This is a genomic window from Nostoc paludosum FACHB-159 (assembly GCF_014698835.1).
Classification (GTDB): domain Bacteria; phylum Cyanobacteriota; class Cyanobacteriia; order Cyanobacteriales; family Nostocaceae; genus Nostoc; species Nostoc paludosum.
The window spans coordinates 1-57,671 of the sequence record NZ_JACJTU010000036.1 but is presented as its reverse complement, the minus strand read 5'-3'; the positions used below and the strand labels follow the sequence as shown (position 1 = coordinate 57,671).

Here is a 57,671-nt window from a genome sequence, read left to right as displayed (position 1 = left end):
CGGAGGCGGCGGTATCGCCCATCGATACTACAACTGGTTTTTGTTGGCGAGTTAATTTCACTTCTCGCTGCATGACTTCGGCTGCGGTGGCGCTACCACCAGGGCTATTAATTCGCAGGACAACAGCTTTTATATCTTCATCTTGTCGCAGTTTATTAAAGATTTTGGCAAAGCGATCGCCTCCTACTTGTCCATCTTCACCCATACCATCGACAATCTCACCTTCAGCATAAACAACGGCAATTTTATTTTTTGAGTTGCGTTCTACACCTAAAGATTTACCGGAAACTTGTGCGTAATCATTCAAGTTAATTTGGCGGAATGTTTTGTCGTCTTTGTCGCTATTTGTAAGCTTTTTCAGGTCACTCACCACTTCATCGGGGTATGCTACTTGGTCTACCAAACCGCTATCTTTTGCTTGTGTTGGTTCTAAGAAAGCCTGATTATCTGCGATCGCCTGTAACTGTTGCGGTTGAATTTTCCGAGTGTTACCAACAGCATCACGCCACTCTCCCCAGACATCATCCAATAATTTCTGAGTTTGTTCGCGGTTTTCTGGACTTAGCTTTGTGAGGATCAACGGTTCAACTGCTCCCTTAAATTTCCCCACCCGCACGACTTGAACGCCAATACCATACTTCTGCAATGCTCCTGTTAAGAACATCAGTTGCGAACTCAAACCGTTGACTTCCATCAATCCCAAGGGATTAAGGACGATGGAATTTGCGGTTGAACTCACATAATATTCCTTTTCAGTCCAATTACTGCCATAGGCGACAATTTTTTTGCCAGTAGTGCGGAATTCCTCTAGCGCTCTGCGGATTTCTTTGAGAGAAGCATAACCGACATCACTACCTTCGCTGGCGCGGCTTGCATCTATATAGATACCCACAATTCGCGGATCGCGCCGCGCCTTTTCCAAAGTTTCCACAACTTTACGCAGTGTCATTCTCTCCTCAGCTACACCTGAGAGTGCATTCTGAAAGAATTCGCCAGAATTAGGTTCGCCATCAGTAATTTTCATCGACAAGTCAAAAACTAGCACTGACTTATCTTTCACTTCTGGCCCAGTATCTTTAGTGGAGGTAGCAGCCAACAGCAGCAAGAACAGTCCAGTGGTTCCCAGACCACAGAAAACAATTAGTCCCAGTACGGTGCCAATTAAACTAGCAAAAGTTTGTTTAAAAAAGTTAGTCATATCTTCTAAATCTATTCACTACTGCTTTATCGATGAAGGCAGGAGTTAGGGGGCAAGAGGCAGGAGGAAAACTCACCCCTCACTCCTGCTGTAAGCGGATGTTCAAGGGTCTAAGACCCCCACACTCACAAAAGTGAGCGTGGCTATTGTTCAGGAGGGGTTACAATCTCCAACTGAGGCAAAACCTCCTGCCTCCTGCCAACTGATACCATTTCACGAAAAATCTGATGTAGATGTAGGTTGGGTTGAGGAACGTAGACGCCGGAGGCGGCTTCCCGAAGGGTAACCCAACACCTCAAAGTCTTGTATGTGTTGGGTTTCACTTCGTTCAACCCAACCTACGCATCTGTTTCATTTTTTTCTGGAATTAGTATGAGCCTCCTCCCTCCTTCAATCATTTTCTTATAAGTAGCATTTAACTAGTAGCTTGTCTTATCTGCTGATGGAAAATCAGGATACTCAGGATCAACAGTGTTGGAATACTAGTAGTCATACCAATTCAAAATTCAAAATTCTTGCATTCAGAAAGTCAGACTTTACATAGGTTTTAGTGTTTGTATTTGTATCATATTTTTCGTCAATTGGTATGACGATCGCAATACACCACTTTGATTCGACTATGGTGTTAGCCGCAAAAGTATTTATGAGGACGAATTACGTAGCTTGCTTATCGCTGGAGGCAAGTATTACGAATTACGAATTAGATTGACGATCGCATTAGCTAAATCTAATGGTTCTACAGGTTTCGGTAGGTGTTTCTGAAATCCCGCCGCTAGTGCTTGATTATAATTAATTTCTCCAGCATAAGCAGTCAAAGCGATGGCCGGAATCTCTCCACCTTGTTCTGGCGGCAATTTTCTCACTTGGCGCAGCAACATGTAGCCATCCATCAAGGGCATTCCAATGTCGCTTAATAAGATATCTGGTTTTGACTGACCTAGCGCTTCTAATGCTTCAGTTGCTGATGTAACTGCGGTTACGGTTGCTCCATACTGTTCTAAGGCAAAGCTAAAAAAGTCACGTACATCTTCTTGGTCATCCACAAGCAGAATTTGGACTCCCAAAAGCAATGATTCTTCACTATCTAGTTCCAAGTCAGAAGATTCCGGGCTGGGAACTCCTAAATCAGAACTTTTGAGCAAAGGTAGTTTCACTGTAAAGGTTGCCCCTTGTCCTTCTCCTAGACTGTCTACCTCAACTGTACCACCGTGAAGTTCAACTAAATGACGCACAATTGCTAGTCCTAATCCCAGTCCGCCAAATATTCTGGTTGTCTTGGCATCTGCTTGGCGGAAGTAGTCAAAGACGTGAGGCAAAAATTCTGGACTGATTCCTTTACCTGTATCAATTACTTGGATTTGAGCATCCCAGTTGACTTGTTCTAAGCGTACTTCTACTCGTCCTTTTGATGGCGTAAATTTAACAGCGTTGGACAGTAAATTCCACATGATTTGTTGCAAGCGATCGCCATCGCCTAAAACTTTGCCAACATCATTGAGCACTGTTTCAATTTGAATTGATTTGGCTTCGGCGGCTAAACGCACCGTTTCTTGAGCAGCGGCGATCGCAACTTTCAAATCCACGGCATGAAGATTTAAACTCAATTTGCCTTGTAAAATCCGCGACACATCCAGTAGGTCTTCAATTAGTTGGGTTTGTAACTTGGCGTTGCGTTCAATTGTTTCTAAGGCACGGATTTTAGTTGCTTCGTCGAAGTTGCGGGTTCTCAGTAACTTTGCCCAGCCTAAAATCGGGTTAAGGGGAGTTCTCAATTCATGAGAAAGAACTGCCAGAAATTCATCTTTAATTCGGTTGGCAGTTTCAGCTTGTGCCCGTGCAGTTTTTTCTGCTTCGTAAAGTTGAGCGCGGGCGATGGCTTGTCCGCATTGCTGCCCCAATGTCAACATAAATCTCCGGTCTTCTTCGTTAAATGCTTGGGCATTAGCAAAGCTAAATCCCAGTGCGCCAATGGCTTTACCCTCTGTCGTCATGGGTATGGAAGCCCAGGCATTATTAAGAGTTAAAGCCGCGGCATCAGCTAAGCTGGGATAGTTTGCCATAAAGGCTTCTAAATTTTGGCAAAAAATCGGCTTTTTAGTTCTGACTGTTTCGGCGATTTGGTTAGGAGCAGTAATGGGAAAAGTTTCCCAGGTATCTATAAGTGATTGGGGATAACCACTTGCTTGAACAACTTTCAAGGTAGTATTTCCTTGAGTCAGTAAGACAACGGAACCAGCAGAGGCTCCCAAGGCAGTAATTCCTTGGTTCATCACCACATCAGCTACTTCTTGGGGAGTGAGGGCTTCCGAGAGGGCAGCGGTGATGCTTTGTAAAAGTACGGTACGATTGACGGATAGCTCAGCTGCTTGTTTTGCCTGTTGAGTTTCTTGGTAGAGTCTGGCATTGTCAATGGCTGTAGCAGCACGACGAGCAATATCTTCTGCTAAAGCTAAGTCTGCTGGTTGGTAGTGCCGACATGACTCGGCTGTAAAAAAAGAAATTGCGCCAAATAATTGGCCGCGGGAACGCACTGGAATCACCATTAAAGAATGAATACCCAGGCTTTGTAGCAATTGCAGATGCTCCTCGTCTTGAGCCATCTGTAAAAGATGAGAGTTAGATAATTCGGGATAAAAGACAGATATTCCCAACTTTAGCTGCTGTACAAGCTGTTGTGCCCCACTTTTGGGCGGATAACGTCGTTGGATTTTCTCTAAGATATCTCGTTTTGTCGGGTCAGCAATGGCGATCGCAATTTGTTTGCTCGACCAGTCTTCCTGAAAAACATCTACAATACACCAATCAGCTAGGGTAGGAACTGCTAAATTAGCCACGTTAGTAATGGCGACTTCATAATCCAATGAAGCAGCCAGCAAGGTGCTGGCTTCCACTAAAAACTGTTGCGTGGCTTCAACTCGTTTGCGTTCGGTAATGTCCTCGATAATACCCAACGCATAGTTGAGTTGTCCTTTACTATTCCAAACTGCTGAGGAAGTTAGGTTTGCCCAAACGATGGAACCATCTTTGCAAAGGTAGCGTTTTTCTAGGGAATAACCGTTAATTTCTTGTGCCAAAACTCGCCCAGCATTTTGTCTATCAATTTCTAAGTCGTCAGGATGAGTAATTTCCTGAAAGTTCATCTGAATTAACTCTTCATGGCTGTATCCAGTAATTTCACACAATGCCGGATTAACCTGAAGAAATCGTCCATCCAAGGCTACCAGAGCAATGCCGACAGCAGCTTGGTTAAACATTGCCCGGAATCTTTCTTCACTTTCTCGCAAGGCAACTTCTGTTTGTTTGGCTGCTGTCACATCTGCCATAATTATCCCAATTCCCACAGTTTCGCCCATGCGATTGTTGACTGGATAATAGTTGCCCAGCCAGTGTTCGTAATTTTCTGGCCGCTTTGGGATCTGGGTGCTAATTTCCACATTCAGTACTGGTTCTCCAGTCTCTAACACCCGCTGTAACTGCACTTCTAACTCAGCCGCCATCTCTGGCAGGACTTCTTGAAATTTGCGCCCTAAATGTTCTTCTATGGTTAAACCGTTAATGTCAGCGAATACCTGATTAATGCGGATATATCGCAGTTCTCGATCCAAAAAGCATACAGCAACGGGAGCGGCTGCTAGTAGGGCATCTAGAAGAGACAGAGATTCGGCGTAATGTACGAGAGCTTGGTGGATGTCGCGATAAAGTTGGGCATTTTCCACTGCTAAGGCAGCACGATAGGCCACATCTGTTGCTAAAGTCAAGTCAGAGCGATCGTAGCGACGCCCTGATTCGGCGGTGACAAAGCTGATACTGCCGAGTACTCGCCCTCTAGCGATTAACGGCACAATCATCACAGACTTCATCCCCAATTGCCGAAGAAGTTCTAAGTGTTCCTGATTTTGAGTATTTGCTACTAAAAGTGAGTCAGATACTTCGGGAATTAGTTTGCTTTGCCCAGTTTGCAATACTCTAGTAACTGCACTTGTACCCTTATAATCTTGAGCATACTGCTGAAGTTGACCTGCCAATTCGGCTTTGGATGGGTCTGCATGGGCAATTGGTAGGCGACGAATGGAGCCATCTTCATTGAGAATATCGACGCTACACCAATCTGCTAGTTGGGGAACTGAAATTTTGGCGATTTGTTCTAAGGTCTGCTCGTAATCTAGGGAAGTAGAGAGTAGGCTACTAACTTGGGCAATGTAGCGCAGTTTTTCTTCAGCCTGCTTGCGCTCTGTAATATCTATAACAAAGAAAGCTCCTCGTTCGAGAGTCCCTTCAAAATGGCTACCACCTATTAAAATCGGCAAACGCGAGCCGTCTTTACGGATATATTCTTTTTCATAGGGGGTGCAAAAGGGGCTGTTTTGCAGTTGAATAAATATTTGTTCGTCGAGTGGTGCATACTCTGGTGGAGTCAGGCTTTGCCAGTTAAGTTTGCCAGAAACTAATTCTGCACGAGAGTAACCCAACATATCCAATAGGGCATCATTAGCTTCTGTGACTTTGCCGTCTTTCTCCCAAAAGCCAATGCCAATCATATTTGACTCAACTACGCTGCGAAACTTGGCTTCGCTTTCCCGTAATGTTTGCTCAGTTTGCTTTTGTTGAGTGATATCAATGGATGTAATCCCTACTCCTAGCAACTGTCCATTTGGTAAGCACACCGGATAATAGCTGACAATACCGTAACGATAGACCCCTGGCGGATAAGTTTCACCGCTGATTTCCTGGTTGAGTAAGGGCTGCCTGGTTGCCATCACTTGCTTAAACACAGGCTCAATTTGCTCTGCCCATTCCGGTAAGACTTCCCGAAAGGTGCGACCGATATGTTGGCTCAGTGGTACACCATTGGTGGCTGCTAGAGCTTCATTAGCGTAAACGTAGCGAAGTTCGGTATCGAGGAAAGCCAGCGCCACTGGTGAAGTACTCAGCCAAGCATTAAGCAACGCTAAAGATTCATCTTTTTGCTGAAGAGCTTGCTGAAGTTCTGTCTGCAATCTGATTTTTTCTAGTTCTGCTTGCTGGCGTTGGGTAATATTCACAGCCACACAAGTAATGCCATGAATGCTATTATCTGCATCCTTTAGCGGTTCAATCAGCAAATCATAGTAACGGTTTTCTCCACAAACTGGCAGACAAACCTCTTCACGGGTGGAAATACCAGTTTTTAATACTTTTTCCTTAATTGCCGTTAATTGCTCTGCTATTGAGGCAGGAAATAATTCAGCATCAGACTTACCGAGGATTTCTAGTGCCGTGTCTCCACCTTGAGGATTATGAATCCACTGATATCGCAAATTGCGATCGTGCTGAAATATCACAATATCTGAACTGCTCAAGGCTAGGCGAAATCGTTCTTCAGAGACTTTGAGCTTTTGTAAATTTATATCAGCCCCTCTTTTAGAAGTTTTTAAGGCTTCACATAACACACTAAAAAGCAATCCCTGTAATGCAAACAACCCGATTCGCACAGAATTGGATAAGTCAAAACTCAGTTGATAAACTGGTGGTAGGAAGAAGTAATTGCTCAGTAGTACAGATAAGAAGGTTGCCAACAGCCCTGATTTCAAGCCACCATACCAGGCACTTACCATTACAGCGCTAAAAAATAGTAGAAAAGGAGTTCCACTCATGCTTAGCCAGGGGTCTAGCATCAGCATTAACACTAGCGCAAGTGCGACATTTAATACGGCGACGCCATAACGCAGTAATTGGGAATAATAAATATGGAGCATGAAATTGTCAGGGAATAACCAATACTTATTGCACAGGCTGTATACACCCTAAGCTAGTTTGCAAATTTTAGTAAGTTATCTATAGATAGATTTTTGTTGAGTGGGTAAACTTCTTTTTCTAGAAGAAAATTCTCGGATTATGTAGTATATCTAGCCCAAGTTTATAATTAATCTTCTAAAGCTATAGGAATCATTTTTGATTTATGAAAAAAACTTGGTACACCTTAATTTCCGAAAATCCTATTTATTGCCTGTTGCCTTTTGCCTCTTGCCTACCTACGCAAATCATTTCAGTAATCAAACCGGATTCCTATATAACATTTATTTGCTCAGATAAATACTAAACTTACAAAAATTAGTTACCAAAATTTATCTTAAAAATTCCAAAATAAAATCTGCTAATGGGCTGTTTGTTTATTAAGTCAGTCGCAATGTGGGATTTCTATTTAACTGAAAAAACTTCTTGCATTCAAAAAGCTGATTAGCTATTCCCCTAAAGACACCATCGATCGCGTTTGTACTCCCTACTCCCTGAAGGTAGCAAATAAGTACAAAAATCACATCTGATTGTGATAGTTAGAGGATAAATATAAAGTTTTACTTGCCAGAAGTGCTTCTGCTGTTTGGCGATCGAGAGGTTGTGAGAACAGGTAACCTTGACCAAATTCGCATCCTAGCTGCTGTAACCATTGAAGTTGCTGTGGAGTTTCAATACCTTCTGCAACAGTGCCTAATCCAAGGTGATTGCTCAAGGCAATGATGCTACTCACAACTTGGTAATTACGGTTTCCTTCTTGCATTTGACTCACAAAGGAGCGATCGATTTTCAAATTATCGGTGGGTAAGCGATGGAGATAATTGAGCGATGAATAACCAGTACCAAAATCATCAATACTAATCTGAATTTTTCTAGCTTTTAACTCGGTTAATAAGTCAATTGTCTTACTAATATTTTCAATGAGCATACTCTCAGTAATTTCTAGAACTATGGAATCGCCTGTTAAACTTGTTTGGGCGAGGATGCGATCGATGTCTTCAATTAAACTGGGTTGGCGAATATCTTGAGCAGAAAGGTTAATACTAATCTTTAGCGGCAAATGATTAATAAACTTTTTTTTCCAGTTTGCTAGTTGTTGACAAGCCGTGTAAAGCATCCAGCGATCGATTTGCACAATTAGCCCTGTTTCTTCGGCGATCGCTATAAATTCCCTCGGCAAGACAAACCCACGAGTCGGGTGTTGCCAGCGCACCAATGCTTCAAATCCAATCAGCCGCCCTGCTTGGGATTGGCTTTGCTTGTCGTCGCGATCGCCTAGTATATCAACAATCGGCTGGTAATAAATGGCAAACTCTTCTCGTTCCAAAGCTTTGCGAATATCGGTTTCTAAAGTCAGCCGATTTACTGCTTGAGTATGCATTTTAACATCAAAAATTTTGTAGGAACTTCTTTCGTGAGCTTTGGCTCGATACATGGCAATATCCGCATCCCGCAGTAAATCGGATGCTTGACAATAATCATTTTTTCCTAAAACAATCCCGATGCTTGTACCGATCACTACCTCAGCATCATTCAGTATCAACGGTGTTTGAAAATCTTTGAGGATACGCTCAGTAATTTGAATAGCTTTTTCAATACCAGGAATATCTTCTAGCAAAATTACGAATTCGTCACCACCAATGCGAGCGATTAAATCAACTTCCCGCAAATGAGCTTTTAGCTTTTGAGCAATATCCTTGAGGAGTTGGTCTCCAGCTAAGTGTCCTAAACTGTCGTTAATGACTTTGAATCGGTCTAAATCTAAAAACAAAACAGCGTAACGATAACTTTCCACTCGTTTAGCTCGGTTAATAGCTAGTTCCAGCCGCTCCACCAAAAGTGTCCGATTTGGTAAATCCGTTAATGGATCGTGCAAAGCATTGTGAATAATTAACTCTTGTGCTTGTTTTTTCTCAGTCACATCCAATAAAACACCGTACCAAACAATATCGCCGTTCTCTTGACACTCAGGACGAGCATTTGTCTGTACCCACTTGAGTTTGCCAGAGGGTGTAACTAATCGCCATTCGTAAGAGAATGGTTTTAAAGTTTGAGCGCTTTGTTTGGCGGCTGTATAAAATCCTGCACGGTCATCAATATGAATTTGTTCAAAGCAAAGAGAAGCATTTTCTAAAACTCGATCTGGCGTTAACTCTAAAAGATCCAAACAGCCCAAACTGATATACTCAAAGGCAGTAGAACCATCACAATGATATACAAGGCTGTAAATCATTCCGGGTATATTAGATGCTAATGTTTGTAACAGCTTTTGGGCTTGTTTGCGCTCTGCTCTTACCTGTGCATCTCGAAGTTCTCGACGCACTGCCTCTGGCAATCGATTTAAGTTATCCTTCATCACATAATCATGAGCGCCAGCTTTCATCATTTCCACAGCCAATACTTCGCCAATTGTGCCGGAAACTAAAATGAAAGGAATATCTTTGTGACTTTGCTTGGCTATTTCCAAAGCCGCAGGAGCATTGAAGCCTGGCAATCGGTAATCGGAAATGATCGCATCCCAGCTACCGCTATTGAGGGCTGCAAGTAGCTCTGGGGCTGTTTGGACACGCTGCCAGATTGGATTGAAACCACCACGACGCAATTCACTGAGAACTAACATAGCATCAGTCTCGGAATCTTCAACAATCAGGACGTTCAAGGTTTCACTCATCCGACAATCTCCTTGGTAACCCATTGACTAATCTCGGAATATTCTCTTTTCAATTTTTCTTCAAATTCCTTCAGGATCGATAAATGACTTAATCGGGTTTGGTTATTGTATAATCGGCTTTGTAATTTAATTATTTTTGATTTTAGATTGCCGATTTTAGATTTTTTTAAGTTTTGGGATTTGAGATTTGTTCTTCTATTTAAATTCTCTGACTCTGAAACTATTTATAAATTTTAAATTGAGAATTTTTCTATGGAAAATCTAAAATTCAAAATCTAAAATTGAGCCAACCCGGCTTTGTCCTTCTGTGTAATAGTTGCAGGCGGTTAAGCTATGCTGGAAATTCCTGAATATCAAATTCGGACAAAAATCCATGAAAGTGTTAATTCACGGGTCTATAGAGGAATTCATGAACCCGATGGATTGCCTGTAATCTTCAAGGTATTGAAGAAAGACTACCCCACCCCAGAAGAAATCACGCGCTATAAGCTCGAATACGAAATTACACGCAGCTTATCATTGGAAGGTATCATTCAGGCTTATGATTTTCAACAATATCAAAATACTTTTGTACTCATTTTAGAGGATTTTGGAGGAGAATCTTTAACAAAAATTTTAACTGCCAAAAAATTTACTCTAACACAGTTTCTGAAGTTAGCGATTCAGATAACTCAGAGTTTATCCGAAATTCATAGCGCAAATATTATTCATAAAGATATTAATCCCTCAAATATTGTTTTCAACCCCGAAACACAAGAGCTTAAAATTATTGATTTTGGAATTTCAACTGACTTATCGCGTGAGACTTTAACTATCAAGAATCCCACAGTTATAGAGGGAACACTAGCTTACATATCTCCAGAGCAAACAGCCAGAATGAATCGTTCTCTGGACTATCGAACTGATTTTTACTCTCTAGGTGCTACTTTCTACCAACTGTTAACTAATCGCTTGCCTTTTGAATCGAGTGATGCCCTGGAGTTAATTCATTATCACCTGGCTTTAGAACCTATTCCACCCCATTTTATCAATCCAGAAATTCCGGCGATGGTTTCAGAAATTGTCTTGAAACTGTTAGCTAAAACAGCAGAAGAACGGTATCAAAGTGCTTGGGGAATTAAAACTGATTTAGAAGAGTGTCTCCACCAGCTACAAAACACTGGACGAATTGAGTCTTTTTTGTTAGGGAAACAAGATATTTCTGATAAATTTCAGATACCAGAAAAACTCTATGGCAGACAAAGGGAGGTGGAGACATTATTAGCGGCATTTCAAAGAGTGGCAGGCTGCGCGCGGATGGGGGGATGGGGGGACGCGTCTTATGGCCAAGTTGAACTGATGCTGATTGGGGGATATTCCGGTATTGGGAAGTCAGTTTTGGTGCAGGAAATTTATAAGCCGATTACAGAACAACGAGGTTACTTTATTGCGGGTAAATTTGACCAGTATCGGCGGAATATTCCTTATTATGCCATCGCCCAAGCTTTTGAGTCACTAATCAAACAATTACTAACTGAAGATAAAGCCCAGCTGTGTCGGTGGCGAAAGCATCTGTTGGCTGCCCTTGGTGGCAATGGTAAAGTTATTACCCAGGTAATTCCAGCACTGGAGTTGATTGTCGGTAGTCAACCAGACGTACCTGTTTTGCCGCCAACGGAAGCCCAAAATCGCTTTCACCAAGTTTTCCAAAATTTTATCAGCGTCTTTACCTATTCACAACATCCCCTAGTTATCTTTTTGGACGACCTTCAGTGGGTAGATAATGCCTCCTTGAAACTGATCGAATTGCTAGCTACCGCAACCATTGGGCAATCTTTATTGTTAATCGGGGCCTACCGAGATAACGAGGTAAATCCCAGCCATCCCCTGATGCAGATGGTGAAGGAAATCCGCCAAAGTTCAGGGGTGGTAAATCAACTTTCTTTGTCACCGTTAAGTTTAGCTGACATCAATCAGTTAATTGCCGATACATTGCACTGTCAGCTAGGGGATTCTCTGTTATTGGCGGAACTAGTACAACTAAAAACTGGTGGCAATCCCTTTTTTATTAATGAATTTTTGAAATCTCTCCACACTGAAGGCTTATTAGAATTCCATCGCCCAACTAAAAAATGGCAGTGGTCGATGGAGCAAATTCAGTGCCGTGAAATTACAGAGAATATTGTATATTTTATGGCAGCAAAAATTCAAAAGTTGAACAAACGGACACAGCAAGTTTTACAGCTAGCTGCCTGCATTGGTAACTGTTTCGATCTGCAAACTCTGGCATTTGCCGCCCAATTATCACAGAAAGAAGCTGCCCAGGCTTTAGGAGTAGCGATCGCCCAAGGGTTAATTCTACCTTTGAGCAATGCCCACAAATCAGTAGTATTAGATGTACCACTAACAGCCGACCTGACTCCAGTAAAATACAAATTTGCCCACGATCGCATCCAGCAAGCGGCCTATTCCCTGATTCCCCAAGCCCAACAAAGCAACATCCATTGGCAACTGGGACAGTGCTTATTACAAATAACTTCCGCACAACAGTTAGAACACAAAATTTTTGATATCACCAACCAACTAAACCTGGGCAGAAAACTGATTGAAAATCAATCCCAGCAAAATAATTTGTCTCGGTTAAACCTGATAGCAGGAGAAAAAGCCAAAGCATCAGCAGCTTATGACGCTGCTTGGGGATATTTGCAAATTGGTTTGGATCTCCTGACAACTGATAGCTGGCAAACAGATTATGACTTTACCCTGACCCTGTATAATGCAACCACAGAAGCAGCATATCTGAGCGGCAATTTCGAGCAAGTGGAGCCACTATTCCAACAAGTACTCGATGGCGCAACAACCCTACTAGCCAGGTTAAAAGTTTACGATGTCAAAATTCAGACTTATGTGGCTGAAAATAAATTACTAGAAGCGATTCAAATAGCTTTAGAGTTACTTCAGCAATTAGGAATTCACCTCCCCATTAGCCCAAGCTTTGAGGATGTTCAGCAAGCACTTTTGGAAACTGACTGCAAATTAGCAAACAGACGCATTGAAGATTTGGTTGACCTGCCAATCATGTCCCAGCCAGAGATGCTAGGGGCAATGCAGCTTTTGGCAAGGATGTGTGCATCAGCTTATTTGGCAGTACCTCCTTTATTCTTGCTGATTGTACTCAAGATGGTAGATTTGCTGGTTGAGTACGGAAATATGCCGTTAGCTCCCTTTGCCTATGCTGCCTATGGAATTATTCTTTGTGGAGTTGTCTTGGACATTGAAGCAGGGTATCGATTTGGTCAACTGGCTTTAAGTCTACTTGGCCCGGATACCAAACCCATTCAAGCCAGAACCTTATTCGCGGTTACCAATCAGATTAACGTTTGGAAGACACACCTGAAAAACAGCCTCAAACCACTCCAGAATTGCTATCAAATTGGTGTTGAGCAAGGCGATTTAGAGTTTGCTGGCTACGCGGCCATGTATTTTTGTGCTTATTCATTTGCAGTCGGTCAACCCCTAACTGAACTACAACTACATCTAACCAGTTATGCTCAGGCAGTAAAACAAATCAAGCATTCAGCTGCCATTGATTTTGTGGAAATTTGCTGGCAGACTGTTTTGAATTTGGTTGAGGAAGTTCCCGATTCTGGGATGTTATCTGGTCAAGCTTATGATGAAGCAACTCGGCTACCCCAGATGGAACAAACGAATTTTCACGCAGGTTTGTTCTATTTCTACCTAAATAAATTATTCCTCAGTTATTTGTTTGGCGATGCAAATCAGGCGATGTCTGCCTTGAAAAATTTGGATGCCTGCGGCGGACTGCGCCAAGGAAGCGAATCTTTGCTGCAATTGGCAGCCACAGACCACGCCTTAGCCAATGCTGTCCTCGCCCAAGAATATTTAGCAGCCATGACCGGAGCAGCCTTGGTTGCCATGTTTCGGTTCTACGATTCTCTATGCCGACTGGCGGTGTATTCCCACACAGACACCGCAACACAATCCCAACTGCTGGAGCAAGTAGTAGAAAATCAAGCAAAAATGCAAAATTGGGCGCACCATGCCCCAATGAACTATCTACACAAGTGGTATTTAGTAGAAGCAGAACGGCATCGCGTGTTGGGTGAGGTGATGCAAGCAATGGACGCCTACGATCGCGCCATTGCCCTAGCAAGGGAGAACCAATACCTGCAAGAAGAAGCTTTAGCAAACGAACTAGCAGCAAAGTTTTATCTCGCAAACAACCGCATCACAATTGCCAAAGCTTATTTCCAAGAAGCGAGGTACGGTTATTTAAGGTGGGGAGCAACCGCTAAAGTGCGAAGTCTGGAAAAACAGTATCCCCAACTGTTAGAGGTGTACTTTCAAAAAACCGAAATACGTCAAATTAATACCACAGAATCGGCTGCAACTAATTTAGAAGCACTGGACTTAGAAACGGTGTTAAAAGCTTCCCAGGCACTTGCCAGCGAGATTGTGTTAGATCGGCTTTTGGCAAAACTGATGACGACCTTAATTGAGAATGCCGGGGCGCAAACAGGTTATCTGATTTTGCCAACCGAAGGCGAATGGCGGATTGAGGCTATGAAGTCCATTGGCAATGGCCAAGCCACTTTAATATCCAAAGACAGCAATTCTGACTTGCCAACCAGTTTAATAAATTACGTGACTCGCACCCAGGAAAGTATCGTCCTAGATAATGCTGCTGCTCAAGGCAACTTTCAGTCCGAACCTTGGATTGTGTTACGCCAATCGAAATCAATCCTTTGTACTCCGCTGTTGAACCAGGGAAAACTAACAGGAATTGTGCTTTTAGAAAACAATCTCACCACCAAAGCATTTACCCCGGAGCGAATTGAAGTCCTGCACTTACTTTTGACTCAGGCAGCGATTTCCATCGATAATGCCCGTTTGTTAAAGCAGCAAGCAGAACTGAATGCATCCTTACAGGCTGAAATTGCCGATCGCCAACAAGCCCAAAAAGACCGCGATCGCTTAATGGCCATGCTGGAGGCCACTAGCGACTTCGTTGGCATGGCAGACTCACTCGGCAATATCCTCTGGAATAATGCTCAGTTACGCAAACTGCGCGGTCTTTCTCTGGATGCAGACCTCTCCAGCTTGAAGATCTCCGACTACCATCCCCAATGGGCACTAGAGATTCTGCAAAACCAGGGCATTCCAGCGGCGATTCGAGATGGGACTTGGGTTGGTGAAATCGCTTTGCTGGACAGTGATGGCAGAGAAATTCCAGTTTCCCAAATGCTCGTTGCTCACAAAGCAACAGATGGCAGTGTAGAATATTTTTCTACCATCGTCCGGGATATCACAGAGGCAAAACGCCGAGAGGCAGAACTTAAAAGAGCAGAAACCACACTGCAAAATTTGGTTACAGGAACAGCTGCGGTTACAGGACAAGATTTTTTCCCAGCTTTGGTTCATCATATTGCCGAAGCCTTGCACGTACCGTATGCCTTGGTCACCGAACTAGTAGAAGGCAAACTGAAAGCTCTGGCTTTTTGGGCGCATGGGGTATTGCAACCAGAAGTATCCTACTTTCCGGCGCGTACACCATGCGAATTTGCCTTGAGAGACGGATTGTTTTACTGCGAAAGCTGCGTTCAGGAATTTTTTCCTGAAGACTTAGACTTAGTAGCAATGGAAGCAGATAGTTATCTGGGTATTTCCTTAAAAAATGCCAACGGCGACCCCATTGGTAATCTTTGCATTCTCGACGTGCAACCACTGTCAGATAGGCGACGAATAGAGATAATTCTAGATGTATTTGCCGCGCGGGCAGCAGCAGAATTAGAGCGCAAAAGGGCGATTGAAGCTTTGCATCAACTCAACCAGTCTTTAGAAATCAGGGTTAAACAACGAACTGTCCAACTAGAAACTGCTAACAAAGCTTTGGAGGCATTTTCTTATTCAGTTTCCCATGATTTGCGCGCACCCTTGCGGGCGATCGATGGCTTTGCGAGAATGATGCAGGAAGATTACGGCGAGCAACTTGATGCCGAAGCCAATCGTTACCTCAAAATTGTCCGCGACAATGCCAAACGTATGGGTGAATTGATTGATGATTTGTTGACCTTATCTCGTTTGGATCGTAAAGAAATGTCCCGGCAGCCAGTGTTACCCAATGAGATTATTCAAATGGCACTGAATGATTTAGCTCCGGAATGGTCGGGTCGTGAGATTGAATTTACGATCGCCGATTTACCTGTATGTCAAGCTGACCCTTCCCTGCTCAAACAAGTTTGGCTCAACCTGTTATCCAATGCCATAAAATACACCTGCTACAAACCTATTGCTTGCATTGAAATAGGTTATCAGGCGAAGAATGGTGAAGGAGTGTACTTCATCAAAGATAATGGAGCAGGATTTGATATGCGCTATGCCGATAATTTGTTTGGGGTTTTCCAACGTCTGCATCGAGAAGAAGAATTTGAAGGTACTGGCATTGGATTGGCCATCGTGCAACGCATTATTCAACGCCACGGAGGGCACATCTGGGCCCAAGCAGCGAGCGATCGAGGCGCGACCTTTTACTTCACGCTTCCCAATAATTAACCCATGATTTACCAACCAAGCGATCGCTCCACTGATGCATCTTCCGAGCAACCAATTTCCATTCTCTTAGTGGAAGATAATCCTACCGATGCCGAACTAACTATTCGAGCATTGCGTCGTGCCAGAATTGGCAATCAAATTCAACTGCTTAAGGACGGAGCAGCAGCTCTAGATTTTATTTTTTGTCAGGGAGAATATGCCCGTCGCACCATGACGAGTCAACCCAAAGTCATTTTGCTGGATTTGAAACTGCCAAAGGTGAGCGGATTAGAAGTTTTGCGGCAACTCAAGTCCGATCCACGCACGCAAAAGATTCCCATTGTAGTGCTGACCTCTTCCGCTGAAGACCGAGACATGCTCGACAGTTACCAGTTTGGGGTGAATAGTTACATCGTCAAACCTGTAGATTTTGAACAATTCAACCAAGCAGTCCAACAACTTGGTTTTTATTGGGTTTTCTTAAATCAATTGCCAGCTTTTGGATAGCTTAAAAAGAAAGACTTTGATTCTGGTTCTCCCTTTTTAGGGTTTATACCATTTCGCTAAATACCTGATATAAATCAATACAGTTCACATAAGACCAAAACACTTGTAGAGACGGCGATTTATAGCGTCTCGAAAACTCGAAAACTCGAAAACCCATAGTTTTGTAGTTCTGCCTCCTGAACCTGATAAAAAATACCGAAACTATTAAGATCGGAAATATGTGCCTACTTCATATCCACTAATCTTTGCCAGCCATGCCTCTGTCACGCATCGTAACGCTGATTGTCGGTCTAATCGTCATTTTGGGGCTAACTTTATGGCTAATTGATTCGCTATCACGGCTTTATTGGCAATTGTCTTATTCGCCGTTGTTAGGTAACTTGCTGCTTTTGCTGCTAATTGTGCTGATTGGAGGGTTGGTTGCTGCTTTTGTTTATTATGTATTAGTGCTTCAGTCAGGCGAAAAGCGATCGCGCCGCAATCGTTCCCGTGTGACTCCAGCGCAAATCCCCGCTGGCAAGTCTGATGCAGCTTCTACGACTCTCCAAGCTGTGCGCCAACAGGTAGCGCAAATTCAAGATGAAGTCGCACGTCAAGCTTTATTAAGTAAATCACGGGAGATTGAAGCCAACCTCGCACGGGGTGAAATTCAAGTGGTGGTATTCGGTACTGGGAGTGCTGGTAAAACTTCCCTGGTAAATGCCATTATGGGACGCATGGTCGGTCAGGTGGATGCACCGATGGGTACAACCCAAGTTGGCGAAACTTATTGTCTGCGGTTGAAGGGATTAGAACGCAAAATTTTAATTACGGATACGCCGGGAATTTTAGAAGCTGGCGTCGCGGGGACGGAACGGGAACAAATGGCGCGGGAACTGGCGACGGAAGCAGATTTATTATTGTTTGTGGTGGATAATGATTTACGACGCTCGGAATATGAACCACTACGGGGATTAGCAGAAATTGGTAAGCGATCGCTGTTGGTTCTCAACAAAACTGATTTATATACAGATGAAGATAAAGAAGCCATCCTCGCCAGGTTGCGTCAGCGGGTGCGGGGATTTATTGCTACTAATGATGTCGTAGCGATCGCTGCTAATCCCCAATCTGCACAACTGGAAACTGGCGAAAGCTTCCAGCCAGAACCCGATATTGTTCCTTTGTTGCGGCGCATGGCTGCAATTTTACGCGCCGAAGGTGAAGATTTGGTGGCGGATAATATTCTTTTGCAATCTCTCCGATTGGGTGACGAAGCGCGAAAGCTCATCGATGGTCAACGCCGCCGCCAAGCTGACAAAATCGTAGAACGCTTTCAGTGGATTGGTGCTGGCGTTGTGTCGGTGACACCTGTACCAGTGGTAGATTTATTAGCAACCGCCGCCGTCAATGCTCAAATGGTTGTAGAAATTGGTCGAGTATATGGCTGTGAATTGAATATGGAAAGGGGACGAGAATTAGCCCTTTCTTTAGCAAAAACCATCGCCAGTTTGGGCATTATTAAAGGAGCAATTCAATTATTATCTACAGCTTTGCAACTCAATGTTGCTACCTTTATTATTGGCAGAGCAATTCAAGGTGTGACAGCAGCTTATTTAACGCGAATTGCTGGTAAAAGCTTTATTGAATATTTTCGTCACGACCAAGATTGGGGTGATGGCGGAATGACAGAAGTTGTGCAGCGACAGTTTCAAATTAATCGCAGAGATGAATTTATTAAGGCTTTTATTCAAGAAGCGATCGCCAGAGTAGTCAAGCCATTACAAGATAAAACTGAGGCGATGGAAAAACAAGAAAGCAGAGAAGAGGTTCAGTGAACTACCTACACTAGACTTCTTGCTTTTATTGGGGAAAAGGGTAAGGGGTAAAGGGGAAAGCGGCTCCTAAAAACCCTTTTCCCTTTCCCCCCTCTTGCAAAAGTCACTTTTGCAAGAGGTCTACTTTGTTTTTTGGTATTATGCAGATGTGCGCGACAAAGCGAATTTATCAATAGATGTAGAGACGTTGCATTGCAACGTCTCTACAAGGATTTTGGCATCACATCTGTTAATTATGAATTATGAATTAATAATTATTTGGTCAAGGACGCTTTTCGTCTGCGCTTTAACCACAAACCTGCAACACCAGCAACCGCTATCCCACCAAGGGTATAAGGTTCTGGAACTGTGGTTGAATCGTCGGTATCAATTACAAGTGTTGCAAAAGTACCATCACCGCTACCGGCGAAGAGATATTCCTCTGAATCTAATCCAATATCACCCAGAAGCGCGCCTCCAATTGAGAAAAAGTTTCCGCTTCTGTTATTAATATCTGCAATGGCGTCAGAGTTGAGAGCAAAACTCAAAATTTCGTTGGGATCGCCAGAACTACTGACATCAAAAGTTCCATAGTTTTTACCACTTCCCAAATCGCTATAAATAGTATTATTGGGGCTATTAACTTTTTGGCTTAATACATCAGCAGGTGTTGAAACATCAAATAAACCTAGAATTTTTATTCCATTTTCTGAACCATCAAATCGTTGAACTTGTAGGGTTGCTGACGAGACGTTTCCTATATCATCAAGATCGAATGTAAAATAATTACGCAAATCTGTTGCGCGTATGTTTCCAGTTATGTAGTTGGTGTTACTGTTAGAATTACTAACATTCAGCCCGCCTTCAGCAGCCCACCAACCTTGGCTAGACGCACTCAGAGTCAAAATTGCTGCTTGGGCTGTATTCATCATTCCTAATCCGAATCCAACAATAGCAGCCGTAATTGTCAATTTGTAAGACTTTTGCATCGGATATTGCCCTCAATTTGAACGTGTTTGTGTGAAACTGGCAAAACTCTTTCTTGTACGATCGCTGCTTCTTCAAGAATCTAATTTCTTGAATATTAAGAGTTACTAATCTTAGTTCAAAATTTTGTGTTAACTACCGTTCTACTGGCAGCCTAACTTCTGTAGTAACACTTAATAATACTGTTACCAGCATCATAGTACTTACAAAAATTCAATTTTTTAAGTAGAAATACATAAAATTTATATAAAACTTACACAAATTTCATATTGTATTTTTTAAACTGTCTTTAGCAAGCCTAAACCATTCGTGAAAAAATCTATTGCCTACCTAGACAACTAATTTCACAATTCATTTAGGAATGCTATTTTGCTAAAACACTATCGAGAATTATTGAGCGAATCTGTTACCTTTCAATAAATCCTCGTTCTGGCAAAATTTCATCTACCAAATTGGAGACGCTGATTGTAGTAGCGGCAATTATCATTTCTTGAGTGAATATTGTAGTGACGATGAACTGGAGATTTGTGGAGCGATCGCCCATCAACTACAAACTAGGCTACATTGTGAAACTCAGTTAGGAAATATGATTATAAATTGCAGCGATCGCTAAAACTTACTTATACACGTTTAAATACGTTCTATTTATGATATATTAATCACCAGCAATTAAAAAACGCTGGTTTTAGAGTCAATCTTTATTTTGAAATAAATACTTGAACTAATAATGAAAACCAAAGGAAAAGCAAATAAACCAATAGCCAGTCTTTCTTTAGATTTAGATAATATTTGGTCTTATTTGAAAAATCAAGGCGCTCCGGGTTGGGAGAGTTTTCCCTCTTACTTAGATATTGCAGTACCGCGTTTTTTAGAAATTCTTGAGCAATGGAATTTGAGAATCACAGTATTCATTGTTGGTCAAGATGCAGCGCTGGAAAAAAATCATCAGGCAATACAGGCGATCGCCAATGCCGGTCACGAAATTGGCAACCATTCATTTTACCACTCTCCCTGGCTGCATTTGTATTCTGAAAGTGAGATAGAAGAAGAAGTGGCTATGGCTGAAGAACATATCAAGCGCGTCACTTATCAACAACCTGTAGGGTTTCGCGGCCCTGGATACAGCTTTTCTCCAGCAGTATTGAAAGTCTTAGCGCGACGCGGGTACGAATATGATGCTTCAACTTTTCCTACAATTTTGGGGCCAGTAGCACGAGCTTATTATTTAATGACTTGTAAACTCAGCAAAGAAGAACGCAAAAAGCGGGAAGCTTTGTTTGGTAGTTTCAAAGATTGTTTGCAACCTCTAAACCCTTATCAATGGCAGATGGGTAAGGATAGACTGACTGAAATTCCTGTTACCACCATGCCAATTTTCAAGGTGCCAATTCACTTTAGCTACATCATGTATTTGGCTAGATTTTCTAGCGGTTTGGCATTATTTTATTTGAGAATTGCTTTGTGGCTGTGTAAACTGACACGCACTCAACCATCTTTATTACTCCATCCCACAGACTTTTTAAGTCAAGAAGATGTACCAGAGTTATCATTTTTTCCTGGTATGGATGTCCCCACCTACAAAAAACTGGCAGTGGTGAATAAAAGCTTAGAAATGATAACGAGTCAGTTCAATGTTTTGACTGTTGGACAACACGCCAAGTCCGTAGCTGGTGTTCGTCAACTACCTGTATTAGTACCTCAAAAAAGGTAAAAATAGCCTCGTTACCAATTACAAGAAGCAAACAAATCAGCGACAATCTCAACTAGTTCTTCTGGAAAGACTGGTTTAGATACATGAGTTTGAAAGCCAGCTTCTAAAGCGCGAATTCTGCTCTCACTATCGCCATAGGCAGTTAAGGCAATGGCTGGGACTTTCCCACCCATATCTGGCTTGAGCGCACGAATTTTTCGGATTAAGGTGTAGCCATCTTCGTCAGGCATACCTATATCAGAAATTAAGATATCAGGTTGTAATTGGGGTAAAATTTTCAGTGCTGCGGCGGCGGATGGAACTGCTTCGACGGTAGCTCCATCTGCTTCTAATACTGTAGTAATAAAATAGCGAATATCATCATCATCTTCAACTACAAGAATATTTAAGCTATGAAGAGCTAGAGAAGGTTGCATAACAAATCATATTTTAATTTTGTTTGACAACAGTGATGACGTAAAAGAGGCAATAGGCAATAGGCAATAGATTTTTGAGGAATGATTTAGAGTTGCTATAAAATCGAGTTAGTAATTATTATTTTTGTGCATATATTAGGAGAGAATGGCTAATGGAATAGTCTTATTTTGATGCAACAATATTTATGAGCGATCGCGGATAATTTCTAGTTCTTGATAACCTGTTTGTTGGTCAAAAGTTCTATTAAAGGTAAATTCCTCACTTGCACCAATAACTATTTCCGCAGTTGTGTAGATAATGCATCCATAGTCGAGATGTCCACCGATAGTTTTGTCTTCTCGATCGGAAATAGCGATATGCAAATGCACACCTGTAGTTACTATTGTACCATTGAGAGCGATGATTTCAAATTTTTCGGTTAATACAGTACTAATGGCTTGATTAGCAAAGCGAATTTTTGCTTCTTCTAGGCTACCAATGGCACTTAATATAAACCCTGCTTTAATGTCTTCTTGTATAACAAAATTCTTTAAGCTTTGCTTTAAATCTTCGTGGAGTTTTAATCTCAAAGCAAAAACTTTCATGATTCAATAATCATTAATTAGTCTTTTTGGTAATATCTAGCAATTAAACACAAATTTCTCAGGAATTTTACTGAGCCATTAACACAATAAACATCACTAATATATACATAAATATTATTAGGATGCACAATATGTCAGATCTACCAATTCAGTGCAAAAATTTAAAAGAACAAGTAGAGTCAATATTACAACTTTTACAGCAAGAACCAACGCTACGTTCTCAAGATATTACATTTGTACAAACTTCTTTAAATAAGGCGATTTCTCCCAAGTTTGAAATTGTGTTTGCAGGTGCATTTAGCGCTGGAAAATCAATGCTAATCAATGCACTCTTGGAAAGAGAATTACTGTATAGTGCAGAGGGACACGCTACAGGTACAGAATGCAAAATTGAGTATGCAGAAATAGATAAAGAACGGGTTGTTTTAACTTTTTTAAGTGAAGCAGAAATTCGAGAACAAGCAGTTTTTTTGTGTCAGCAACTAGGATTTAAAACAGTAGCTAATATTAACCAAGCTGATGTAATTAACTTACTACGTCAAGGTTGCGAAGCAATTATTCAACAGGAAGGTGGTGAGAGTAAATCAGAACGTGCAAAACAAGCCAAGGCGTTAATGTTATTGGTAGAAGGATATATAGCAAACCGCGATCGCATCAACACTGTTAATAATGCTACATATTCAATGGAGCAATTTAACTTTTCTAACCTCAAAGAAGCTGCTGGATATGCGCGTCGTGGTAGTAATAGCGCGGTATTGAAGCGGATAGAATATTACTGCAACCATCCTTTACTACAAGATGGAAATGTAATTATAGATACACCCGGTATCGATGCGCCGGTGGAGAAAGATGCACAGCTAACTTATGCCAAAATTCAACATCCCGATACTTCGGCGGTAGTATGTGTGCTAAAACCTGCTTCCGCGGGTGATATGACAAAAGAAGAAACAGAACTTTTGGAATTAATGCGGCAAAATGGCGGAGTACGCGATCGCGTTTTCTATGTCTTCAACCGCATCGATGAGACTTGGTATAATACTCAGCTACGCCAACGATTAGATGATTTAATTAATGGACAATTTCATGATACAAATAGGGTTTATAAAACCAGTGGTTTATTAGGATTTTATGGCAGTCAGATTAAACAAACAAGTGCAAAAGATAGATTTGGTTTAGATTCTTTTTTTGCCGAAAGCGTCAAAAGTTTAGATGGAAAAGAAGAAACACCACAATTTGTCTATGCGTTTAACAACTATTGTGTGAATTCTGGAAAACTATCTTCCACAAAATTCCGTGTTTCTGTTAACGGTTTTGAAACGCCGAATCAAAATTATGTGCGGATTTTGGGAGATTGGGGAAACGAACTGATAGAACAGCTAATTGAAGATAGTGGGATTGAGGAATTTCGCACTGCAATTACTCGTTATTTGACTGAAGAAAAACGTCCGCAATTATTTAAAAATCTTGCTAATGACTTGGAAGATGTTTGTATAAAATTGAAAAAACATTACCAAAGTTCGCAACGAAACTTAGATAGTCAGCCACAAGAGATTGAGACTATGAAGGCGCAAGAATTACAACGTCTCAATCAACAACTCCAGCAAATTGGTAAAGACTTTAATCAGCATATCAAAGAAGAAGTTAACCTAATAGCTGGTAGTTCTTGTGATGCTTTTGAAGCAGATTTTAAGCAATTGCAATCACGAATGATTCGCCGTTTAGATGAGTTACTAGATACTTTTTCTGTAGCTTATGCTTATCGACGTGCAACAATCAGTCACCCTCGTAATGCCACTGCACCTTTACTAGCGATTTTAGTGGAGGCATTTTATTATTTAGCAAATCAATTAGAAGATATTTTAATTGAATCTTCTCAGCAAATAATTGCCAGCTTTTTTGTACGGTTGCTGGAAAAAATTCGCAAATCAGAATATTATCGCCAATTGTATCGCTTATTAGATAATGATGGTGGCATTGAACAAGAAATTAGAAATTTAGAAAAACTAGTGACTCAAGCAATAGTTAGTGCAGCTAGTGTAGAGTGCGATCGCTTTGTGCGAGAAAGCCCTAGATTTTACGACGAAGGCACTTTTTCCATATATCAATTTCGCCAGACTTTATTACAAACCTCCCAAACTTACGACGCTGAAAGTATCGTCGAAGCAGAACCAGCGATTAGGCAATTATTGAAGTTAGATTTTGAACCAAAAGTTTCTCAAACTATTCGCAAATCTTTCCGTCAAACCATCAACCAAATTTTGAAAACTCAGCTAATACCAATGGCTGAGCAACAAGCAGATAACATTTTGCAGCAATATCCACAGGCACGTGCTTATTTAGAGAAAACACTCGAACAAGAAGCTGAAGCCAAAATTGCCACTAATCAGCGATTATTGAATGTTTTGCAAGCAAATATTGAAGAATATAATTCAGCAGCTTCTAGTATCAATCTTTGTTTACAAGCAATGCAATTATCTAACCATTTTTTGCCTGTAATTGGCGATACTGAATTTATCTATTTTTACCCTGAGCCATTAAATACAGCTACTAACGGATTTATGATTTCAGATGGGTTAATTGATGGGGTAAAAGAGGTTTAGCATAAATAAATCAGAAAAATCCAAAAATTGAGGCTAATATAACTACTGGTAATTATCGCAACGGAGGCAGGTAAATGATTCAGTCATTACCAATTCCTATTACTGTTAGCCAGTTTCTAGACTGGTATCCTGTTAATTCAGCACAGCTTCGTTACGAACTACATAATGGATTTATCAAGGTAATGCCACCGCCAACAGGGGATCATGAATTAGTTATCGCATTCTTAATCAAGCAAATTTTGCTGGAGTGCGCTCGATTTTCAATCCCCTATGACATTCCTAAAATGGGATTTGTTCAAGCATCTGAAAATGAATCCGCTTTCTTACCTGATGTGCTGTTGTTGAATCGTTTCAACCTAGTCAATGAGCCGTTGTGGAGGACTAAATCAACACTCAGTCAATCGGCATCAATCCCATTAGTTATCGAAGTTGTCAGCACAAACTGGCGTGATGATTACTTTACCAAACTTGGTCAGTATGAAGCCATTGGCATCCCAGAATACTGGATTGTAGATTACGCCGCCCTAGGTGGTAGAAAATTCATTGGTAATCCTAAACAGCCAACTATCTCCATTTACTCGTTAGTTGAGGGAGAATACCAAGTCCGGCAGTTTCGCACAAGTGACCGCATTATCTCACCTATTTTCGCAGAATTGAATTTAACTGCCGAACAAATTTTTCAAGCCGCCAACTTCCCGGTGTAGCCGATGACTATCAACCGTCGGCAATTTCTCACAACCTGTGGACTAGCTACCTTAGCCACCCAAATACCAACACTTACCGCTGAAGGTAAACTATCCCTAAACACCGTCCTCAAACCCCCACGTCTGCAAGTCGGCGACACCGTGGGATTAATCGCTCCTGCGGGTATCGTTGACGCCAAAGAAATCGAAGCAGCAGAGAAATCAATCTCACAATTAGGGTTAAAAGTCAAGCAAGGGAAGCATATTTTAGACCGTTATGGTTATTTAGCAGGTAGAGATAGCGATCGCGCCGATGATGTAAACTCAATGTTTAGCGATCGCTCCATCAAAGGAATAATTGCCATGCGTGGTGGTTGGGGCTGTAATCGCATTTTACCTTTACTAAACTATTCACTGATTCGCTCCCATCCTAAAATTCTCATAGGGTATAGCGATATTACTACTTTATTGTTGGCGATTAATGCTCGTAGTCGGCTGATTACTTTTCACGGCCCTGTAGCCACCTCTACCTGGAATCAGTTTACAGTGGATTACTTCCAGCGCATTTTATTTCATGGTGAAGCCGTCACCATGCAAAATTCCAACGCTAAAGAAGTGCAAGTGGAGACAATAGCACCAGGAAGAGCGAGGGGTAAACTTATTGGTGGAAACTTATCAGTATTGTCAGCAATGGTAGGTTCGCCTTATCTGCCTTCTTGGAACAAAAGTATCTTGTTTATAGAAGAAATTGGCGAGGATGTTTACCGTGTAGATAGAATGTTAACCCAGCTAAAAACTGCTGGCATACTTAATCAAATTGCTGGCTTGATATTTGGGCAATGTACTAATTGTAGCCCTGGAGATGAACCATCATTTACCTTAATCCAAGTGTTACAAGACCACATAATTCCTTTAGGAATTCCTGCTTGGTACGGTTCAATGATTGGTCATATTAAAGATAAATTTACCTTGCCAATTGGCGCAGAAGTAGAAATAGATGCCGACGCTGGAAGAATACGAATGTTAGAATCGGCGGTCAATATAATTTAGAATTCAGAATTCAGAATTCAGAATTTACGTCTGATGTGAATTATCCAAATCAACGAAATATCAAGGATTGTGCGCCCTGTAGAGACGTTGCACTGCAACGTCTCTACTCATGATGTTTGCTGCATTTCAGCATAAGCTTGATAAACACCCTTCACGTTGTACCAATTTAGAAAAATTCGGGCAACTTCTAAAGCCAATTGCGGTTTACCTAAATTAATCAACCATTGCAAAAATGGAGCCATTGTCCGTTCGTTGAGTGCGCCATTGAGTGAAAGAATGCCCCAAAGTAAACGGTGTAGCCAAGTCATTTGAATCATCATTCGCACTTCCCATGTCGGATGTTTTTGATAAAACAAAACTCCCATGCGTCCGCGTTGAATTTCTTTGTCAATTAAACTTTTAATTTGTTCTAAATTAAACGGTGGATGCCAGTGATAGCCTACAGCTTCCGGACATTTAATTAGCGTCAAACCTAATTTTTTCAGCCGCACACCTAATTCTAAATCTTCCCAGCCATAGAGTTGAAAACTGGTATCAAAAACTCCTGCTTTTTCTAGCCAATGTTTAGGAATTGCGACATTTCCGGTAGCAAAAAAGGCTGCTGAAAAATCTGTGACTTTGTAGGGTTCATCTGTTGGGTTGTCGAAATTACAAGTATTGATAACTGCGCCGTAAGTGAAAAAGCGATCGCTCCCCAATTTCTCTTTTCCCTGCACTAATGCATTACCATGAGCTTCTAGGAAATTCTTTAGCACCACTAAATCGCTATCAATAAAGATAATCGTGTCTCCTAGCGCCTGTTCTACCCCTAAATTCCGCGCTGCTGCTGGCCCCGCATGATCTTGCACAAACCATCGCACATGGGGAAACTCTTCTTTGTGCGCTGTCAACCACTCCAGTGTGCCATCAGTAGAACCATCATCCACCAAGACAATCTCGTAACCAGTAATCGAACTTGGCTGATTTAATTCCTGCACCTCCAAAGCACGGAGGCACTTTTCTAAAATCGGACGGCGGTTATAAGTCGGTATCACAACGCTGAAAAACACAGTCTCACCCACAACACATTTATCCATCTCTAGGATAGGACAGATGGGGTACTGGCTCTGTTCCCTACCTGATTTTGCTTACGTAGAACCCAAGGTTTAATAAATTTAACTTAATTAAAATATAATCTAAGCTTAACTTTTGTAAACTAAGGTTTTTATTAAAGTAGTTAATCTTTTTCCATACATAACGGTTTGCAATTGCCTAAAGCTTCATTCAAATGAGAATGATTGTAAACAAGGCAATTGATATTTTATTTTTTAATAAAGTTAAATTCTGAGCTATTTAAAACACAGCGAATTTCATAAAATCAAAAGTTTATGATGTTAATTCAGTAGAATTTGTTTCTACTAAGTTTTTCCTGTCACAGCAAAGGAAAGTTTAATGTCTAAATTCAGTCGCAGAGAAATTTTAATATTTTTTGCTGGCACTGCTGGTGCTGTTGTTTTGGGAAACCAAATCCTGAAAGGTTTTTTCAGCAGTAGAGAAGCAAAAACCGCGTCGCTGAGCTTTACACCTGTACGTTTACCACATCCTCTACCAATTTATCAACAACAGAAAAATTTCTTGCCAACGAAAATTGGTGAAGGAGAAGTAGTTAATGCATCTGCGGATGTTGAGTTAACTAGCTACACCGTTCTTGATGATGTGGTAGTGCCGCCAGAGTACGAACGTTATGTAATTGTCAGTTGGGGCGATCGCGTGTTTCCAAACAAAGACGATTATTTTGGCTACAACAACGATTTTACTGCTTTTATTCCCATTGAAAAAACTAACGATGTCGGGTATTTATGGGTCAATCATGAATACATTAGTTTTCCATTTTCTATTTTAGCAGTTGAAGATGCTTCCGATCTAAAAGGACTCCCTGACGCATTTGAAAATGTCATTGGCTGGGCTTTACCTTCTACCAGAAATATTGAAGTTGAAGGGGAATTTTTATATAATCAAGGTGGCTCGATTGTTCGCATCTCTAGTCAGAATGCAAATAAACGTTTTGTTGTCGTCAAAGATGATAAAAACCGCCGCATTCACGGTCTTTCTGGATTGGGAATCAATAGCCAACGCAAAGATAACTACAAAAATGTCACAGCTTGGGGAAGTCGCAACCACCAAAAAGGTGACCAAAATTATTTAATTGCAACTGGCCCAGCTGCAAGCCAAGTTTTTAATCTGTCTTCTGATGAATTAGGTAACAAAATTATTGGTACTGCCTTCAATTGTTCTGGCGGTAAAACTCCTTGGGGAACAATTTTATCTGCTGAAGAGAACTTCCAAAACAGCGTTACAGAAGCAGTCAAAGCTAATGGTACTCAGACAGAATATACAGATAAAAGTATCGGCAAGACTTTTGGATTAGTTGGCGAAAAATACGGTTGGATTGTAGAAATTGACCCCATAAATCCGCAATTTCGCCCCCGGAAGCACACCTGGTTAGGTCGTTTCCGCCATGAAAATGTTGCCGTGCGTGCTGAAGAAGGTAAGAAATTAGTTGCTTACTTGGGTGATGACAGACGTGGGGGACATACTTGGAAATTTGTCAGTGCTAGTACTATCTCTTCACCAACGAGTAAAACTAACAGTGAATTGTGGGAAAATGGAACTTTACATGTTGCCCAGTACAATCCAGACGGTACAGGTAAGTGGATACCGTTACTCTTAACTACTGCTACCAATCCAATTGCGCCGACAGTTTTATCCTCTGTAGAATTTGCTGCGTTGCAGAAAGCCCAAAAAGAAGGTCTTTTACCACTACCGAGACGTAATGGTATTGCAGGTGAAACCACAGATGGTGGTATTTTTAAATGCGATCGCACTAACGAAGCAAAAGCACTACCTGATTATCAAAATAAAAAACTATCTGATTTCTATTCTAGCCAAGGTGCCGTACTCACTGACGCGTTTTTAGCCGCAAACTTAGTCGGGGGAACTCCCACGGCGCGTCCAGAAGATATAGAAGTGCATCCCACTACCAAAGAAGTATTCATCGCCTATACTGACGGTGCCCCAGGTAGCGATGGTTATCCAGATTCCCGGATTTTTCAAGTTGCCAAGTTAAGTAAAGACCTCAATGCAACCCAGCAATCAGGAGGACTCTACAAGATTATTGAAGATAGTGCCGATGCTACAGGTCTAACCTTTAAATGGCAGAAATTTGCCCAAGGTGGCGAAGCCGGGTCTGTGAATGGTGCTGGTTTTGCCAACGTCGATAATTTAGTTTTTGACGACCAGGCAAATGTTTGGGGAGTCACGGATATGTCTACTGGCACTCATAATGGTTTTGATGTAGGTGCCCAAGGCAAACAAACCAAAATCGATCGCACAGCTATCGGTAACATTTCTAATTTTACAGGCGTTTTCGGTAATAATTGGCTGTTTTGTATCCCTACCACTGGTGCAAATGCCGGACAGGTAATACCCTTTGCCTATGGCCCAGTGCGTTGTGAAATGACAGGGCCAAGTTTTATCGGGAATACCCTGATTATTTCAGTACAACATCCTGGTGAAGACTGTCCAATTAATGACGGTACGATTCTCAGTCGCAGCATTGAATTACTCGATTTGAATGGTAATACATTCAATCAAACTCGAAGTTTACCTCGTGGGAGTAGTTGGCCGAGTAATATTTCCAAAGCTGATGGTGGTAAAGAGCAAGCTACAGGTGTTCCCCGACCATCTGTAATTGGTATCCAGCCGAAAAATTCTGGTAGCAAGTTTATTTAATCTGAGTAGCCTAGTAATTCATTACTAAGCGGTTGTTGGGATTGGTGCAAGATGTCAGATTAAACTAACATCTTGCACCATTTTTATAGGACTTACGCAAACTCTACGAACTCTTGGCGTTCTTCTCTTCTCTACGAGACGCTAACAGCGAACGAGACGCTTTGCGTTGGCGGAAGCCTCTCGTAGAGAAGGCGGTTCGATAAATTAAGTTTTTTGGCTATTTTTGCGTAGGTCCTGTTTTAATAACTCTCTAATATCATGTCCGCCTAATTAGTTATAATTCGGTGCATCTGTGCAAAAACCAGGAAACCCTCTTTCCCCCTGCTCCCCTGCTCCCCTGCTCCCCTGCCATCTTAATGATAAGTCTTTAACCGGACACGATATAACTCCCGATGCCCCATGCCCAACATAATTGAGGGGCAATCTCCCCATGCTTGCTTTCACTAATAAAAAGCATTCACAGGGCTATTGCCCCTAAATATTTTGAGCGTTTTTGGCGCTCACTATTTCCCCAGAAAGAGTTGTGAATTATTTTTCATCAAGCTATCTGGACTTATGACTCCACACTCCACACTCCGCATCTATTACTCAGCGCTGATTATACCAATTTGAAAAATCATTGCCACAGTATGGATAGCCAAAAAGCCGATTTACTGACTATTTCACAATCCAAAATCGTTCGACTGAGCGTAGCCGAAGTCTAAAATTCAAAATGGTATTACTCAGCAGTAGCGAGTTCAGTGCTACCGCGTGTACGACGCCGTGTGAGGCTGTTGTACAACATTACACCGATCGCTTTGATCAAATTGCCTTCCAATTCATTGAACATCTTCATGTTCATCCCAAAGGCGGCGTTAGCTTCATCTACAATGCGATCGCCTGTAGCATCGTCTAAAGGTAATTCATCCAAACTCTGGCGATATTTGGCTTTGAATGCCTTTTCATCAGAAATATCTGCAAATTCATAGAAAGCGGTACCTTGCCCATCAGACAAATTCATTGCCGTTACAGCAATATTTTTGAGAATTTGTCCCCCGGATAAGTCACCCAGATAACGAGTATATGAATGGGCGATTAACAGTTCTGGTTCTGTTGCAGATATTTCCCGAATCCGCTTTACATAAGCTTCGCCTGCGGGAGATAGTTGGATTTGCTCTCTCCAGTTCGCACCAAAGTAATAATTCAGGTCTTGCTCTAGGGTATGCTTGCGGTTTAACTGGGGAAAATAAATTTTAGAAACAATCGGATGCTGGCGGTGCTTTTCCATCTCCTCTTCCATCGCTGAGTAGATGAAGTAGAAGTTAGCAACTAGTTTCCGGTAAGAGTTTTTCTCGACTACTCCTTTTAAAAAGCACTTGACAAAACCTACATTTTCTGCCATTGTGTGGGCTTTTTTAGTGCCTACACGTAATTTGGTTGCTAAATTGCTGCTCATACTAAATTTCTCAACTTTAAAAAGTCAACTGCCGGAGTTTTGACTGACCAACGGCTAAAAAGGCCATTAAAACGTTACCTTAAAACTATTTGATGAGAATTTATATTAAAATTTTTTAAGCTATCTTAGCTTAGTAGCATTTTACACAACAAGCCAATAAATGAATAAAAGCTTATATTGCTGGGATTTTGATTTTTTGTTGTTACTAGCTAGATTTTACTTTCATTCTCGACTTCAGGGAAATAATACTTAAATATTAAAAGTATTATTTATTACTTTTAATTTAAAAAGACATTAAGTATTAACTAATACGTATAAGAGTCCAGACTAAGATAGAGGGCATAAAGAGAAGAATTAGTTAAAATAAGTCAACTTTATTTACTAACGTAAAAACCAATACTGACTTCATGAAATATTTACAATCACACCCAATTCCTTTAAGTATTTTTACGTAAAATTAAGTTTATCTGAAGCAAATTTATAAAGAGAATAAAGAATGCCGAAATTGCTCAATCAAGTCTTAAGTGCTATTTTTTTTGTTTGTGTGTGGAGTGTTTAAAAATATGGTTTCATCTGTAACTCGGACATCAGGCATTGCTGGGAATTCTGCCTCCGAACCTAATGGATTAGGCAAAGGCATTGAGAGCAGTTTTGCACTGAATCTACTACCGCTACCAGCAAATCCGTTATTTGGTACAGACGGTATTCGCGGGCGAGTGGGAGAATTACTGAGTGCGCCCCTAGCATTGCAAATTGGGTTTTGGGCGGGTATTGTTTTACGTAACCATGCCACTAACGTGGGGCCAGTGATTCTCGGACAAGATTCCAGAAACTCTAGCGATATGCTGGCAATGGCTTTGAGTGCGGGGTTAACAGCAGCAGGATTAGAGGTTTGGTATTTGGGATTATGTCCCACTCCTTGCGTTGCCTATCTCACGAGTATCAGTGATGCCATTGGTGGAGTGATGATTTCTGCCAGTCACAACCCTCCAGAAGACAACGGCATTAAAGTTTTTGGTGCTGATGGCGGGAAGTTACCCCAATTATTGCAAGCAGAAATTGAAGCAGGACTGCGTGGCAAGATATCAACGACTGCTACTCATAGCAATTGCGGAAGGCATTACTCACGTTTTGAGTTAATCGACCATTATGGCGAAGCCTTGAAAAAACCGTTGGATGGTGACTTCAATCTTGAAGGAATGAAGATTGTTTTAGACTTGGCGTGGGGAGCAGCAGTAGGATTAGCACCAACAGTATTTACACAGATGGGTGCAGAGGTAATTTGCTTGCATAACGAAGCAGATGGCGATCGCATTAACGTCAATTGCGGTTCCACCCACTTAGATATTCTGGCAGCAACCGTACAAGAACACAACGCCGACTTAGGCTTTGCCTTTGATGGCGATGCCGATCGCGTCTTAGCAGTAGATAATACAGGCAGGCAAGTTAACGGCGATTATATTCTCTACCTCTGGGGACGCCACCTCCAACAAAAGCAACAACTCCCAGACAACTTGATTGTGTCTACAGTCATGGCTAACTTGGGCTTCGAGAAAGCTTGGAAAGAAATTGGTGGTAACTTGATTCGCACCGCAGTCGGCGACCAATACGTGCAAGCCGAAATGCTGCGGACTGGGGGAATGCTAGGCGGCGAACAATCAGGTCACATACTTTGCCGTCATTATGCCGTAACTGGCGATGGCTTATTAACAGCCTTACATATAGCAGCTTTAGTAAAACAAACAGGTGTTTCCCTAGCAGAATTAGTAGAGCAAAGCTTCCAGACCTATCCTCAATTATTGCGGAACGTGCGAGTTATAGACCGCGATCGCCGTTTGGGATGGAAAGATTGCCAACCTCTGCAAAAAGCGATCGCTCTTGCCGAAGCTGCAATGGGTGATTCTGGTAGAATCTTAGTTCGCGCCTCTGGTACAGAACCAGTAATCAGAGTTATGGTAGAAGCCGCCAATGCCGAACTCGCCAACCACTGGACAAATGAATTAGTCTCAAAAGTTCAGCAATACATAGCATAAACTGAGTAGGGCATGGGGCATGGGGCATGGGGCAAACAGTGAATGTGGGAGGTGTGGGAGGTGTGGGAGGATGGGGAAGCATTAATTCTCTTTCCCCCCACACTCCCCACACTTCCCTATCTCCCCCTGCCCCTTTGCCCTTCTGCTCCCCATCTCCCCACCCCCCTCAAATGGCAAAACCCAAGCAGAAAAAATCCAAAGGCTCAAAAAAGCCAGAAGCTCCTACCCTTAGCCTTAAAGAACAGTTAGCCCAAAAGCGCAAAGCAGCCCAAGCGCGTAAAGAACTCACCAGCTTACTCACCACCGCCACCTGTGGCGGTGTCTTCTTGGGTATCGTACTTTTTTTCGTAGCTGGAATTAAAGCAGCAGTTCCTGGTGTTTTGGGGATAATTGTCATGTCCCTTTCTTATAAATATCCCCGCCAAGCCCTATATGCCTTCATAATTTACGTACCTGCTGGTGGTACTATTACTTACTACTTGGGTAATAGTCCCATCCTGCAATTAGCTAAAGATGCTTTTTACGTTCCAGCACTCATTGGACTTTGGCAGACTTGTCGCAAACAAGGGCTACCGATAATTATTCCCCCAGGAATTAAAACTCCACTTTATATTGTTTTGGCTTGTTGTGTGTTAACCCTGTTGTTTGTCAATGGTGGACAACAGTTTAACCCCCCTAGCGTCGGACTTTTACAAAAGGCGCCTAAAGAAATACCTTTAGGTATGGGAATTCTGGGACTGAAAGTGCTTTTAGGCTATGTGCCTCTGATTGCTTGTGCTTACTATTTAATTCGCGATAAGAAGGATTTTCTATTGTTATCGCGCCTGCAAGTTTCCCTCATACTGATTTGCTGTGTGCTGGGATTTATTCAATACTTCTTATTATTCACTGGTATATGTAAAGGTACTAGAGGTCTTGAAGGAAATGCTCTATTTGTCACATCGCTAGAAGCGCGGTGTTATTTTGGTGGAGCACTACTATATAGTCCTGAAGAAGGAGTTATTCGCTTACCAGGAACATTTGTCGCCCCTTGGCAATGGGCATGGTTTTTGATTTCCAGCACCTTTTTTACCTTTGCTACTGGCTTCACCGACCCCTCAATAATATGGCGGTTAGTTAGCTTAGGTGCTTTAGGTTCAGTATTTATTAATGCCGTCATTTCTGGACAGAGAATTGCTTTAGCTTTAGTACCAACCTGCTTTGGAATTTTGCTATTACTCACAGGTCAAATTGGCAACCTAAAACGGTTTATTCCCATAGGAATAGGACTAGCTTTGATTTTGGGAATAGCGATGATAACTAACCCTGCTGTCGTCCAAGAGAGAACCGCAAGTTTTACCAGTCGTTGGGAAGCTTCACCACCCCAAGATTTTATCGTCCAGCAATTTGAAGAAAACTGGAAAAACGTAGAAGGTCCTTTAGGTAGTGGCTTAGGTAGAGCAACTAACTCTGCCCGTACAATGGGTGAAACTAAACTGGTAGAAACTTATTACCCCAAAGTGCTTTATGAAATTGGAATTGTTGGCGTACTAGCATTTTTGGCTTTAGTCACAACTTTAACAATTATTGCCTTCAAAACCTATCGTTCGATAAAAAACCGTAATTTCCGCAGTTACGGAGCAGCTTTATGGGTGTTTATATTGTTTATTAGTTACAACACCTACTACTATCCCTTGGATGTAGATCCGGTTGCTGTCTATTATTGGTTTTTTGCGGGAGTTCTTTTTAAATTGCCAGAACTGGAAAAACAAGATAAGGAAGATGCCGACCCGAACCCAAAAAACAAGAAAAAACGTCTAAAAACAATTTAAACTTAGAGAAAAATGGCAAAAGTTGTCGTATGCGGTAATAATCACATTAGAATTCCTAATCTACCACGTAATTCTAGGCATAAACTAATTCACGCCAAATCTTTTCCTACAGGCAGATATCCTATAGAAAAAGTTTGGTATCCTTTGGGAAGTTTTTTCGCTTGGCAACCATCATGGGAAAAATATCAGGTTGTTCATTCTTTTAACAGAGTTTTATATACACATAAACCTTGGTTTGTCACATTTGAAGATCATCGTGTTTTGTATAGAAATCCTCAAAATAAACGCGAAGCAGTAATTTATGAATTATTAAACAATCGTTTAGCACTAGATAATTGCCAAAAACTTATAGCAATGTCAGATTATGCTAAAATGAGGTTTATTAAGCGAATAGAAGGCTGGGAAATAGCAGATAAATTAAGTAATAAATTGGATGTAATTCATCCAAATTTTGGTACCAGAGTTGACAAAGCAAAAACTTATCAAGAAGACCAAAATTTACAGCTTATTTTTGTAGGACACCACATTGCTAGAAAAGGTGGAGTCGTTGCTTTAAGGGTAGCAAAGAAAGCTGAAAAATTAGGTTTACCTCTTACTATCCATATAATATCGGGACTAGGACATGGTTCAGGAGTACCTACAGATTTTCCTGATACCACAAAATATTTAGAAGATTTCAAGTTGCTGAATTTAAATAACGTTGTCTTCCATAAAAATCTCCCTAACGAAAAAGTTATTGAGTTACTATCTCAAAGTCATTTTCAATTAATGCCTACATTACATGATACTTATGGCTTTAGTGTCATCGAAGGATTTTCTGTTGCGACTCCGGCAATTACAACAAATATATGCGCCTTACCAGAGTTTATTCGTCATAACGAAAATGGCTATATTTTAGAATTACCAATCAACGATATTAGACACTGGGCTGATTGGGCACATGGAGAAAAAACTAAAACTAATGAATATTGGGAAGTTCTTAATAGTACTTATGACTATTTAGCAGAACAAACTCTACAACAAATCAAGCAATTTCTTGATAGAAGCGATAAGCGAGAACATTATGAATTTTTAAGTGCAGGAGCATTAGCTCAAGCACAAATTTTACATAACTCTGAAAAGCAAAATGAGTTATTTGATAATTTATATACGGCAGCAGCAGGATAAAGGGGATGAGGGAGATGAGGGGACGCGGGGAAAAACTAATGACAAATGACCAATGACAAATGACTAAAATTATGAATAATTGGCCTTTAATTACAGTTGTTATTCCGACATACGGTCGGGAGGAACCACTACGGGATAGTATTGTGGATGTACTTAAACAAGACTATCCAAATTTTGAAGTTTTGGTGGTAGACCAAACCGCAAAACACCAACCTGAAATTCAAGCCTATCTAGAGGAAATGGCGGCAGCAGGTAAAATTAAATGGTTGCGGTTAGATTGGGCGAGTTTACCAGGGGCGCGGAATTATGCTGTGCGGCGTTCATCTGGTGAAATAATATTATTTATTGATGATGATGTTCAGTTAACACCTGGATTGTTATCAGCCCATACAAAAAATTATCTGCAAAACCCAGAAGTGGGGGCTGTTGCTGGACGGGTATTTGACAGAATGAAATTGGGTGATTCTGGAGGAGATTTAGAGATTGAATATTTGCCTCCCGAAGCTATGGACCCAGGAATAGCCTGGTATCATATTGATTTAGTACATACGACCAAACCCCAACAAGTACTGACAGCAAGGGGTTGCAATATGTCCTTTCGTCGCGAAATTTTTACTAAGTACGGACTGAGTTTTGATGAGAGATTTCGCGGTAGTGCAGTACGGGAAGAATCAGACTTTTGTTTGCGGGTACGAAAGACGGGATATAAGATTTGGTATGACCCAGAGGCTCATTTGGTGCATCTAGGTGAAGAAACTGGTGGTTGTCATGATATTAGTATGCGATCGCTTAAATATCAACTCACTTTTTACCACAATCATTTTCTATTGGGGCTGAAAAACCTCACAACTACTCAAGCTTTACGCTTATACGCGCGTTTATTTGATTGTCACGTCCTGGGACGCCCACCTTGCCATAAAAGCGGTTCCCCCATCAAAATTGTCACTCGCGGTATTTTTTACACTTTGGGTTTTTTCAAAGCCTTGGGTACTGTCATCCAATCAGTATGGAATGATGGTCAAGTTTACACTCGTTTGGATCAACAAATTTAGTTAGTGCTAGAGACGCGATTAATCGCGTCTGTACAAGAGTTAGGAGTTAGGAGTTACTGAATCAAAAATCACAAACTACAAATAAAAATGAAAATTTTAGTTGCTAGTCACACTTATATTGTAGACCTCAACTGTGAAAAATTACGCGCTTTATCTCAATTACAACCTGACATTGAAGTAACAGTTGTAGTTCCAAAGCGTTGGAATCCTGGTGGTGTACAAAACAAAATTATTGAAACTGAATATCGCGATGAAGGTTCATTTAAAATAGTTCCGGTTTCTAACTTCAGTCAAAATCATCAGGGGCTTCTAACTTTTGGCGCTGATTTGATATCTTTATTCAAACAATTCCGTCCCCAAATCATTCAGGTAGAACAAGGGTCTAGAGGATTAGCTTATACTCAGATGATTGCTTTAAATAAGCTATTAGGACTCAAAGCCAAAAATGTATTTTTTACCTGGTGGAACCTACCATATCAATTAAAATTACCAGTTGCATTATTAGAAAAATATAACCTTAACCAAAGCCACGGAATTATTTCTGGTAATCAAGATGGAGCAGAAATTTTGCGACAACGTGGATATCAAGGCCCAATTAAAGTCATGCCGCAATTGGGTGTAGATGAAAGTTTATTCACTCCCAAAACACAACCAGAGTTAGCAGCTAGGTTAGGGATTGAAAAAGAAGACTTTGTAGTGGGTTTTGTTGGTCGTTTTGTCCAAGAAAAAGGTTTATTAACGCTTTTAAAAGCCTTAGTAAGTTTAAAAAATAAACCTTGGAAATTGCTTTTATTGGGGCGGGGAGAATTAAAAGCTGAATTAATCAAAATAGCAACAGAAAACAATATTCAAGAAAGATTAATTCTAGTAGAAAGCGTTCCCCATAATGAGGTGGCTAACTACATTAATTTAATGAGTACTTTGGTACTGCCTTCAGAAACAACTTACAAATTTAAAACTTTAACCTCTGCTGGTTGGAAAGAACAATTTGGTCATGTGTTAATTGAAGCAATGGCTTGTCAAGTGCCTGTGATTGGTTCTGATTCCGGCGAAATTCCCCATGTAATTGGTGATGCTGGTTTAATTTTTCCTGAAGGTGATGCTCAAGCCCTGGCTAATTGCTTAGTTGAATTAATGGATAAACCATATTTTGCTCATAGTCTTGGGGAAATGGGTTATCAGAAAGCAATGATTAAATACACAAATAAAGCTTTAGCTAAGCAGCAATTAGAGTTTTATCAAGAGTTGGGCATGGGGCATAGGGCATAGGGCATTGGTTATGAGTTATTGTTAACTAACAAATGACTAATGAATAATATATCTCTTGCATAAATAATTTTTTATCTCATACCAATTTCATGTGAAGCTGCACTAAATGAGTAACTCTCTATTCTTGGCGTACTTGGCGGTAGCCTGCGGCAAGCCGCTTTGCGTCTACGTTTAATATTCTGTGCATCTTCATATAGAATTTGTATCACGCAAAGGCGCAAAGACGCAAAGAAGAAGACAAAAAGAAGGACTTTTGCAAGAGGCCTAATGACTAATGACTAATAACTAATAGCAAAAAAATGAAGATTTTACAAATTGTCCCCTCAATTTCTTTGATTTATGGTGGCCCTAGTCAAATGGTACTGGGATTAGCTCCAGCGTTGGTAAAAGAGGGAGTAGAAGTTACAATTCTCACAACTGATAGTAATGGCGATACAGGTCAAATACCTTTGGATGTTCCTTTAAATCGCCCAATTAAACAAGATGGTTATGAAATCATTTACTTTCGTTGTGCGCCATTTCGTCGCTATAAATTTTCTCTAGATTTATTAAAGTGGCTAAAACGTCATGGTGAGGAGTTTGATATTGCACATATTCATGCTTTATTTTCGCCTATAAGTAGTGCTGCTGCTATTGTATGTCGTCAGCAAAAGCTACCTTATATTTTGCGTCCTTTAGGTACTCTCGATCCGGCTGATTTACGCAAAAAAAAGCAATTAAAGCAGATTTATACAGCAATTATAGAACGCCAAAATTTAGCTGGTGCGGCGGCAATTCATTTTACTAGCGAACAAGAAGCTAAAATATCAGAACGATTTGGAGTGTCAACGCCAGATTTAGTAATTCCCTTGGGTGTGAAAGAAGAGGGAATAAGAGGAGGAGAGGGGAGGAATATAACGCGTCAGCTATTCAATATTCCTGAAGATATACCATTAATATTATTTATGTCACGAATTGACCCAAAAAAAGGGTTGAATTTGTTGATTCCAGCGCTAGAAAAATTGTTATCTGTTGGTTATAAGTTTCATTTTGTTTTAGCTGGTACAAATCCTCAAGATCCAGATTACGAAGAAAAGATAAAATCTCAAATACAAAATTCACTATTGCGATCGCACACTACAATTACTGGCTTTGTTACTGGTGAATTAAAAGCTAGTTTACTACAAGCTGCTGATTTATTTGTCTTACCTTCCTACTATGAAAATTTTGGCATTGCTGTAGCTGAAGCGATGCTAGCAGGAATACCCGTAGTCATTTCTGACCAAGTGCATATTTGTCAACAAATACGTGATAGTGAGTCGGGTTGGGTGGGTACAACAGATGTCGAAGCAATGGTAGATTTACTGCAAGCAGCTTTACAAAATCCCACAGAACGCCAACGACGGGGATTAAATGCCCACAAACATGCTTATGTAAATTTTAGTTGGGATGCGATCGCTAAGCAAACAATCCAGGCCTATGAGAAAATTTTGGCAAATAAATTAATTTAACCCAACGCAGACAACAGTAGTTTTTGCCAAATGGGCGCTAGAACTGCTTTGATGATAATATCTGCAATCACAAAACCAATGCCAATGAACATATAAGTTTTAGGAAAGGCAGATTTAGGAACTTCGCCCCTGATGCGAGTTAATAAATTTAATCCTAATCCAGCTAAAGCCACTCCAGTCGCAATAAACCCAATCACCCGCACAATTGACCAAGGATACCACCCTAAAATAGCTGCTAACCAAGGTTTAGCGCTCATTTTTACCAATTGTGCAACATAGAAATTCATATAATTTAGCATCCAAGTGCCAAAGATTAATGCAGCGCTACTAATGGTGACAACACACAGAATACAAAAAATCCCATAGTGCAATAAATGGTTTGGTAAAAACAAACTAACTGTTCCTTCCATACCTTCTCCTGTGCGAATCCAGTGAAACATTTCCGTAGTGTATGACTCTCCACGGAGGATGACTTTTGCTGCTGTTTGCGGGGCGATCGCTGTTGCTACAATTACTGCAATACTCTGCAACACTCCCCACAGTAACATCCACCAAAAAGCACTTTTATATTGTTGACGACGTACTTGTAAAAAGAAAATCGGATAGGGTACAGCAGCACCCAAAATCGGCATCAACCACGGAACTCCAAAAATAAAACTTGCAGTTGTGCTGAGGATAACACCGATAGTCAAAAGTAAAAGTATGGCAATCATCGTTAGGAAAAGGGACTGGGGACTGGTGACTAGGGAAGAGGCGGAGGAGACAAGGGAGACAAGGGGATAAGGAGAATAATTCTTAACTCCTCACTCCTAACTCAGCACTATTAACTCCCCATCTCCCCATCTTCTCATCTCCCCAGTCCCCAGTCCCCATTCCCCATTCCCTTATACGAAAGTCTTGACAACCTAAAATTTTGTTTAAAACCGCTAAAGCCCGATTGGGGAATAGGGGTTTTATGTCATGATGACAAAGTAGAACACAGATGCTTTTCTAACTACAGGGAATCTCACATGGCTCTCCATTTAGGTGATACAGTACCTAACTTTAAACAAGCCTCAACACACGGCGACATCGATTTTTACGAATGGGCAGGCGACAGCTGGGTTGTGCTGTTCTCTCACCCTGCTGATTTTACACCTGTTTGTACAACAGAACTCGGCACAGTTGCCAAGCTCAAACCAGAATTTGACAAGCGCAATGTCAAAGCGATCGCACTTAGCGTTGATAATGTTGAATCACATAACGGCTGGATAGGAGATATCGAAGAAACTCAAAGCACGACCCTTAACTACCCAATTTTGGCAGACGAGGATCGCAAGGTTTCTGACCTTTATGATATGATCCACCCCAATGCCAACGCAGCTGTAACGGTGCGATCGGTTTTCGTAATTGACCCCAACAAAAAACTTCGTCTCACTTTCACATACCCTCCCAGCACAGGACGCAACTTTGACGAACTTTTGCGGGTCATCGACTCTCTGCAATTGACTGATAACTACAGCGTGGCGACCCCAGCTGACTGGAAAGATGGAGAGGATGTCGTAATTGTCCCCTCACTTAAAGATCCAGAAGTCCTCAAAGAGAAATTCCCCAAAGGCTATGAGGAAGTTAAACCTTATCTGCGCTTAACTCCTCAGCCTAACAAGTAAATCTGAAAATGATTTCCTGCATTAGACGCAAAGCCGCCAACCTATCTTGGCGTCTTTGCGTCTTTGCGTGAGAATAAAGTCACTGGGCTAACATCCGAATTTGGAGGAAATCCCCATGTTTTCATCCCCCTTGGTTTTGCAAATTCCGTCATCAATGCAAATGACAGACGAACAATTTTTTGAGTTCTGTCAAGTAAATCGTGATTTACGCATTGAGCGCAATAAATTTGGAGAATTAGTAATTATGCCTCCTACTAGTTCAGAAACAGGAAATAGAGAAATTAATATCTCAGGACAGCTATGGGTGTGGTCAGAACAGGATGGTACAGGTATAACTTTTAGCTCTAGTACTGGATTTAAGCTATCAACAGGTGCAGAGCGCTCTCCAGATGCTTCCTGGATTAAACTAGAACGGTGGAATTCTCTATCTCCAGAACAACAGCAAAAATTTGCCCCGATTTGCCCAGATTTTGTAGTTGAACTCAAATCTCCTAGCGACAACCTCCAAACTTTGAAAGAAAAAATGGAGGAATATATGAATGAGCCGGGAATACAGTTAGGTTGGTTGATTGACCGCAAGCAACGCAAAGTTTATATTTATCGTCCTGGATTATCAGAGGAATGTTTGGATAATCCTGCTAGCGTTAGTGGCGATCCGATATTGCCTGGTTTTATTTTAAATATGAGTAAAGTTTGGTAAAAAAGGTAGGGTCGTACAGCCGATTGGCACTACTACCTGAAAAGTCCCTGAAAACAAAAAAACCCGCTGTAGCGGGGTACACAACAAAACTATGAACACTGAAAACTTGATTTAGGTGGAATACTTCATCTCAGCTTCTAGTTGACGAATCAGCTGTTCGTCGCCTTTTGCTCTGGCTACTTGCAAGCGATGTTCTAGGCTTTTTTGAATATTCTCTCTGTGAGCTTCTCTGGCTTTTCTGGCAGCCTGTAGTCTACCTTGATTCATAAGAATTACCTCTTAATTTTTGTCTTTATGTCTTCTATTCTTAACATAACATACATTTTGTAGCTGTTGCTACAGAAATTTTTGAATAAATCTAAATTTTAATCAAAACATGCCTGAGAATTGGAACGGTCAACAACCCCTGGTGACTTTGCTAAGCGATTTTGGCGATCGCGATGTCTATGTGGGCGTGATGAAAGGAGTAATAGCTCAAATTAACTCTCAAATCATGGTAGTAGACTTAACGCACCAAATTTCGCCGCAAGACTTGGCCGCAGCCCGGTTTTCTTTGATGAATGCTTACCCTTATTTTCCAGCGGGGACAGTGCATGTAGCAGTAGTAGATCCAGGTGTGGGCAGCAGGCGACGGGCGATCGCAGTACAATTTGCTCAAGGGTTTCTCGTCGGCCCAGATAATGGCATTTTCAGCGGAGTATTAAGCCAGAGTATGGCGATGTCTACGACGGGCTACGCCTACGCAGCTGTGGAAATCACAAATCTTAACTTTTGGCGAACTCCTAAACCAAGCAAGACTTTTCATGGTAGAGATATTTTTGCACCAGTGGCAGCTCATCTTGCCAGTGGTGTCCCTCTCAAACAACTAGGACAAGAAATCGATCCAGCCAGTTTGGTGAAGCTGGATATTGATGAGTGCAAACAGACAACAACTGGTGTACTGGGTTGCATTCAATATATCGATCGCTTTGGCAACTTAGTGAGCAACATTCCTAGAAGTTACGTAGAAGGTAAAAGCTGGTGCGTACAAGCTGCTGGCTTGAATATACCAGGATGTGAAACTTATAGTAATGTCAAAGTGGGAGAGGCGATGGCTTTGGTTGGCAGCCACGGCTGGGTAGAAATTGCCGTCAATAGCGGCAATGCTCACTTACAGTTACAGCTTAATTTACAAGATGCCCTACATGTCTTGTTTTGATGACAAAACTCTAATTGTTTGTTAACTGTTGGCTGTTGACGGTTAACAGTGGTCAGTGTATTCTTGGTGGTTCTAAGAGTTGAAGTAAACTGGCTCTCATCAGTCAACTGTCAACACTCAACACATGCCATCACAGGCTTATGACTAGATTTAAAAATCTGATTATTCATATATCCTAGAGCATACTTTGAGAAATACTCACATTAAATCCGTCTCATTGCCCATAATAATAAAAGTACTATTGAGCAATTTACCGTAACAGTCCACTCATAAATCATAACTACATTCTTAGCTATGACTACGCAAACACTACCTGTACCACAAGTTTATCAAGGTCAGTTTGGGGAATTTACAATCACTTCACACGATCGCACTGGCGTAATTATTTACCGCGCTGGGTTAATAATAGCTGCACTCAGCTTTGCCGTCGGTAGCGGTTTGGTTTTGCTTAACAATAACCCGACTGTTATTAACATACTGACACCTCTATATACTTGTTTTATTTTGGCTCTCGGTGTAAGTTTATTTACGATTCATATATACATGATAATACTGCACCGAATGTTGCAAATTTTTTGGGCGATCGGTACTATCGCATCCGTAATTTTAGCCCTATCTACTAGTGAACCTTTGGCTGTTACCGTTTACAATCAGCCGATTACTTTATTTGGAGTTGGTTTTGTCTTTGTTGCTTTGACAGGTATTTATTTTAAAGAAGCTTTTTGCTTCAATCGCCTGGAAACTAAAGTATTAACTCCAATAGTCCCGCTACTATTGTTGGGACATTTGGTAGGAGTTTTACCAATTCAATGGGAAGGTGTTTTATTAGGAATTTGGGCAACGTTTTTTTTGGTATTTGCTCTGCGAAAGACAGTGCAACCAATTCCTGCGGATATTGGCGATAAGTCTGTATTTACTTACTTGAAAGAACAGCGTCTAGCTAAAGTTTAATGCAGGCAAAAAAACGTCGGCGTCAAAAATTTTCAAAAATCAAATTAATAAAACGCCAAGAAATGTGGACACTTACGGCTCCGGGGTGGGCGATTGCAATCGCTGTGATTGCTTATTTAATATTCTTTAGTATTACTCATGTACACTCATATCTCGCCGTAACTTCCCCTCTCAAATCAGCAGAAATATTAGTTGTTGAAGGATGGCTACCAGATTACGCTATAGAAGAAGCGTTAATTGAATTTAAAAACGGTTCTTATCGTCAAATAATTACTACCGGAGGTACTTTAGGAAAAGGAACTTATCTTACTGGATACAATAATTTTGCAGAAGTCACAGCCGCCACCTTCAATAAACTCGGTTTAGAAGCAGAAAAAGTAGTAGCTGTTCCCACACCTTATGTAGTTAAAGATCGTAGCTACGCCTCTGCTGCCGAATTTTATCGCTGGCTATCGAATTCCAATATAAAAGTAGAATCAATTAATCTTTTTTCCTTGGACGTTCATACCCGTAGAAGTTGGTTAATTTTTAAAAAAATACTCAATCCAGAAATTCAAGTTGGCATAATTGCTGCCAAAACTCAAGATTACGATCCAGAGAAATGGTGGGGTTCTAGCCAAGGTGTGCGGACTGTTCTTGATGAAACAATTGCTTATATTTATGCGCGGTTTTTGAGTTGGAAAAATTAAAAGTTGTCAGAAGTTAAAATTTAGGATTCACGTCTGATGTGAATTATCCAAATCAAGGAAATATCAAGAATTATCCCTCCTGTAGAGACGTTGCAATGCAACGTCTCTACAACGATAAATCAAGGGTTTTAGCCTCTAATCCACATAATGCGTAATTCAGAATTCTGAATTCTAAAGTTATTTTTTAGCCGGTTCTGGGAACTCTATTAATACGGTTCAGTAATTCACGCAGCGTTAACCACAATAGCTGGCTTTTTAAGTAGCAATTGGCACTGGTTATCTGGGCAAATATGATCCGTATTCTAAGAATCGTTTAGACTTTTGAGGATCGGCTAATGGATAAATCTATTATTCAGTTGGTTGACGAATTACCAGCTGACAATATCACTGTCAAAGTTTTAAAAGCTCTTGATTACGTAGCACCAGGTGAATGGAACAATTTGGTGGGGTTTGACAATAACATCCGCGCCATCACCGGAGAAAGCGATGCTAAGGTAATCCAAAGAATCCGCGATCGCGCTGTTGCGTTATATTACGATCCTCAAAATGGCTACCAGTCTGCAATCAAAGTTTATCAAATAATTGATAAAGCAGATACAGCTATGGCGACGGCGGCTTTAGCTAATAAAGTTGGTGAGAAAATTGGTTTTCTTTCTTTTTTAAGCAACCTTACTCCCAAAGCAGATGTAACTCAATCGATTGATTTAGCTTTGAAAATTGCGGTGGAAATTATTGCTTTCTGCAAACTGAATGGTATTCCTCAACCTAATCCCCAACAGTTTGCCAATTCCCTAGCTAACAACTATCAAAACGCATCTCTAATGCGGATGGTTGCTTTAGTTTGTTTAGATGGAATTTTGCCTTTAGGCCCAGATTTCCTAGCGAAAATTCAATCAGTTATTAGTGGTGCTGATACTAGCGCAGTAGCTCAAAATCCTGTGTTCTTAGCTGTCAATAGCTCTTTACCAGGGAATAATCCCACCGATAAACTTGGTTTTATTAATCAGAGTTTCAACTCTGTACAAGGGTGGATGAATAACTTAGTATCCAAAACAGGCATCACACCGCAATCAATTTCTAGTCATTTGGGTAATTTTATTCAAATTGCTGATGATAATTTAGATTTTGTAGCAGCATTCCTAGACCAAACTACAAACTACTACGAACATACGGGAATTCAAACTGTTGCTCGCAGCGTAATTTTGCAAGCATATACTTTAGTCAAAGAAGAAATTAAACAAGAGGCGCAAAAGCCGATTCAAGATGTTTCATCTGCTGCAAAGTCAGATGTGAAGTCAGATAATACTCAATATGCAGTCAGCAAAACAGTAGAAGTTTGGGATAGTGATGACGAGGATTGGTATCAAGGAACAATTGAAAAAATCCAAGATGACCAATTTTTTATTCATTACCTTGGTTATGGTTCATCTTATGATGAATGGGTAGGTGAAGATGACATTCGTACTCGCGATCTTCGCTCTGCTGATGACAATGGATATGCAGTTGGTCAAAAGGTAAAATGTTGGGATGATGACCAAGAAGCTTGGTATTCTGCTACCATTCAACAAATCCAAGGTCAGCAATACTTCCTTCGTTACATCGGTTATGACTCATCTTATGATGAGTGGGTTGATAGCGACGAAATTCGCTAACTAGTCAATGATTACGGGGCACGATGCCCCGTATTAATATACATTAGTTTTCAAACTTCATCATTGAAAAATTACAAATTACGAATTACGAATTACGAATTACAAATTATCTTGATACTTGCGCTACGATATCCCCTATTGCCTTTGTGCAATGTAGGTGAGGAGTAGCCAGGAGAAACACGAATATGATAAAAGAACTTAATAGACAAGGTACGGAAAATCTAGTTGCGATCGCCAATCAATTCGCTGGACTGTGGAAGGTTACAGCCACTAAAGCATTCGGTAGCGGTAATATAAATGACACGTTTTTAGTAACTTTAGATTCCTCAGAACAACAGCATTTTGTCTTACAACGCATTAATACACAGGTATTTCGCCAGCCAAAGCTAATTATGCAGAATATGTGTATCTTCACTGAGCATGTTCGCAAAAGATTACAATCTGCTCCTTTAAATCGTCGCTGGGAAGTACCGCAAGTACTATTGACTAAAGATAAACAAGACCACTGGCGAGATACCGATGGTTCCTTTTGGCGGGCGATTAGCTTTATTGAAGATTCACAATCCTTTGATACCATGCAACATCGCTCACATGCACAAGAAATCGGTTATGCCTTGGGCATGTTCCACAATTTGATTAGCGATTTGTCACCAGAAAAACTCGCTGATACCCTACAAGGATTTCATATTACACCGCTTTACCTCCAGCAATACAATGAAGCTTTGGCGACAACCAAAGCACGTAAAACTCCTGAAGTTAATTATTGCTTGCAATTTGTTAGCGATCGCCAAAGCTTTGCACATATCCTAGAAAATGCCAAAACCCAAGGCATCCTACCACTGCGTTTAATGCACGGCGATCCAAAAATCAATAATGTCATGTTCGACACAGCTACCCAGCAAGCCGTCAGCGTCATCGACCTCGACACCGTAAAACCCGGTTTAGTACATTACGATATTGGCGATTGTTTGCGATCTGGTTGCAATCCGGTTGGAGAAGAAACCGAAAATTGGGACAGTGTTTATTTCGATACCGATTTGTGCCAGGGAATTTTAGCAGGTTATCTTGGTGTGGCCAAGGCTTTTCTTACAGAAAATGACTACGCTTATATCTACGATGCAATTCGTCTGATTGCTTTTGAATTAGGATTAAGATTTTTTGCCGATCATTTAGCAGGAAATGTCTATTTTAAAGTTAAGCATCCAGAACATAATTTAGCAAGGGCGATCGTCCAGTTTAAACTCACCGAAAGTATCGAATCTCAGGAAACGCAGATTCGCAAAATTATCAAAGATATTAAATGAATAGCCAGACATTCTCTTTGCAACCATTCCCTTCTACCGAATCCCTAGCTAATTTGGAAATTACCGGGGATATCAGCCGAGATATTAATCAACTTAGCATCGGTTATAACCTTACAGCCGATTTGAAAGAAATTGTGGTTGCTCCACCATCAAATACACCATCGCGCAAGCATCAACTGTGGGAAGATACTTGCTTTGAGTTTTTCCTTGGCATCAAAAATTCTCAACAATATTGGGAATTCAATCTCTCTCCCGCCGGACACTGGAATGTCTATCGTTTTGATGCCTACCGTCAAGGAATGAGGGAAGAAACAGCCTTGACAATACTTCCGTTTGATGTTAAAAATCATACCGATAAATTAGTACTTACATTAAACATTGATTTGGATAAAATCATTTCGCCAGAACAGATAATTGAAGTTGCTATTACCACTGTTATTAAATGCAAAGATAATGGCGTTACTTACTGGGCATTAACCCATCGAGGTACAAAGCCTGATTTTCATTTACGAGACAGTTTTATTCTTGAATTGTAAAATTCCAAAGGCGTGATAAATCGCCGTCTCTAGAAAGGATTGATTGCGATTATGTCTGATAATTTTCAGTTTCTAAATCCTAACCAACTACAGCAATGGCATCAAGGTATAAAAGATGCAAATCGTAATAATATTTACTGCCATTGTCGTACTTGCGGTTATGAATGGATAGATTCGACATTTGACGTTACTTGTGTGAAATGCAGTAGTAAAAATGTAGAAAGTATTTCATCTTGGCAATTTCCAGATGATTAAATAAGAGCGTTTATATATATGCAACAAAACTGGTCACAAGAAATTTATATCAAAGCCCTAGAGAAAGCAGCACAGGCACATCAAGGTCAAAAAATGCCAGGTTCAGAAATACCTTACATTATTCACTTGAGTTTTGTGAGTATGGAACTAATTGCTGCCTTAAATGTGGAAAAAGAACGTGATGGAAATCTAGCAATTCAATGTGCTATTTTGCACGACGTAATTGAAGATACGGCGACAACATTTGAGGAAATAAAAACTGAATTCGGAGAAGCGATCGCCAACGGTGTACTTGCGCTAACTAAAGATAATTCTTTAGAAAAAAAATTGCAAATGGCAGATAGCTTGCGAAGAATAAAAAAACAACCGCCAGAAATCTGGATGGTAAAGCTAGCCGATAGAATTAGCAACTTACAAGCTCCGCCACACTATTGGAATCAAGAAAAAATTATTCAATATCGAGAAGAAGGAATTCAGATTTATGAAACGTTGAAAGATGCAAGTCCGTTTCTCGCATCACGCTTAGCTACTAAAATCGAAGAATACAAAGCATTTATTAAGTAATTTGATGCTAATATCTCAACTTATATTAAGTACTTTCAAGTAGGGTGTGTTATACCGTAAGCTAACGCACCTTCAATCATTGCTGACTACAAAGCTTTTATTAAATAGTGACATATCGATGCTATGTGAAATAGTATGGGGCAAATCGTAAATTACTAGAGATAAAATTATGGAATTAATTGAACTGATATTAGTACTAGCCACAGTAGTTAGTGTTGCAGACGCAAATACAATTTTAATTAAAGATGATGCAGACCGTCCAATGACGGTAAAGCTAGCCTGCATTAATACACCCAAAACAACTAGCCAGCAATCAAGTTTAGCAGCAACACAAAGGTTAAAACAACTGCTACCACCTCAAGTTCCTGTAGTGATTAGAAGTACAGAAAAATTAAACAATGGTCGCACAATTGGTGAAGTGTTTGTGGATAATCGCTCAATTAATCTGCTTTTGGTACAAGAAGGCAATGCTGTAGTCGATCGAGACTCTTTATACAATTGCTATGAAACCAAAACCCAATATTTAATTGCTGAAGCTAACGCTAAAAATAAACGCTTGGGATTGTGGCAGCAATCAAATAAAAAGATGAATGAATCAAAAACATCTACTTTGCGAGGAAAATTAGTTTATGAAACAATTCCTCAGATAATGTCAAGTAGAGCTTATGAAGGTAACGAGTTTTTTCTAATTACTAACTCCCCAAAACAGAATAGGTTAGTGCTGCGTCCATCTGTTCAAGTTTCTCATTCTCAATTGCGATCGCTTAATAATAAGGAAGTCGAAATAACAGCGGTGTATGTTGCAGGTTCTCGCCCTTCTCCTACCAAAACTGCTTGCCCAATTGAGTTTAATGGACAATGTATGCCCCAAGGTGAAGGTTATCAAGTTTTATCTATAGTGCAGTTGAAATAGTAATTGGAATTGAAAATTCAGAATTCAGGAGTCAGAATTCGGAATTTAAGATGGTGTACTTCATTAACTTTAAATCTGCTGTAAAAATGCTGCATTAGTACTGTTGCTTGTTCCCCCAACCCTGTTTCCTTCTCCAAAAGACCGAGCGCACTTCGGAAAATACTCCTAATAATAGATGACTAAGAAATTGGGAAAGAGATAATACTCAAGGGCTTAATTTTTCTTGCCAATTACTGACTAGGAGATATTCGATGAAAACTAGAAAGCTAGGCAAACAAGGGTTGGAAGTTTCAACCATAGGACTTGGTTGCATGGGAATGTCCGAGTTCTATAGTGGTCGTGACGAACAAGAAGCGATCGCCACAATTCATCGAGCATTAGAATTGGGACTTAACTTTCTTGATACTGCTGATATGTATGGGCCTTTTACTAATGAACAATTAGTAGGCAGAGCAATTAAAGACCGCCGCGATCGAGTAGTGTTGGCAACCAAATTTGGCAACGTTCGCACAGAAGATGGTGGTTGGAAAGGCATTAGTGGCAAACCAGAATACGTTCGTCAAGCTTGCGATGCTTCCCTCAAACGTCTAGGAGTTGATGTCATTGACCTTTATTATCAACATCGGGTAGATCCAACCGTACCCATTGAAGATACCGTCGCCGCAATGGCAGAGTTAGTTAAGCTCGGAAAAGTGCGTTATTTAGGACTTTCCGAAGCTGCTCCCGCGACAATTCGACGAGCGCAGGCAGTTCACCCGATTTCCGCACTGCAAACAGAATACTCTCTTTGGAGTCGAGAACCAGAGGATGAAATTTTACCTACAGTGCGGGAATTAGGAATTGGCTTTGTTCCCTATAGCCCATTAGGAAGAGGATTTTTATCAGGTGCAATTACTAGCCCTGAGGATCTTGGAGCCGATGATTATCGCAGAAATTCTCCCCGCTTTCAAGGTGAGAATTTCTATAAAAACCTGCAATTAGTCGAGCAAGTCAAAAAAATCGCCACTGAAAAAAAAGTAACTGCAAGTCAGCTTGCACTAGCATGGCTTTTAGCTCAAGGAGAAGATATTGTGCCAATTCCTGGTACAAAACGCCGTACTTACTTAGAGGAGAATATTGCAGCTACGGAAATTACTTTGACACAAGAAGATTTGAATCGAATTGAAGCAGTTGCACCTAAAAATGTCGCAGCAGGCGATCGCTACCCTGACATGAGTAGCGTTAACCGTTAATTGATTTAACCTTAGAGGCTCAAGTGGGGAGCGATCGCTGTTTTCTCAATTTTGAGAACTTAACGAACGAGTTGACACCCCACTCCCTACAAAATAATCGGCGTTGCTGATTGAAAATATGAATTTGTCTCACGCAAAGTCGCAAAGGCGCAAAGGTACAAAGAAAAAGAAAGGTAATTTTGGCATTTCATATTCTGATTCAGCAACGCCAAATAATCGCTATATAGCGCATTTGAATTACGCAAAGCCAGTGGCAAACAACTTGTATACATTTGTAGAGTAATAATCACTGACAATGATGTGGATTTGGAAACCACTTACACTTTATTATTCCTCCAGATATTCTCTCTAAACTCTTAGGAGTATGCCCAGGAAAAATATCAATATTACTTTTGCTATTAGCCTTAAGTGAATAGCTAACATATAAAATTAATAATAAGATTACAATAATATTTATACTCTTCTTCATTCTGAATTATAAATTCTTACTCCTTTCGATCGTTGCTCATAAACCTAAACGATGACTATCCAAAATCGAAAATCTCATAACCCCCAACTCCCGCAACTGCCCCAAAATGACCGAAAATAATTGAGTCAAACCTTGAGGGTTAAGTTTATCATGTCTCACCTATTAACAGCGATCGCTAGGTTGGGCTACACCTACGCCAAGCAACTCTTGTGCAGCCTCACCCTTATAATAGCCCTAACTTTAATACTTCCTGGCGCTACCTGGGCTGCTTCTAGTTTGGGACTTAATAACGGTCATCTTAGTTCATGTCCAGCTTCAAACAACTGTGTTGTCAGTCAAAACGCAGATTCTAAACACGCCATCGACCCCATCGCCTATCATATAGATCGCAACGCAGCAAAAGAAATCTTACTCAAAGTTCTCACCGTTGTTCCCCGTACACAGGTTATCGAACAAACAGATAACTACATCCATGCCCTTTCTAAAAGCCGCATCTTTAAATTTACTGATGATGTAGAGTTTTATTTTCCTGCTGATGAATCAGTAATTCATGTGCGATCGGCATCTCGTGTAGGAGAATCAGATCTTGGCGTTAACCGCAGACGTGTAGAACAAATTCGTTTAGCTCTACGCGATTTAAATATCTAATTGTAACAATTTCTGATTACTCATATCCTTTAATTGTTTGAGTTGGCGATCGTTGGTTTTTGCCTTCGCTGTAACCTAAATCATACATACTCGCCGCTTGGGAATCTTGTTCTGGCGAAATTTTAGACCGTCCAGCCCAAGCATCAGATTTTCCTAAGTTAAACCAATCTTCATCAGTCATATCATGGACAAATGTCTGAAAAGTTGTTTTTTTGATGTAGGCATCCATATAACTATCTCCCAGTGCTACAAATAGCGCTTGTAGATTATCCTATTGCCATAATGACAATTACCTTGCTGAAGATTACCTCCTCCGCAAGCATGAAAAGGTATAGGACTCCTATTTGATTTTTGAACAAAACTCAGTACACTTTAATCTTCTAAGAGGTTGTTTGAAAAGTGGTTGGTTGTGATTTTAGGCACTTTATCGATCCCCCCTAACCCCCCTTTTTAAGGGGAGAACCAAAATCAAAGTCCCTCTTTTTAAGAGGGATTTAGGGAGATCTAGAACGTTTTGCTACCAAAAAGAGGACTTTTCAAACATGCTCTAAAATCCTCTTGCCTATTTTTACAAGAACCGATACAAAATATTTCCATTTTCATTCACTTCAAAAGAAGCATTGAGTTCCTTGGCTTTATCATCTAAATATTCTTTAGCCTTCTGGGTTGATATATTGGCATTTTTCGCCATTTGCAATACTGTTATCGTTCCAGAATTTCTCTCCACTAATTCTAAAAACACGAACTGAAGATGTTTTTGTTTTGATTCAAGAAGCAATGCTTTTTCTTTTTTGCTCTGCTGTACTAAAGACCAACTCAACCAACCTCCTATAATTGTTGAGGGAACAGTGACAACAGCTAAAGCAGCTACAGCATTTTCTTTCTCTTTATTGGTAGTTTTGGGATTAATAATATCCCAGATCATCACAACAGACAAGGGAACGCCAAAGAAGAGAAAACACACTGCTAAAAACTTTTTAACTAACCTCATATTTCCTCACTATTAATAAATATTCAATCCCTAAACTAATCAAAACTATTTCAGCTGGTCATGTTTATTCATTTTCTCTATCAACAGCGATCGCTCGTTCAAGCCTGCATAGATAAAATTAAAATTGATAAAGAGTTTTAGCCTTAACTAAATTGTATTGGTTTATATTATACAACGTATAATATAATACGTCTTGCCTTAAGATCTAGCCCAACCTGGTTTTACTATTTTTGCTGAACCAGTAAAACTGATTTCACGGGTCGCTTAATAAAATTCCCCTCCAAATCAATTTTTCCGTAAAAGGTTTTACCCTTGTAATAAAGCGAAGACGAACTACCACCATCTAAATTCATCGCTTTTTCAACACCAAGGGTTTTCATAAAATCTGCCAACGCTGGTAAGGAAATTCCACTAGCACCAGATGAAGGTTTTTGAGCCACCATGACTAAAACAACACTACCATCACGGGTAATGCCAACAGCAGTTCTAGCATTGGGTTGGTTGCTACCAAGTGCATCTCGTTTATTGGCATTATCCACAAAACCTTCTTCTACCAACGTGAGTTTTGGTAATAAACGCGGCCCAGCACCTATGGAATCGACTAACTGACAACCTACTGGTGCTGATTCATTGTGCAAAGCAATATCATATTTGACATTTTGCCCGCATAGATAGTGACGGAATTCTGTGCGATTGAGAATTTTACCCAAGTAAGGTTTTAATTTGGGATTGTTAACTAAGCGATCGTTTTGCTTGGGGTCAGCTACCAATTTTCCTTGTATGATGACGTATGATGTAGTTTTTTGGTTGGCTGGGTCAAAAAAGCCTGCATTAAAAATGGCGATCGCTTTATACTTCTCGGCAAACTTTTCTACAGTGCTTACTTTCTCTGATAATGCAGGAGTTACCAAAAATCGGCTATTAGGTGGAATAAATAGGATATTTGCTATGCTTTGGGGCAAAGTCCGCTGTTCATAGCGGATAGGTTTTCCTGCTGAAACAGCAACAGTGGGTATTGGTGTTGGTAAAGAACGCATATTAAACCACAACACCGTACCCAAACTAGCTAAAGTTAAACCTAGCAGCCAAATTTTCCTCACTTTTTACCCCCAAACATAACTGGCATATTCTTATGGATGCTAGCTTATAAAGGCGATCGAGTTTTCTCACATGAATAGCAGCTTTTGTGACATGAATAGCAGCTTTTGCGACATGAATAGCAGCTTTTGCGACATGAATAGCAGCTTTTGTGACATGAATAGCAGCTTTTGTGACTTGAAAAGCAGCTTTTGCGACTTGAAAAGCAGCTTTTGCGACTTAAAAAGCAGCTTTTGTCAATAAATTTCAGCAAATATACTCGTATCTATTGACTTAACCAATCCCATCCAATGCTCTCAAAATTCTGTAACATCACTGTGGCTGCTAGATCTGCTCATTGCGTATCTTGATGAGATATAAATAACTCAGTGTTTAAGCGATCGGGGTTATTTATAAATTAATCCAAACAGGAAAACTATATGACGCAACGCAAACGAAACTCCATCGCACTGACCAAAGCTGAACGACGGATTGAAGGAATGCAGACAATTAACACTGAATTAGACTTTGGTAATGGATTTTCCATTGCTACTTACAATACTAAAGTTATTCAGTTACGAGAGAAACTAGCCGCTTATAACCAAGCACAAACAATAGTAGACAAGACACACAATGCGCTAATAGAAGCAGAACGTGACATGAATACATATTCCGAACAGATGCTACTGAATGTTGCATCTCACTATGGCAGAAAGAGTGATGAATACGAGATGGCTGGTGGAACCCGCAGATCGGATCGCAGAAAATCACGTGCAGTAAGCCAAACGGTGAAGTCTGCGGAGTGATTGTCTCAACTCGTCCACGCATCCATCCTATAGGGTGCGTTGTCGCAAAGCGCAACGCACCATTTATATTGATATCAACTTAAATCAAATTGATTTTTACAAGAAAAGCCAAAGCTATTTTATTCAAAAACAACGCTGTGATAAATTTCCGCCATTGGTAATTCCATCCCAACTGACTCTAGGGAAATAGACTGCTCTAAGCTGTTAAAATCACTGAGCAACCAACCTTTTTGGCTCTGCTTGCTATAGCGTTCCACAAAAGGTTCATCCTGTTCCACTAATAAATATTCACGAAAACTCGGAATCGTTCGATACATCCGAAATTTACTTTGTCGGTCATAATCTGCGGTGGAAGGAGATAATACTTCAAGAATTAAAATAGGGTTCAATACTTCATCCAAGCGTTCCCCATTCAGTTGCGGTTCACCATCAAAAATCATCACATCTGGATACACTCCACGTCGATGTTCAGGAATCCACAGCCGTAAATCGCTATTAATTGGCTCAAATTGAGTATCGCGCAGCACAGAGGTAAAATAAGTCAAAATGTTCCGACCGATGCGGCTGTGTTTGAGCGTTCCTCCGGGCATAGGGACTATTTCTCCATCTCGATATTCGTTGCGTCCTTCTGCTTTTTCTTCGATCGCCCGATATTCATCCAAAGTGTAGCGGCGTTTGATGGTAGAAATCATAGGTCGTAGCCAATGACATTGCTTTGAGGAAAACAATATTATTCTCTCACGGATTTAATTGTTAGGTAATGAATGGTAATGTAGCCAATTTCAAGCTACTGTAAAAGCTGAGGCAATAGCATTTACATTTACAAGTTCCAAATTTCGTTATATGCTTTGTGAGACATTGCTTTGCCTCGCTCTTTAATTTCCTTCTCAGTCCATTGAGTAGCATTCAACAAATGATCATCAAGCGGATAATTTTTACCTTTTAGAATTTCAATCTTCTTCAGAAAATCATAATCTTTTAATTCTTCACTGTTAGTTCTTTTGTCTACTAATATTAAATTTCCTATACTACCGACTATTTCTTCGCTTCCTTTAGATTGTGCTAAGAGATGTTCAATACTGGCAGAATTATAATCAATGGGTAGTCCATTAATATTTTGTCCTATGAACTTTTCAAGTATATATTGTATGACTCTTTTATCTCTTTGCTTATTTTTTGTATAAATCAAATCCATAAAATCTACTTCAAATTCATCCAAACTAGGTAGTTTTTCCTTGAGTTTTCTTACTAAATTTGTATTAATTGACTGAATTTTATCGAAGTTTTCAGTATTAGAAAGGTCTTGAGCATATTTGGAATAAAGTGGAGCAATTGATCCAGAAGACCTCTGAGAAGTAATCGAATTAAAAATAAAATGAAAACATTCAATTTTCCATAAGACTTATCCTTAATATAAATAGCATGAGATAATAAAAAGCTGGAGTAGAAATTATGTGGAAAGAATATGACAAGTCCTTTGGCAAGAATTGAATCGTATCCTCATG

At 40.6% G+C, this 57,671-nt stretch carries 44 protein-coding genes (1 of these 44 running past the window's edge); 28 read left to right on the top strand and 16 right to left on the bottom strand.

Features of this window, described 5'->3' with window-relative positions:
* On the bottom strand, positions 1-1,198 hold the 5' portion of the coding sequence (sppA, locus tag H6H03_RS27840) for a signal peptide peptidase SppA (protein ID WP_190958295.1). Its footprint begins 638 nt before the window's first position; only the first 1,198 of its 1,836 coding nucleotides appear in the window; the start codon lies at positions 1,196-1,198; its stop codon lies off the left edge, out of view.
* A gap of 139 nt (positions 1,199-1,337) precedes the next feature.
* Here sppA and H6H03_RS27835 point away from each other — a divergent pair, with 139 nt between their 5' ends.
* Complete coding sequence (locus H6H03_RS27835) at positions 1,338-1,484, top strand: hypothetical protein (protein WP_190958294.1); 147 nt, start codon at positions 1,338-1,340, stop codon at positions 1,482-1,484.
* A gap of 400 nt (positions 1,485-1,884) precedes the next feature.
* Here H6H03_RS27835 and H6H03_RS27830 read toward each other — a convergent pair whose 3' ends face one another.
* On the bottom strand, positions 1,885-6,933 hold the full coding sequence (locus H6H03_RS27830) for a PAS domain S-box protein (RefSeq protein ID WP_190958293.1): 5,049 nt from the start codon (positions 6,931-6,933) through the stop codon (positions 1,885-1,887).
* A gap of 557 nt (positions 6,934-7,490) precedes the next feature.
* The gene (locus H6H03_RS27825; RefSeq protein WP_242058016.1) at positions 7,491-9,665 is read right to left on the bottom strand and encodes a putative bifunctional diguanylate cyclase/phosphodiesterase; all 2,175 of its coding nucleotides are present in this window, start codon (positions 9,663-9,665) and stop codon (positions 7,491-7,493) included.
* A 309-nt stretch (positions 9,666-9,974) separates the two neighbouring features.
* On the opposite strand from H6H03_RS27825, the gene H6H03_RS27820 reads away from it, so the two are divergent.
* The 3 genes from H6H03_RS27820 to H6H03_RS27810 all read left to right on the top strand — a co-directional run bounded on the left by H6H03_RS27820 (position 9,975) and on the right by H6H03_RS27810 (position 18,493).
* Positions 9,975-16,193 carry an AAA family ATPase gene (locus H6H03_RS27820; RefSeq protein WP_190958292.1) on the top strand — a complete coding sequence of 2,073 codons (6,219 nt, stop codon included), beginning with the start codon at positions 9,975-9,977 and terminating at the stop codon, positions 16,191-16,193.
* A gap of 3 nt (positions 16,194-16,196) precedes the next feature.
* Positions 16,197-16,679, top strand: a complete 483-nt coding sequence (locus tag H6H03_RS27815; protein WP_190958291.1) for a response regulator — start codon at positions 16,197-16,199, stop codon at positions 16,677-16,679.
* Between the two features lie 254 nt (positions 16,680-16,933).
* The gene (locus tag H6H03_RS27810) at positions 16,934-18,493 is read left to right on the top strand and encodes a YcjF family protein (RefSeq protein ID WP_190958290.1); all 1,560 of its coding nucleotides are present in this window, start codon (positions 16,934-16,936) and stop codon (positions 18,491-18,493) included.
* Positions 18,494-18,747: 254 nt separating this feature from the next.
* Here H6H03_RS27810 and H6H03_RS27805 read toward each other — a convergent pair whose 3' ends face one another.
* The gene (locus tag H6H03_RS27805) at positions 18,748-19,461 is read right to left on the bottom strand and encodes a PEP-CTERM sorting domain-containing protein (protein ID WP_190958289.1); all 714 of its coding nucleotides are present in this window, start codon (positions 19,459-19,461) and stop codon (positions 18,748-18,750) included.
* Between the two features lie 404 nt (positions 19,462-19,865).
* Positions 19,866-20,003 (bottom strand): hypothetical protein, encoded by a 138-nt coding sequence (locus H6H03_RS27800; protein ID WP_190958288.1) that lies wholly within the window; start codon positions 20,001-20,003, stop codon positions 19,866-19,868.
* Between the two features lie 183 nt (positions 20,004-20,186).
* Between H6H03_RS27800 and H6H03_RS27795 the strand changes: the two genes are divergently transcribed.
* On the top strand, positions 20,187-21,170 hold the full coding sequence (locus tag H6H03_RS27795; protein WP_190958287.1) for a polysaccharide deacetylase family protein: 984 nt from the start codon (positions 20,187-20,189) through the stop codon (positions 21,168-21,170).
* A gap of 11 nt (positions 21,171-21,181) precedes the next feature.
* Here the strand turns inward: H6H03_RS27795 and H6H03_RS27790 are convergent, their stop codons facing one another.
* Together H6H03_RS27790 and H6H03_RS27785 are read right to left on the bottom strand one after the other, a co-directional pair.
* Positions 21,182-21,586: a response regulator gene (locus H6H03_RS27790; protein WP_190958286.1), complete on the bottom strand. Its 405-nt coding sequence runs from the start codon at positions 21,584-21,586 to the stop codon at positions 21,182-21,184.
* A gap of 183 nt (positions 21,587-21,769) precedes the next feature.
* Positions 21,770-22,171, bottom strand: coding sequence for a PPC domain-containing DNA-binding protein (locus H6H03_RS27785; protein ID WP_190958285.1), 402 nt, complete (start codon positions 22,169-22,171; stop codon positions 21,770-21,772).
* A 131-nt stretch (positions 22,172-22,302) separates the two neighbouring features.
* Between H6H03_RS27785 and H6H03_RS27780 the strand changes: the two genes are divergently transcribed.
* The 3 genes from H6H03_RS27780 to H6H03_RS27770 all read left to right on the top strand — a co-directional run bounded on the left by H6H03_RS27780 (position 22,303) and on the right by H6H03_RS27770 (position 26,504).
* On the top strand, positions 22,303-24,771 hold the full coding sequence (locus H6H03_RS27780; RefSeq protein WP_190958284.1) for a dynamin-like GTPase family protein: 2,469 nt from the start codon (positions 22,303-22,305) through the stop codon (positions 24,769-24,771).
* 74 nt (positions 24,772-24,845) lie between these two features.
* Positions 24,846-25,475 carry a Uma2 family endonuclease gene (locus H6H03_RS27775; RefSeq protein WP_190958283.1) on the top strand — a complete coding sequence of 210 codons (630 nt, stop codon included), beginning with the start codon at positions 24,846-24,848 and terminating at the stop codon, positions 25,473-25,475.
* Positions 25,476-25,478: 3 nt separating this feature from the next.
* Positions 25,479-26,504: a S66 peptidase family protein gene (locus H6H03_RS27770; RefSeq protein ID WP_190958282.1), complete on the top strand. Its 1,026-nt coding sequence runs from the start codon at positions 25,479-25,481 to the stop codon at positions 26,502-26,504.
* A gap of 107 nt (positions 26,505-26,611) precedes the next feature.
* On the opposite strand, the gene H6H03_RS27765 is transcribed toward H6H03_RS27770, so the two are convergent.
* The gene (locus H6H03_RS27765; RefSeq protein ID WP_190958281.1) at positions 26,612-27,580 is read right to left on the bottom strand and encodes a glycosyltransferase family 2 protein; all 969 of its coding nucleotides are present in this window, start codon (positions 27,578-27,580) and stop codon (positions 26,612-26,614) included.
* 355 nt (positions 27,581-27,935) lie between these two features.
* Between H6H03_RS27765 and H6H03_RS27760 the strand changes: the two genes are divergently transcribed.
* Positions 27,936-30,275: a PhoX family protein gene (locus H6H03_RS27760; protein WP_190958280.1), complete on the top strand. Its 2,340-nt coding sequence runs from the start codon at positions 27,936-27,938 to the stop codon at positions 30,273-30,275.
* A 718-nt stretch (positions 30,276-30,993) separates the two neighbouring features.
* Here the strand turns inward: H6H03_RS27760 and H6H03_RS27755 are convergent.
* Complete coding sequence (locus H6H03_RS27755; RefSeq protein ID WP_190958279.1) at positions 30,994-31,710, bottom strand: biliverdin-producing heme oxygenase; 717 nt, start codon at positions 31,708-31,710, stop codon at positions 30,994-30,996.
* A gap of 563 nt (positions 31,711-32,273) precedes the next feature.
* Here H6H03_RS27755 and glmM point away from each other — a divergent pair.
* From glmM to hpsP, 6 genes are all read left to right on the top strand, one after another.
* A complete protein-coding gene (glmM, locus tag H6H03_RS27750) occupies positions 32,274-33,743 on the top strand; it encodes a phosphoglucosamine mutase (protein WP_190958278.1) in 1,470 nt (489 codons plus the stop codon).
* Between the two features lie 170 nt (positions 33,744-33,913).
* Positions 33,914-35,554, top strand: a complete 1,641-nt coding sequence (hpsL, locus tag H6H03_RS27745; protein ID WP_190958316.1) for a hormogonium polysaccharide biosynthesis protein HpsL — start codon at positions 33,914-33,916, stop codon at positions 35,552-35,554.
* 12 nt (positions 35,555-35,566) lie between these two features.
* Positions 35,567-36,721, top strand: a complete 1,155-nt coding sequence (locus tag H6H03_RS27740; protein ID WP_190958277.1) for a glycosyltransferase family 4 protein — start codon at positions 35,567-35,569, stop codon at positions 36,719-36,721.
* Between the two features lie 71 nt (positions 36,722-36,792).
* On the top strand, positions 36,793-37,773 hold the full coding sequence (gene hpsN / locus H6H03_RS27735) for a hormogonium polysaccharide biosynthesis glycosyltransferase HpsN (RefSeq protein ID WP_190958276.1): 981 nt from the start codon (positions 36,793-36,795) through the stop codon (positions 37,771-37,773).
* A gap of 87 nt (positions 37,774-37,860) precedes the next feature.
* A complete protein-coding gene (gene hpsO / locus H6H03_RS27730; protein ID WP_190958275.1) occupies positions 37,861-39,042 on the top strand; it encodes a hormogonium polysaccharide biosynthesis glycosyltransferase HpsO in 1,182 nt (393 codons plus the stop codon).
* Between the two features lie 299 nt (positions 39,043-39,341).
* Positions 39,342-40,532, top strand: coding sequence for a hormogonium polysaccharide biosynthesis glycosyltransferase HpsP (gene hpsP, locus H6H03_RS27725; RefSeq protein WP_190958274.1), 1,191 nt, complete (start codon positions 39,342-39,344; stop codon positions 40,530-40,532).
* On the opposite strand, the gene H6H03_RS27720 is transcribed toward hpsP, so the two are convergent.
* Complete coding sequence (locus H6H03_RS27720) at positions 40,529-41,245, bottom strand: hypothetical protein (protein ID WP_190958273.1); 717 nt, start codon at positions 41,243-41,245, stop codon at positions 40,529-40,531. The genes hpsP and H6H03_RS27720 overlap by 4 nt on opposite strands.
* A 297-nt stretch (positions 41,246-41,542) precedes the next feature.
* On the opposite strand from H6H03_RS27720, the gene H6H03_RS27715 reads away from it, so the two are divergent.
* Positions 41,543-42,181 carry a peroxiredoxin gene (locus tag H6H03_RS27715; protein WP_190958272.1) on the top strand — a complete coding sequence of 213 codons (639 nt, stop codon included), beginning with the start codon at positions 41,543-41,545 and terminating at the stop codon, positions 42,179-42,181.
* Positions 42,182-42,296: 115 nt separating this feature from the next.
* Positions 42,297-42,881, top strand: a complete 585-nt coding sequence (locus H6H03_RS27710; RefSeq protein ID WP_190958271.1) for a Uma2 family endonuclease — start codon at positions 42,297-42,299, stop codon at positions 42,879-42,881.
* A gap of 111 nt (positions 42,882-42,992) precedes the next feature.
* Here H6H03_RS27710 and pirA read toward each other — a convergent pair whose 3' ends face one another.
* Positions 42,993-43,148 carry an arginine synthesis PII-interacting regulator PirA gene (pirA, locus tag H6H03_RS27705; protein ID WP_190958270.1) on the bottom strand — a complete coding sequence of 52 codons (156 nt, stop codon included), beginning with the start codon at positions 43,146-43,148 and terminating at the stop codon, positions 42,993-42,995.
* Between the two features lie 109 nt (positions 43,149-43,257).
* Here pirA and H6H03_RS27700 point away from each other — a divergent pair, with 109 nt between their 5' ends.
* From H6H03_RS27700 to H6H03_RS27655, 10 genes are all read left to right on the top strand, one after another.
* Positions 43,258-44,079, top strand: a complete 822-nt coding sequence (locus H6H03_RS27700; RefSeq protein WP_190958269.1) for an SAM hydrolase/SAM-dependent halogenase family protein — start codon at positions 43,258-43,260, stop codon at positions 44,077-44,079.
* Positions 44,080-44,373: 294 nt separating this feature from the next.
* Entirely contained in the window at positions 44,374-45,030 is a 657-nt protein-coding gene (locus H6H03_RS27695) for a DUF2301 domain-containing membrane protein (protein ID WP_190958268.1), read from the top strand.
* Complete coding sequence (locus H6H03_RS27690) at positions 45,030-45,719, top strand: ElyC/SanA/YdcF family protein (RefSeq protein WP_190958267.1); 690 nt, start codon at positions 45,030-45,032, stop codon at positions 45,717-45,719. The genes H6H03_RS27695 and H6H03_RS27690 overlap by 1 nt, the downstream gene beginning before the upstream one ends.
* A gap of 335 nt (positions 45,720-46,054) precedes the next feature.
* A complete protein-coding gene (locus H6H03_RS27685) occupies positions 46,055-47,371 on the top strand; it encodes a hypothetical protein (protein WP_190958266.1) in 1,317 nt (438 codons plus the stop codon).
* A gap of 185 nt (positions 47,372-47,556) precedes the next feature.
* Positions 47,557-48,675, top strand: coding sequence for a phosphotransferase enzyme family protein (locus H6H03_RS27680; RefSeq protein WP_190958265.1), 1,119 nt, complete (start codon positions 47,557-47,559; stop codon positions 48,673-48,675).
* Complete coding sequence (locus H6H03_RS27675; RefSeq protein ID WP_190958264.1) at positions 48,672-49,211, top strand: DOMON-like domain-containing protein; 540 nt, start codon at positions 48,672-48,674, stop codon at positions 49,209-49,211. The genes H6H03_RS27680 and H6H03_RS27675 overlap by 4 nt, the downstream gene beginning before the upstream one ends.
* 273 nt (positions 49,212-49,484) lie before the next feature.
* Positions 49,485-50,030 carry an HD domain-containing protein gene (locus H6H03_RS27670; protein WP_190958263.1) on the top strand — a complete coding sequence of 182 codons (546 nt, stop codon included), beginning with the start codon at positions 49,485-49,487 and terminating at the stop codon, positions 50,028-50,030.
* A gap of 169 nt (positions 50,031-50,199) precedes the next feature.
* Entirely contained in the window at positions 50,200-50,943 is a 744-nt protein-coding gene (locus tag H6H03_RS27665) for a thermonuclease family protein (protein ID WP_190958262.1), read from the top strand.
* 251 nt (positions 50,944-51,194) lie between these two features.
* Entirely contained in the window at positions 51,195-52,175 is a 981-nt protein-coding gene (locus H6H03_RS27660) for an aldo/keto reductase (RefSeq protein ID WP_190958261.1), read from the top strand.
* Positions 52,176-52,794: 619 nt separating this feature from the next.
* On the top strand, positions 52,795-53,292 hold the full coding sequence (locus H6H03_RS27655; RefSeq protein ID WP_190958260.1) for a DUF1499 domain-containing protein: 498 nt from the start codon (positions 52,795-52,797) through the stop codon (positions 53,290-53,292).
* Between the two features lie 16 nt (positions 53,293-53,308).
* Here the strand turns inward: H6H03_RS27655 and H6H03_RS27650 are convergent, their stop codons facing one another.
* The 3 genes from H6H03_RS27650 to H6H03_RS27640 form a co-directional block, all read right to left on the bottom strand.
* Positions 53,309-53,521 carry a hypothetical protein gene (locus tag H6H03_RS27650; RefSeq protein WP_190958259.1) on the bottom strand — a complete coding sequence of 71 codons (213 nt, stop codon included), beginning with the start codon at positions 53,519-53,521 and terminating at the stop codon, positions 53,309-53,311.
* Positions 53,522-53,860: 339 nt separating this feature from the next.
* Positions 53,861-54,283 carry a hypothetical protein gene (locus H6H03_RS27645; protein ID WP_190958258.1) on the bottom strand — a complete coding sequence of 141 codons (423 nt, stop codon included), beginning with the start codon at positions 54,281-54,283 and terminating at the stop codon, positions 53,861-53,863.
* A 224-nt stretch (positions 54,284-54,507) separates the two neighbouring features.
* Positions 54,508-55,383, bottom strand: a complete 876-nt coding sequence (locus tag H6H03_RS27640) for a phosphodiester glycosidase family protein (protein WP_313931934.1) — start codon at positions 55,381-55,383, stop codon at positions 54,508-54,510.
* A 417-nt stretch (positions 55,384-55,800) separates the two neighbouring features.
* On the opposite strand from H6H03_RS27640, the gene H6H03_RS27635 reads away from it, so the two are divergent.
* Entirely contained in the window at positions 55,801-56,166 is a 366-nt protein-coding gene (locus H6H03_RS27635; protein ID WP_190958257.1) for a hypothetical protein, read from the top strand.
* Between the two features lie 119 nt (positions 56,167-56,285).
* Here the strand turns inward: H6H03_RS27635 and H6H03_RS27630 are convergent, their stop codons facing one another.
* Positions 56,286-56,858, bottom strand: a complete 573-nt coding sequence (locus tag H6H03_RS27630) for a Uma2 family endonuclease (RefSeq protein WP_190958256.1) — start codon at positions 56,856-56,858, stop codon at positions 56,286-56,288.
* A gap of 128 nt (positions 56,859-56,986) precedes the next feature.
* Positions 56,987-57,385 carry an HNH endonuclease family protein gene (locus H6H03_RS27625; protein ID WP_190958255.1) on the bottom strand — a complete coding sequence of 133 codons (399 nt, stop codon included), beginning with the start codon at positions 57,383-57,385 and terminating at the stop codon, positions 56,987-56,989.
* Between the last annotated feature and the right edge of the window lie 286 nt (positions 57,386-57,671).

Coding starts and splice junctions, on each gene's coding strand:
- H6H03_RS27830 (WP_190958293.1), bottom strand. CDS start 6,933: ATGCTCCATATTTATTATTCCCAATTACTGCGTTATGGCGTCGCCGTA.
- H6H03_RS27825 (WP_242058016.1), bottom strand. CDS start 9,665: ATGGGTTACCAAGGAGATTGTCGGATGAGTGAAACCTTGAACGTCCTG.
- H6H03_RS27820 (WP_190958292.1), top strand. CDS start 9,975: ATGCTGGAAATTCCTGAATATCAAATTCGGACAAAAATCCATGAAAGT.
- H6H03_RS27815 (WP_190958291.1), top strand. CDS start 16,197: ATGATTTACCAACCAAGCGATCGCTCCACTGATGCATCTTCCGAGCAA.
- H6H03_RS27810 (WP_190958290.1), top strand. CDS start 16,934: ATGCCTCTGTCACGCATCGTAACGCTGATTGTCGGTCTAATCGTCATT.
- H6H03_RS27805 (WP_190958289.1), bottom strand. CDS start 19,461: ATGCAAAAGTCTTACAAATTGACAATTACGGCTGCTATTGTTGGATTC.
- H6H03_RS27800 (WP_190958288.1), bottom strand. CDS start 20,003: ATGGGCGATCGCTCCACAAATCTCCAGTTCATCGTCACTACAATATTC.
- H6H03_RS27795 (WP_190958287.1), top strand. CDS start 20,187: ATGAAAACCAAAGGAAAAGCAAATAAACCAATAGCCAGTCTTTCTTTA.
- H6H03_RS27790 (WP_190958286.1), bottom strand. CDS start 21,586: ATGCAACCTTCTCTAGCTCTTCATAGCTTAAATATTCTTGTAGTTGAA.
- H6H03_RS27785 (WP_190958285.1), bottom strand. CDS start 22,171: ATGAAAGTTTTTGCTTTGAGATTAAAACTCCACGAAGATTTAAAGCAA.
- H6H03_RS27780 (WP_190958284.1), top strand. CDS start 22,303: ATGTCAGATCTACCAATTCAGTGCAAAAATTTAAAAGAACAAGTAGAG.
- H6H03_RS27775 (WP_190958283.1), top strand. CDS start 24,846: ATGATTCAGTCATTACCAATTCCTATTACTGTTAGCCAGTTTCTAGAC.
- H6H03_RS27770 (WP_190958282.1), top strand. CDS start 25,479: ATGACTATCAACCGTCGGCAATTTCTCACAACCTGTGGACTAGCTACC.
- H6H03_RS27765 (WP_190958281.1), bottom strand. CDS start 27,580: ATGGATAAATGTGTTGTGGGTGAGACTGTGTTTTTCAGCGTTGTGATA.
- H6H03_RS27760 (WP_190958280.1), top strand. CDS start 27,936: ATGTCTAAATTCAGTCGCAGAGAAATTTTAATATTTTTTGCTGGCACT.
- H6H03_RS27755 (WP_190958279.1), bottom strand. CDS start 31,710: ATGAGCAGCAATTTAGCAACCAAATTACGTGTAGGCACTAAAAAAGCC.
- glmM (WP_190958278.1), top strand. CDS start 32,274: ATGGTTTCATCTGTAACTCGGACATCAGGCATTGCTGGGAATTCTGCC.
- hpsL (WP_190958316.1), top strand. CDS start 33,914: ATGGCAAAACCCAAGCAGAAAAAATCCAAAGGCTCAAAAAAGCCAGAA.
- H6H03_RS27740 (WP_190958277.1), top strand. CDS start 35,567: ATGGCAAAAGTTGTCGTATGCGGTAATAATCACATTAGAATTCCTAAT.
- hpsN (WP_190958276.1), top strand. CDS start 36,793: ATGAATAATTGGCCTTTAATTACAGTTGTTATTCCGACATACGGTCGG.
- hpsO (WP_190958275.1), top strand. CDS start 37,861: ATGAAAATTTTAGTTGCTAGTCACACTTATATTGTAGACCTCAACTGT.
- hpsP (WP_190958274.1), top strand. CDS start 39,342: ATGAAGATTTTACAAATTGTCCCCTCAATTTCTTTGATTTATGGTGGC.
- H6H03_RS27720 (WP_190958273.1), bottom strand. CDS start 41,245: ATGATTGCCATACTTTTACTTTTGACTATCGGTGTTATCCTCAGCACA.
- H6H03_RS27715 (WP_190958272.1), top strand. CDS start 41,543: ATGGCTCTCCATTTAGGTGATACAGTACCTAACTTTAAACAAGCCTCA.
- H6H03_RS27710 (WP_190958271.1), top strand. CDS start 42,297: ATGTTTTCATCCCCCTTGGTTTTGCAAATTCCGTCATCAATGCAAATG.
- pirA (WP_190958270.1), bottom strand. CDS start 43,148: ATGAATCAAGGTAGACTACAGGCTGCCAGAAAAGCCAGAGAAGCTCAC.
- H6H03_RS27700 (WP_190958269.1), top strand. CDS start 43,258: ATGCCTGAGAATTGGAACGGTCAACAACCCCTGGTGACTTTGCTAAGC.
- H6H03_RS27695 (WP_190958268.1), top strand. CDS start 44,374: ATGACTACGCAAACACTACCTGTACCACAAGTTTATCAAGGTCAGTTT.
- H6H03_RS27690 (WP_190958267.1), top strand. CDS start 45,030: ATGCAGGCAAAAAAACGTCGGCGTCAAAAATTTTCAAAAATCAAATTA.
- H6H03_RS27685 (WP_190958266.1), top strand. CDS start 46,055: ATGGATAAATCTATTATTCAGTTGGTTGACGAATTACCAGCTGACAAT.
- H6H03_RS27680 (WP_190958265.1), top strand. CDS start 47,557: ATGATAAAAGAACTTAATAGACAAGGTACGGAAAATCTAGTTGCGATC.
- H6H03_RS27675 (WP_190958264.1), top strand. CDS start 48,672: ATGAATAGCCAGACATTCTCTTTGCAACCATTCCCTTCTACCGAATCC.
- H6H03_RS27670 (WP_190958263.1), top strand. CDS start 49,485: ATGCAACAAAACTGGTCACAAGAAATTTATATCAAAGCCCTAGAGAAA.
- H6H03_RS27665 (WP_190958262.1), top strand. CDS start 50,200: ATGGAATTAATTGAACTGATATTAGTACTAGCCACAGTAGTTAGTGTT.
- H6H03_RS27660 (WP_190958261.1), top strand. CDS start 51,195: ATGAAAACTAGAAAGCTAGGCAAACAAGGGTTGGAAGTTTCAACCATA.
- H6H03_RS27655 (WP_190958260.1), top strand. CDS start 52,795: ATGTCTCACCTATTAACAGCGATCGCTAGGTTGGGCTACACCTACGCC.
- H6H03_RS27650 (WP_190958259.1), bottom strand. CDS start 53,521: ATGGATGCCTACATCAAAAAAACAACTTTTCAGACATTTGTCCATGAT.
- H6H03_RS27645 (WP_190958258.1), bottom strand. CDS start 54,283: ATGAGGTTAGTTAAAAAGTTTTTAGCAGTGTGTTTTCTCTTCTTTGGC.
- H6H03_RS27635 (WP_190958257.1), top strand. CDS start 55,801: ATGACGCAACGCAAACGAAACTCCATCGCACTGACCAAAGCTGAACGA.
- H6H03_RS27630 (WP_190958256.1), bottom strand. CDS start 56,858: ATGATTTCTACCATCAAACGCCGCTACACTTTGGATGAATATCGGGCG.